The organism is Phycobacter sedimenti (assembly GCF_038148855.1).
In the GTDB taxonomy this organism is placed as follows: domain Bacteria; phylum Pseudomonadota; class Alphaproteobacteria; order Rhodobacterales; family Rhodobacteraceae; genus Phycobacter; species Phycobacter sedimenti.
The window spans coordinates 57,223-113,871 of record NZ_JBBVGR010000010.1; the positions used below are offsets into that span (position 1 = coordinate 57,223).

The 56,649-nt window shown below is 61.6% G+C and carries 54 protein-coding genes (1 of these 54 only partly in view); 24 read left to right on the top strand and 30 right to left on the bottom strand.

What is annotated here, in order from left to right; translation table 11 throughout:
• Window positions 1-20: 20 nt before the first annotated feature.
• Complete coding sequence (locus AADA15_RS17095) at window positions 21-1,523, top strand: YifB family Mg chelatase-like AAA ATPase (protein ID WP_341642774.1); 1,503 nt, start codon at window positions 21-23, stop codon at window positions 1,521-1,523.
• Between the two features lie 21 nt (window positions 1,524-1,544).
• Here the strand turns inward: AADA15_RS17095 and gshB are convergent, their stop codons facing one another.
• The 3 genes from gshB to rsmI form a co-directional block, all read right to left on the bottom strand.
• Entirely contained in the window at window positions 1,545-2,477 is a 933-nt protein-coding gene (gene gshB, locus AADA15_RS17100; protein ID WP_341642775.1) for a glutathione synthase, read from the bottom strand.
• A 71-nt stretch (window positions 2,478-2,548) separates the two neighbouring features.
• On the bottom strand, window positions 2,549-2,920 hold the full coding sequence (locus AADA15_RS17105; RefSeq protein ID WP_341642776.1) for a YraN family protein: 372 nt from the start codon (window positions 2,918-2,920) through the stop codon (window positions 2,549-2,551).
• A 4-nt stretch (window positions 2,921-2,924) separates the two neighbouring features.
• Window positions 2,925-3,785 (bottom strand): 16S rRNA (cytidine(1402)-2'-O)-methyltransferase, encoded by an 861-nt coding sequence (rsmI, locus tag AADA15_RS17110; protein ID WP_341642777.1) that lies wholly within the window; start codon window positions 3,783-3,785, stop codon window positions 2,925-2,927.
• 98 nt (window positions 3,786-3,883) lie between these two features.
• Between rsmI and AADA15_RS17115 the strand changes: the two genes are divergently transcribed.
• From AADA15_RS17115 to murJ, 3 genes are read left to right on the top strand one after another with little or no spacing between them, the layout of a single operon-like run.
• Window positions 3,884-5,056, top strand: coding sequence for a penicillin-binding protein activator (locus AADA15_RS17115; protein ID WP_341642778.1), 1,173 nt, complete (start codon window positions 3,884-3,886; stop codon window positions 5,054-5,056).
• Window positions 5,016-7,844 (top strand): [protein-PII] uridylyltransferase, encoded by a 2,829-nt coding sequence (locus AADA15_RS17120; protein WP_341642779.1) that lies wholly within the window; start codon window positions 5,016-5,018, stop codon window positions 7,842-7,844. The genes AADA15_RS17115 and AADA15_RS17120 overlap by 41 nt, the downstream gene beginning before the upstream one ends.
• Window positions 7,841-9,436: a murein biosynthesis integral membrane protein MurJ gene (gene murJ, locus AADA15_RS17125; RefSeq protein WP_341642780.1), complete on the top strand. Its 1,596-nt coding sequence runs from the start codon at window positions 7,841-7,843 to the stop codon at window positions 9,434-9,436. The genes AADA15_RS17120 and murJ overlap by 4 nt, the downstream gene beginning before the upstream one ends.
• Before the next feature lie 131 nt (window positions 9,437-9,567).
• Here murJ and AADA15_RS17130 read toward each other — a convergent pair whose 3' ends face one another.
• Window positions 9,568-9,774, bottom strand: a complete 207-nt coding sequence (locus AADA15_RS17130) for a cold-shock protein (RefSeq protein ID WP_014875579.1) — start codon at window positions 9,772-9,774, stop codon at window positions 9,568-9,570.
• A 55-nt stretch (window positions 9,775-9,829) separates the two neighbouring features.
• Entirely contained in the window at window positions 9,830-10,858 is a 1,029-nt protein-coding gene (trpS, locus tag AADA15_RS17135) for a tryptophan--tRNA ligase (RefSeq protein WP_341642781.1), read from the bottom strand.
• 132 nt (window positions 10,859-10,990) lie between these two features.
• Here trpS and AADA15_RS17140 point away from each other — a divergent pair, with 132 nt between their 5' ends.
• Window positions 10,991-11,677, top strand: a complete 687-nt coding sequence (locus AADA15_RS17140; RefSeq protein WP_341642782.1) for a rhomboid family intramembrane serine protease — start codon at window positions 10,991-10,993, stop codon at window positions 11,675-11,677.
• A gap of 93 nt (window positions 11,678-11,770) precedes the next feature.
• On the opposite strand, the gene AADA15_RS17145 is transcribed toward AADA15_RS17140, so the two are convergent.
• The 5 genes from AADA15_RS17145 to paaG form a co-directional block, all read right to left on the bottom strand.
• Window positions 11,771-12,424, bottom strand: coding sequence for a VPLPA-CTERM sorting domain-containing protein (locus AADA15_RS17145; RefSeq protein WP_341642783.1), 654 nt, complete (start codon window positions 12,422-12,424; stop codon window positions 11,771-11,773).
• Between the two features lie 208 nt (window positions 12,425-12,632).
• The gene (locus AADA15_RS17150) at window positions 12,633-13,229 is read right to left on the bottom strand and encodes a TetR/AcrR family transcriptional regulator (protein ID WP_341642784.1); all 597 of its coding nucleotides are present in this window, start codon (window positions 13,227-13,229) and stop codon (window positions 12,633-12,635) included.
• A gap of 8 nt (window positions 13,230-13,237) precedes the next feature.
• Window positions 13,238-14,548 carry a phenylacetate--CoA ligase PaaK gene (gene paaK, locus AADA15_RS17155; RefSeq protein ID WP_341642785.1) on the bottom strand — a complete coding sequence of 437 codons (1,311 nt, stop codon included), beginning with the start codon at window positions 14,546-14,548 and terminating at the stop codon, window positions 13,238-13,240.
• 14 nt (window positions 14,549-14,562) lie between these two features.
• Window positions 14,563-14,988, bottom strand: a complete 426-nt coding sequence (paaI, locus tag AADA15_RS17160; RefSeq protein ID WP_341642786.1) for a hydroxyphenylacetyl-CoA thioesterase PaaI — start codon at window positions 14,986-14,988, stop codon at window positions 14,563-14,565.
• 2 nt (window positions 14,989-14,990) lie between these two features.
• Window positions 14,991-15,776: a 2-(1,2-epoxy-1,2-dihydrophenyl)acetyl-CoA isomerase PaaG gene (paaG, locus tag AADA15_RS17165; protein ID WP_341642787.1), complete on the bottom strand. Its 786-nt coding sequence runs from the start codon at window positions 15,774-15,776 to the stop codon at window positions 14,991-14,993.
• Between the two features lie 189 nt (window positions 15,777-15,965).
• Between paaG and paaZ the strand changes: the two genes are divergently transcribed.
• From paaZ to AADA15_RS17180, 3 genes are all read left to right on the top strand, one after another.
• The gene (paaZ, locus tag AADA15_RS17170; protein WP_341642788.1) at window positions 15,966-17,996 is read left to right on the top strand and encodes a phenylacetic acid degradation bifunctional protein PaaZ; all 2,031 of its coding nucleotides are present in this window, start codon (window positions 15,966-15,968) and stop codon (window positions 17,994-17,996) included.
• Between the two features lie 71 nt (window positions 17,997-18,067).
• Window positions 18,068-18,865, top strand: coding sequence for a PaaX family transcriptional regulator C-terminal domain-containing protein (locus AADA15_RS17175; RefSeq protein WP_341642789.1), 798 nt, complete (start codon window positions 18,068-18,070; stop codon window positions 18,863-18,865).
• A 52-nt stretch (window positions 18,866-18,917) separates the two neighbouring features.
• A complete protein-coding gene (locus AADA15_RS17180; RefSeq protein ID WP_341642790.1) occupies window positions 18,918-19,880 on the top strand; it encodes an alpha/beta fold hydrolase in 963 nt (320 codons plus the stop codon).
• A gap of 28 nt (window positions 19,881-19,908) precedes the next feature.
• Here AADA15_RS17180 and AADA15_RS17185 read toward each other — a convergent pair whose 3' ends face one another.
• The 3 genes from AADA15_RS17185 to AADA15_RS17195 form a co-directional block, all read right to left on the bottom strand.
• Window positions 19,909-21,033, bottom strand: coding sequence for an aminotransferase class V-fold PLP-dependent enzyme (locus AADA15_RS17185; protein WP_341642791.1), 1,125 nt, complete (start codon window positions 21,031-21,033; stop codon window positions 19,909-19,911).
• Between the two features lie 191 nt (window positions 21,034-21,224).
• Complete coding sequence (locus AADA15_RS17190; RefSeq protein WP_341642792.1) at window positions 21,225-21,695, bottom strand: Lrp/AsnC family transcriptional regulator; 471 nt, start codon at window positions 21,693-21,695, stop codon at window positions 21,225-21,227.
• The gene (locus AADA15_RS17195; protein ID WP_341642793.1) at window positions 21,692-22,147 is read right to left on the bottom strand and encodes an Lrp/AsnC family transcriptional regulator; all 456 of its coding nucleotides are present in this window, start codon (window positions 22,145-22,147) and stop codon (window positions 21,692-21,694) included. The genes AADA15_RS17190 and AADA15_RS17195 overlap by 4 nt, the downstream gene beginning before the upstream one ends.
• 130 nt (window positions 22,148-22,277) lie before the next feature.
• On the opposite strand from AADA15_RS17195, the gene ilvC reads away from it, so the two are divergent.
• The 3 genes from ilvC (at window position 22,278) to AADA15_RS17210 (ending at window position 25,301) form a co-directional block, all read left to right on the top strand.
• Complete coding sequence (ilvC, locus tag AADA15_RS17200) at window positions 22,278-23,300, top strand: ketol-acid reductoisomerase (protein WP_341642794.1); 1,023 nt, start codon at window positions 22,278-22,280, stop codon at window positions 23,298-23,300.
• A 96-nt stretch (window positions 23,301-23,396) separates the two neighbouring features.
• Complete coding sequence (locus tag AADA15_RS17205; protein WP_341642795.1) at window positions 23,397-24,311, top strand: DMT family transporter; 915 nt, start codon at window positions 23,397-23,399, stop codon at window positions 24,309-24,311.
• An 81-nt stretch (window positions 24,312-24,392) separates the two neighbouring features.
• Window positions 24,393-25,301: a DMT family transporter gene (locus AADA15_RS17210; RefSeq protein ID WP_341642796.1), complete on the top strand. Its 909-nt coding sequence runs from the start codon at window positions 24,393-24,395 to the stop codon at window positions 25,299-25,301.
• Window positions 25,302-25,308: 7 nt separating this feature from the next.
• Here AADA15_RS17210 and folP read toward each other — a convergent pair whose 3' ends face one another.
• The 8 genes from folP to AADA15_RS17250 all read right to left on the bottom strand — a co-directional run bounded on the left by folP (window position 25,309) and on the right by AADA15_RS17250 (window position 35,888).
• A complete protein-coding gene (folP, locus tag AADA15_RS17215; RefSeq protein WP_341642797.1) occupies window positions 25,309-26,307 on the bottom strand; it encodes a dihydropteroate synthase in 999 nt (332 codons plus the stop codon).
• On the bottom strand, window positions 26,304-27,224 hold the full coding sequence (locus tag AADA15_RS17220; RefSeq protein ID WP_341642798.1) for a dihydroneopterin aldolase: 921 nt from the start codon (window positions 27,222-27,224) through the stop codon (window positions 26,304-26,306). The genes folP and AADA15_RS17220 overlap by 4 nt, the downstream gene beginning before the upstream one ends.
• Before the next feature lie 133 nt (window positions 27,225-27,357).
• Window positions 27,358-28,005, bottom strand: a complete 648-nt coding sequence (locus tag AADA15_RS17225; RefSeq protein ID WP_341642799.1) for a cell wall hydrolase — start codon at window positions 28,003-28,005, stop codon at window positions 27,358-27,360.
• Between the two features lie 168 nt (window positions 28,006-28,173).
• Window positions 28,174-30,738 (bottom strand): putative PEP-binding protein, encoded by a 2,565-nt coding sequence (locus tag AADA15_RS17230; protein WP_341642800.1) that lies wholly within the window; start codon window positions 30,736-30,738, stop codon window positions 28,174-28,176.
• Window positions 30,739-30,915: 177 nt separating this feature from the next.
• Window positions 30,916-33,141, bottom strand: coding sequence for a glycine--tRNA ligase subunit beta (glyS, locus tag AADA15_RS17235; protein WP_341642801.1), 2,226 nt, complete (start codon window positions 33,139-33,141; stop codon window positions 30,916-30,918).
• A 9-nt stretch (window positions 33,142-33,150) separates the two neighbouring features.
• On the bottom strand, window positions 33,151-34,350 hold the full coding sequence (gene gltS / locus AADA15_RS17240) for a sodium/glutamate symporter (protein WP_341642802.1): 1,200 nt from the start codon (window positions 34,348-34,350) through the stop codon (window positions 33,151-33,153).
• 43 nt (window positions 34,351-34,393) lie between these two features.
• A complete protein-coding gene (locus AADA15_RS17245) occupies window positions 34,394-34,924 on the bottom strand; it encodes a DUF6446 family protein (protein ID WP_341642803.1) in 531 nt (176 codons plus the stop codon).
• A gap of 13 nt (window positions 34,925-34,937) precedes the next feature.
• Window positions 34,938-35,888 carry a glycine--tRNA ligase subunit alpha gene (locus AADA15_RS17250; RefSeq protein ID WP_341642804.1) on the bottom strand — a complete coding sequence of 317 codons (951 nt, stop codon included), beginning with the start codon at window positions 35,886-35,888 and terminating at the stop codon, window positions 34,938-34,940.
• Between the two features lie 261 nt (window positions 35,889-36,149).
• Between AADA15_RS17250 and AADA15_RS17255 the strand changes: the two genes are divergently transcribed.
• Entirely contained in the window at window positions 36,150-37,907 is a 1,758-nt protein-coding gene (locus tag AADA15_RS17255; protein WP_341642805.1) for a trypsin-like peptidase domain-containing protein, read from the top strand.
• 129 nt (window positions 37,908-38,036) lie between these two features.
• On the opposite strand, the gene AADA15_RS17260 is transcribed toward AADA15_RS17255, so the two are convergent.
• From AADA15_RS17260 to AADA15_RS17275, 4 genes are all read right to left on the bottom strand, one after another.
• Window positions 38,037-38,678: an SDR family oxidoreductase gene (locus AADA15_RS17260; protein ID WP_341642806.1), complete on the bottom strand. Its 642-nt coding sequence runs from the start codon at window positions 38,676-38,678 to the stop codon at window positions 38,037-38,039.
• 11 nt (window positions 38,679-38,689) lie between these two features.
• The gene (locus AADA15_RS17265; RefSeq protein ID WP_341642807.1) at window positions 38,690-39,193 is read right to left on the bottom strand and encodes a DUF1178 family protein; all 504 of its coding nucleotides are present in this window, start codon (window positions 39,191-39,193) and stop codon (window positions 38,690-38,692) included.
• Window positions 39,194-39,244: 51 nt separating this feature from the next.
• Window positions 39,245-39,703: an NUDIX hydrolase gene (locus tag AADA15_RS17270; RefSeq protein ID WP_341642885.1), complete on the bottom strand. Its 459-nt coding sequence runs from the start codon at window positions 39,701-39,703 to the stop codon at window positions 39,245-39,247.
• A 134-nt stretch (window positions 39,704-39,837) separates the two neighbouring features.
• Window positions 39,838-40,329, bottom strand: a complete 492-nt coding sequence (locus AADA15_RS17275; protein ID WP_341642808.1) for a GNAT family N-acetyltransferase — start codon at window positions 40,327-40,329, stop codon at window positions 39,838-39,840.
• An 89-nt stretch (window positions 40,330-40,418) separates the two neighbouring features.
• On the opposite strand from AADA15_RS17275, the gene AADA15_RS17280 reads away from it, so the two are divergent.
• Both AADA15_RS17280 and AADA15_RS17285 read left to right on the top strand, forming a co-directional pair.
• Window positions 40,419-41,024, top strand: coding sequence for a flavin reductase family protein (locus tag AADA15_RS17280; protein WP_341642809.1), 606 nt, complete (start codon window positions 40,419-40,421; stop codon window positions 41,022-41,024).
• Window positions 41,025-41,027: 3 nt separating this feature from the next.
• Window positions 41,028-41,669 (top strand): CatB-related O-acetyltransferase, encoded by a 642-nt coding sequence (locus AADA15_RS17285; RefSeq protein ID WP_341642810.1) that lies wholly within the window; start codon window positions 41,028-41,030, stop codon window positions 41,667-41,669.
• A 268-nt stretch (window positions 41,670-41,937) separates the two neighbouring features.
• Here AADA15_RS17285 and AADA15_RS17290 read toward each other — a convergent pair whose 3' ends face one another.
• A complete protein-coding gene (locus AADA15_RS17290; RefSeq protein WP_341642811.1) occupies window positions 41,938-43,581 on the bottom strand; it encodes a SulP family inorganic anion transporter in 1,644 nt (547 codons plus the stop codon).
• A gap of 156 nt (window positions 43,582-43,737) precedes the next feature.
• On the bottom strand, window positions 43,738-44,154 hold the full coding sequence (locus tag AADA15_RS17295; RefSeq protein ID WP_341642812.1) for an HIT family protein: 417 nt from the start codon (window positions 44,152-44,154) through the stop codon (window positions 43,738-43,740).
• Window positions 44,155-44,398: 244 nt separating this feature from the next.
• Here AADA15_RS17295 and AADA15_RS17300 point away from each other — a divergent pair, with 244 nt between their 5' ends.
• The 3 genes from AADA15_RS17300 (at window position 44,399) to AADA15_RS17310 (ending at window position 47,705) form a co-directional block, all read left to right on the top strand.
• Window positions 44,399-46,102 carry a cytochrome c oxidase subunit I gene (locus tag AADA15_RS17300; RefSeq protein ID WP_341642813.1) on the top strand — a complete coding sequence of 568 codons (1,704 nt, stop codon included), beginning with the start codon at window positions 44,399-44,401 and terminating at the stop codon, window positions 46,100-46,102.
• Window positions 46,103-46,255: 153 nt separating this feature from the next.
• Window positions 46,256-46,765, top strand: coding sequence for a DUF2244 domain-containing protein (locus AADA15_RS17305; protein ID WP_341642814.1), 510 nt, complete (start codon window positions 46,256-46,258; stop codon window positions 46,763-46,765).
• Between the two features lie 184 nt (window positions 46,766-46,949).
• Window positions 46,950-47,705, top strand: coding sequence for a prephenate dehydrogenase/arogenate dehydrogenase family protein (locus AADA15_RS17310; protein WP_341642815.1), 756 nt, complete (start codon window positions 46,950-46,952; stop codon window positions 47,703-47,705).
• Between the two features lie 74 nt (window positions 47,706-47,779).
• Here AADA15_RS17310 and AADA15_RS17315 read toward each other — a convergent pair whose 3' ends face one another.
• Complete coding sequence (locus tag AADA15_RS17315) at window positions 47,780-48,253, bottom strand: GatB/YqeY domain-containing protein (protein ID WP_341642816.1); 474 nt, start codon at window positions 48,251-48,253, stop codon at window positions 47,780-47,782.
• Window positions 48,254-48,436: 183 nt separating this feature from the next.
• Here AADA15_RS17315 and carA point away from each other — a divergent pair, with 183 nt between their 5' ends.
• Window positions 48,437-49,600, top strand: coding sequence for a glutamine-hydrolyzing carbamoyl-phosphate synthase small subunit (carA, locus tag AADA15_RS17320; protein WP_341642817.1), 1,164 nt, complete (start codon window positions 48,437-48,439; stop codon window positions 49,598-49,600).
• A gap of 97 nt (window positions 49,601-49,697) precedes the next feature.
• Window positions 49,698-51,695, top strand: coding sequence for a glycosyltransferase (locus AADA15_RS17325; RefSeq protein WP_341642818.1), 1,998 nt, complete (start codon window positions 49,698-49,700; stop codon window positions 51,693-51,695).
• Window positions 51,696-51,705: 10 nt separating this feature from the next.
• Here AADA15_RS17325 and AADA15_RS17330 read toward each other — a convergent pair whose 3' ends face one another.
• The gene (locus tag AADA15_RS17330; RefSeq protein ID WP_341642819.1) at window positions 51,706-52,356 is read right to left on the bottom strand and encodes a GntR family transcriptional regulator; all 651 of its coding nucleotides are present in this window, start codon (window positions 52,354-52,356) and stop codon (window positions 51,706-51,708) included.
• Window positions 52,357-52,511: 155 nt separating this feature from the next.
• On the opposite strand from AADA15_RS17330, the gene AADA15_RS17335 reads away from it, so the two are divergent.
• The 5 genes from AADA15_RS17335 (at window position 52,512) to AADA15_RS17355 (ending at window position 56,530) form a co-directional block, all read left to right on the top strand.
• Complete coding sequence (locus AADA15_RS17335) at window positions 52,512-53,156, top strand: pyrimidine 5'-nucleotidase (protein WP_341642820.1); 645 nt, start codon at window positions 52,512-52,514, stop codon at window positions 53,154-53,156.
• An 87-nt stretch (window positions 53,157-53,243) separates the two neighbouring features.
• Entirely contained in the window at window positions 53,244-53,492 is a 249-nt protein-coding gene (locus AADA15_RS17340) for a hypothetical protein (RefSeq protein ID WP_341642821.1), read from the top strand.
• Between the two features lie 74 nt (window positions 53,493-53,566).
• Window positions 53,567-54,763: a UbiH/UbiF family hydroxylase gene (locus tag AADA15_RS17345; protein ID WP_341642822.1), complete on the top strand. Its 1,197-nt coding sequence runs from the start codon at window positions 53,567-53,569 to the stop codon at window positions 54,761-54,763.
• Between the two features lie 476 nt (window positions 54,764-55,239).
• Window positions 55,240-56,250 carry an AraC family transcriptional regulator gene (locus AADA15_RS17350; protein WP_341642823.1) on the top strand — a complete coding sequence of 337 codons (1,011 nt, stop codon included), beginning with the start codon at window positions 55,240-55,242 and terminating at the stop codon, window positions 56,248-56,250.
• Between the two features lie 154 nt (window positions 56,251-56,404).
• Entirely contained in the window at window positions 56,405-56,530 is a 126-nt protein-coding gene (locus AADA15_RS17355; protein WP_341642824.1) for a hypothetical protein, read from the top strand.
• A gap of 16 nt (window positions 56,531-56,546) precedes the next feature.
• Here the strand turns inward: AADA15_RS17355 and AADA15_RS17360 are convergent, their stop codons facing one another.
• Window positions 56,547-56,649, bottom strand: partial view of a YbcC family protein gene (locus tag AADA15_RS17360; RefSeq protein WP_341642825.1) — the 3' end only. 2,306 nt of this gene lie beyond the right edge of the window; 103 of the gene's 2,409 nt are visible here — the last part of the coding sequence; its start codon lies off the right edge, out of view; its stop codon occupies window positions 56,547-56,549.

Consider the following 56,649-nt stretch of genomic DNA (forward strand, 5'->3'; position numbering starts at 1 on the left):
ATTCAGAGGGATAGCACGGTATGATTTCGCGGGCCTACACGGTTGCCTTTCAAGGGGTAGAGGCGCGCCCGGTCGAGGTGCAATGTGCCGTGGTGCCGGGGCTGCCCGCCTTTTCCATCGTCGGCCTGCCGGACAAGGCAGTGAGCGAGGCACGCGAACGGGTGCGCTCGGCCTTTGCGGCGATGTCCATCGCGCTGCCCTCGAAACGGATCACAGTGAACCTCTCGCCCGCTGATCTACCCAAGGAAGGCAGCCATTTCGACCTGCCCATCGCGCTGGCACTCCTGGCGGCCATCGAAGTGATACCGCTGGAGACCGCGAGCGAGACCATTGCCCTTGGCGAACTTTCCCTTGATGGCACTCTGATCCCCGTTGTGGGCGCCCTGCCCGCCGCCATGACCGCCGCGAGCGAAGACCGCCTGCTGCTCTGCCCAAAGGCCTCGGGCGCTGAGGCCGCCTGGGTCGATGCGGCGCGGGTGATCGGCGCCGCAAGCCTTTTGGATGTGGTGCGCCACTTCACCGGCAAGATGCCCTTGGCAGAGGCGGTCGCAGGAGAGGTCACGGATGCCCTTGGTGCGCGCGATCTGCGCGACGTCAAAGGACAGGAACGTGCCAAACGCGCGCTTGAGATCGCCGCCGCCGGGCGGCATCACCTGTTGATGATCGGCCCGCCGGGATCGGGGAAGTCCATGCTGGCGGCGCGCCTGCCGACGATCCTGCCGCCCCTGACCCCAGCTGAGGCATTGGAAACCTCGATGATCCAATCCTTATGCGGGTTGATCGAGGATGGCGGCATCAACCGCAGCCGTCCTTTTCGCGAACCGCACCATACAGCGTCGATGGCCGCCATCGTCGGTGGCGGTCGGCGCGCCCAGCCCGGTGAGATCAGCCTTGCCCACAATGGTGTGTTGTTTCTCGACGAACTGCCGGAATTCTCTCGGCCCGTGCTGGAAACTCTGCGCCAGCCCCTGGAGACCGGAGAGGTGATGGTGGCCCGCGCCAATGCCCATGTGAAGTACCCCAGCCGCTTCATGCTGGTGGCCGCTGCCAACCCCTGCAAGTGCGGTCATCTGGCCGATCCTGCCCGCGCCTGCTCCCGTGCGCCGATCTGCGCCGAGGATTACATGGGTCGCATTTCCGGTCCGCTGATGGACCGGTTCGATCTGCGCATCGAAGTGCCCCCCGTTCCTTACAGCGACCTGGACCTCGCGCCCGCCGCCGAAGGGTCTGCGGAGGTGGCCCATCGCGTTGCTGCCGCCCGTGACCTGCAGGAAGAAAGATTCCGGACACAGCCCGAGGTGCATCTCAACTCTGATGCCGAAGGCGCCCTGCTGGAAGAGATCGCCACGCTTGACGCCGAAAGCCGCGCACTGCTGCACAAGGCCGCCGACCGGTTCTCCCTGACCGCTCGCGGCTATCACCGCGTTTTACGGGTGGCACGCACCATTGCCGATCTTGAGGAAGAGCCGGACATCCAGCGTCCGCATGTTGCAGAGGCGCTGGGGTTCCGGCTGGCGCAATGAACCATCGCCAGCCGAAGCGCCTCACAGCTTGGATTCGATCACCTGCCAGACCTTTTCGGCGATATTGACGCCGTCAAAACGCTCCAGCTCCTGAATGCCGGTGGGCGAGGTCACGTTGATCTCGGTCAGGTAGTCCCCGATCACGTCGATGCCGACAAAGATCTGACCCTTTTCCTTCAGAAGCGGGCCGATGGTGGCGCAGATCTCAAGGTCGCGTTCGGTGAGGCCGATCTTTTCCGGGCGCCCGCCCACATGCATGTTCGAGCGGGTCTCGCCTGCGGCAGGCACACGGTTGATGGCGCCCACGGCCTCGCCATCAACCAGGATCACGCGTTTATCGCCATTGCTGACGTCGGGCAGGAATTTCTGCACAATCAGCGGCTCCCGGCTGAATCCGGTGAAGAGTTCGTGCAAGGAGGTCAGGTTGCGGTCATTGGCATCCAAGCGGAACACACCAGCCCCGCCGTTGCCGTATAGGGGCTTGAGAATAATGTCGCCGTGCTTTGCCTTGAACGCCTTGATGGTGTCCAGATCACGGGCAATCGCCGTCGGCGGCGTCAGCTGAGGGAAATCGAGCACCAGCAGTTTTTCCGGGTAATTGCGCACCCAGAAGGGGTCGTTCACAACCAGCGCCTGCCCTTTCAGGCGGTCCAGCAAATGTGTCGAAGTGATGTAATGCATGTCAAAGGGCGGATCCTGCCGCAGCCAGACCACGTCGAAATCGGCCAGATCCACCTCGCGCTCCGGGCCCAGAACCGCGGGGGTTCCGGGAACCCGCTGCACCGTCATGTCATGCCCGCGCGCAGTGATACGCCCTTCCTGATAGGCAAGGTGATCGGGGCTGTAATAGAACAGGGTATGCCCCCGCGCCTGCGCCTCTTCGGCAAGACGAAAGCTGCTGTCGGCATTGATGTCGACGCCCAGGATCGGGTCCATCTGGAAGGCGATTTTCATGAAGTGCATCCCTTTTGTTTCGACGAATAGATGGCCCAGCGCGACCAAAGGATCAATAGAGCAGCGCCCGCCTAGCCCTGCCCAAAGACATTTTCCAGGATCTCAACCGCGCCTTCCCCATTCACAAGTACGGCATCAAGGCGCGCTTCGGTCAGCTGGCCCTGTGGCTCCCCATCCAGAAAGTGCGCAGCGCTGGTCATGATGCGTTGCATCTGCGCAGGGGTTATCCGTGCGGCGGCGGCCTCGAATGTGGCGCTGTGCTTGACCTCGGCAAAGACCACAAGCGCGCCCTTGCGCAGGATCAGGTCAATCTCGCCGCCGGGGCCACGCCAGCGGCGCATGGCCACATGATAACCAAGCTCTTCATAGGCACGGGCGGCGGCCTCTTCGGCGGCTTGTCCGGCCAGATGGGCACGCTGGCCTTTGTGCCGCTGCCCTGGCACGACCTTACCCTGCCTCTTTGGCGAGATTCAGGGCCAGCTGGTAAACCTTGCGCCGGGGCAGCCCGTGGGTTTCGGCCACGATGGAGGCGGCGTCCTTGACCGAATTGTCCTTCAGGGCCGCGCGCAGGTCTTCTTGCAGGCTGGCCTCGCTTACCTCTGCTTCTCTCGCGCGGTCCACCAACATGACGATTTCGCCTTTGACCGGACCGTCCTCCAGCCCCTGCGCCAAGGTGTCCAGCGTGCCGCGCCGCACCTCTTCGAACTTCTTGGTGATCTCGCGACAGAGCGCTGCGGGACGGTCGCCAAGGACCTCTGCCATGTCAGCGACCGAGGCCGCAATACGCTTGGGCGATTCGTAGAAGATCAGCGTTCCTGGCACGGCCCGCAGCTCTTCCAGGCGCTTGCGCCGGGCGGATGTTGCGTTCGGCAGGAAACCGGCAAAAAAGAAGGCATCCGTCGGCAGGCCCGCCAATGTCAGCGCCGCAAGCGCCGCCGAAGGTCCCGGCGCCACGGTGACCTTGTGCCCTGCCTCGGCTGCCGCGCGGCTGAGGTCATAACCGGGATCGGCAATCAGCGGCATGCCCGCCTCGGAGGCATAGGCGACCGACTGCCCCTCGGCCATGGCCTGCATCAGGCGTGCCCGCGCCCCTGCGCCGCTGTGATCGTGATAGGCGATGATCTGGCGCTGGTTCAGCGGAACACCATGGATTTCCATCAGCTTGCGCAGCGAACGTGTGTCCTCGGCGGCGATCACATCGGCCGAGGCCAGCACATCCAGCGCCCTGAGGGTGATGTCGCGCGCGGTCCCGATGGGCGTGGCCACGAAGTGGAGCCCCGGCAACAATTTGACGATCTGGTGATTCACGCTGGACCCGCCTTCTTGGTCGTTTATGATCCCCTCAAATTCGCTTTGGCCACCAACACGGGCGCCCGCAGCCTGAACAGGGGAGTTACAGTTTCATTATGTTCGCCGTTTTTAGACAGGCCCGCAAGGCGGCTTTGGCCGCTGTCACCGCTGTTTCCGCACTTGCGCTCGGCGCCTGTAATCCGGTGACCACCGGTGGCGGCCCCTCGATCAATACGTCAAAACCGGTTCCCGTCGCCCTGTTGGTGCCAAGAGGATCCACCCAGGCCGGCGATAGCGTGCTTGCTCAAAGCCTTGAAAACGCAGCACGTCTGGCCATCGGGGACCTGAAGGGCGTCCAGATTGATCTGCGCGTCTATGACACTGCCGGCGATCCGACCGTGGCCGCCAATGCGGCAACCCAGGCCATCAATGATGGTGCCCGCATTCTGCTTGGCCCGGTCTATGCCGAAGCCGCCAATGCCGCAGGCGTGGCCGCAGCAAAGCGCAACGTCAACGTTCTGGCCTTTTCCAACAACACAGCCATTGCCGGCGGCAATGTGTTCATCCTTGGCGCCACATTCGCCAACACGGCACAGCGCCTGACCTCCTATGCGGCGCGCCAGGGGCGTGGCAATATCGTGATTGTCGGCGGCAATGATGCGGCGGGCAAGGTCGGCAGCGGTGCCATCCAGGCCGCAGCGGCCCGCAGCGGCGCCACCATCGCAGGCAGCATCGACTACGAGCTGTCCCAGAAGGGCGTGATCGACGCCATCGGCCCGATCCGCGACACCGCCCGCGCCAGCAATGCCAATGCGATTTTCATGACCGCAACCACGGCAGGCGCGCTGCCGCTTTTGACCCAGCTTCTGCCCGAAGCGGGGCTCGACAAGGAAACCTACCAATACATCGGCCTGACCCGTTGGGATATTCCATCGCAAACCCTGGCGATGCCCGGCGTACAAGGCGGCTGGTTTGCCCTGCCGGACCCGGCCAAGTCGCAGCAATTCGTCTCGCGATACAGCGCGGCCTATGGCGGCGCACCTCATTCGATCGGTGGTCTGGCCTATGACGGTATCGCCGCCATTGGTGCGCTTGTCAGCGCGGGCAAGAGCGATGCCCTGACGGGTGCGGCCCTGACACAAACTGCAGGCTTCCAGGGCACCGGCGGCATCTTCCGCCTGCGTCCCGATGGCACCAATGAACGCGGCCTCGCTGTCGCTACAATCCAAGAACAGAAGGTGGTCGTCATTGACCCAGCCCCAAGCAGCTTCTCCGGCGCCGGTTTCTGATCCGGCCCATGTCCCGCAAAACCTGCTGCCGCCGATCAAGGGGGAGCTGATCTGTCCCTCGACGCAGATCTTTGACGCAGCTCATCTGCGAAGTAAGCTGTCGCAGGCCGCCGAAACCCTGGACGCCAGTGCGCTGCGCGCCGAGGTGGTGCGCCTCTTGCGCGAGGCCAACAAGGCCGGGCGCGCCACCATTGCCGAAGCCTTTGCAGCAGCGCCCTTTGCAGCACGCGCTCTGACGCAATCCTACAGCCACCTGACCGACGGGCTGGTGACAACCGCCTTTTATGCTGCGACGGAGCTTTTGCATCCGCTGGCCAACCCGACGCGGGGCGAACGGATCGCGGTCATGGCCGTCGGCGGCTATGGGCGCGCCGAAATGGCGCCCTTTTCCGACGTGGATCTGCTGTTTCTGACCCCCTACAAGATCACCGCCTGGGCCGAGAGCGTGATTGAATCCATGCTCTACATCCTGTGGGATCTGCGCCTCAAGGTCGGCCATTCAAGCCGCACCATCAAGGATTGCATCCGCCTGGGCGCTGAAGACTACACCATCCGCACGGCCATGCTGGAGCATCGCTTCCTGTCGGGCGATGCCGGTCTTGCGGCAGAGCTTGACGAGCGGCTGCAAAGTGACCTCTTTTCCAAGGACGCGCGCGAATTCATCGAAGCCAAGCTGGCAGAGCGGGATGAGCGCCACCTGAAACAGGGTGAGCGGTACATGGTCGAGCCCAACGTCAAGGAGGGCAAGGGCGGCCTGCGGGATCTGCAATCGCTGTTCTGGATTGCCAAGTACCTTTACCAGGTGCAGGACGTGGCCGAACTTGTACCTCTCGGGCTGTTCAAACCGGATGAGTTCAGGTTTTTTGCAGAGGCCGAGAACTTTCTCTGGGCCGTGCGCTCGCATCTGCATCTGGTCACCGGACGCGCCACGGAACAGCTGACGTTTGATCTTCAGGTCGAGGTGGCCCAGCGCATGGGCTATCAGGACAAGGCCGGACGCCGCGCGGTCGAGATCTTCATGCAGAACTATTTCCGCAAGGCGACACAGGTCGGGGATATCACCCGCATCTTCCTGACCAAGCTTGAGGCGAGCCAGCAGAAGAGCGAACCGCTTTTGGAGCGGATCTTTCGCCGCCGTCCCCGGATCAAACCCGGCTACAAGGTGGTCAACAATCGACTGGACATCGAAGACCCGGAGACCTTTCTTGGCAACAAGCTGAACCTGCTCAGGATCTTCGAAGAGGGCCTGCGTACAGGCATGCTGATCCATCCCGATGCCATGCGCCTTGTGACTGCGAACCTTGATCTGATTGACGACGATATGCGCGCGGATAAGGAAGCCAACCGTATCTTTTTGGATCTGCTGCTGAAACACGGCAACCCCGAACGCGCCCTGCGCCGCATGAACGAACTTGGCGTACTCTCTGCCTTCCTGCCGGAGTTCGAGCCGATCGTGGCGATGATGCAGTTCAACATGTACCACTCCTACACGGTAGACGAGCACACCATCCAGGTGATCTCGAACTATGCCGCCATCGAGAGGGGCGAGCTGGAAGAGGAACTTCCGGTCTCATCAGAGGTGCTGCGCCAGGGCATCAACCGCAAGGTTCTGATGGTCGCCATGCTGCTGCACGATATCGGCAAGGGGCGCGAGCAGGACCATTCCATCCTGGGCGCGCAGATCGCCCGCAAGGTCGCGCCGCGCCTCGGCCTCAACAAGTCGGACTGCGAAACGGTCGAGTGGCTGGTGCGCTATCACCTTCTGATGTCCGACATGGCGCAGAAACGCGATATCGCCGATCCGCGCACTGTGCGCGGTTTTGCCAAGGCGGTGCAATCGGTGAAACGGCTGGATCTGTTGCTGCTGCTGACAGTCTGTGACATTCGCGGCGTTGGTCCGGACACCTGGAACAACTGGAAAGCCGCGCTTTTACGCTCTCTCTATAGCCAGACCCGCAGTGCGCTTGAGGACGGCATGGAAGCGCTCAGCCGCGAACATCGTGGAGCCGCCGCCAAGAAACGCCTGCGCAAGGCGCTGCCAGAGTGGAGCAAGGCCGACCTCAAGCGGGAGACCTCACGCCATTATCCGCCCTACTGGCAGGGTCTGCACGTGACCGCCCATATAGACTTTGCGGAAATGCTCCAGGAGCTTGAGGCAAAGGATGATCCGGGAGAGGTGATCATTCGCCTGCACCCGGACGAGGACCGCGATGCCACGCGCGCCTGTTTTGCGATGACGGACCATCCGGGCATCTTTGCCCGCATGGTCGGGGCGCTGGCGCTGGTCGGGGCCAATGTGGTCGATGCGCGCTCCTACACCACCAAGGACGGCTATGTGACCGATGCCTTCTGGATCCAGGATTCCGAGGGCCATCCCTTCGAGGCTTCACGCTTGACCCGCCTGACCCAGATGATCCTGAAAACGCTGAAAGGCGAGGTCATCACCCGCGAGGCAATGGTGTCGCGCGACAAGATCAAGAAGCGCGAAAAGGCCTTTAACGTCCAGACCCATATCACCTTTGATAACGAAGGCTCCGAGATCTACACCATCATCGAGGTGGACACCCGCGACCGGGCGGGTCTGCTTTATGATCTGGCGCGCACACTCGCGGATGCGAACGTCTATATCGCCAACGCGGTGATCGCGACCTATGGCGAACAGGTGGTGGATACATTCTACGTCAAGGACATGTTCGGACTGAAATACCATTCAGAGTCCAAGCAAAAAACGCTTGAGCGCAAATTGCGGGACGCCATTTTGGCCGGGGCCGCGCGGGCCGGATCATGAAGCCAGTCAAACTGATTTCCGGCTTCATGACGGTCGGGTTCTGGACGCTGGCCAGCCGTGTCCTAGGATTTGCGCGTGATATCATGATCGCGAGCTTCCTCGGCACCGGCGCGGTGGCCGAAGCCTTTCTGGTGGCCTTCAGCCTGCCCAACATGTTCCGCCGCTTCTTCGCCGAAGGGGCCTTCAACACCGCATTTGTCCCGCTTTTCTCGAAAAAGCTGCAAAAGGGAGAGGATCCCGTCGGGTTCGCCCAGGATGCCTTTTCCGGCCTTGCCACCCTGCTGATTCTTTTCACACTCGTCGCGCAGCTTGTCATGCCCTGGCTGGTTCTGGCCATGGCCAGCGGATTTCGCGGCGATGTACGCTTTGATCTGGCAGTGGATTTCGGGCGGATCACCTTTGCCTATATCCTGTTCATCTCCCTTGCGGCGCTCTTGTCTGGTGTGCTCAATGCCTCGGGACGGTTCGCGGCGGCTGCAGCGGCGCCTGTTCTGCTGAACGTCATTCTGGTGAGCGCCCTGCTGCTGGGGGAAAGCGGTGTATTCGGCTCGGTTTCAGATCCGCCGAGTCCTGAGGTTGCCGGTCTCTCACAAGGCACCATCCTGGCCTGGGGCACGCTGATTGCCGGTGTGGCCCAGATGGGACTGGTCTGGATCGCCGCAAAGCACGCCGGTTTCAAACTGCTGCCGCGCAGGCCGCGTTTGACCCCCGACCTGAAGCGCCTCGCCTTCATTGCAGCCCCTGCCATGCTGGCCGGAGGGGTCGTGCAAATCAACCTGTTGGTCGGTCGTCAGGTGGCGAGTTTCTTTGACGGGGCGATTGCCTGGCTCAGCTATGCAGACCGGCTCTACCAGCTGCCGCTGGGGGTGGTCGGCATTGCGGTGGGGATCGTCCTGTTGCCAGATCTGTCGCGCCGCCTTGCGGCCGAGGATGAGGCAGGATCCCAGTACGCGCTCAGCCGCGCGGCAGAGATTTCCCTGGCGCTGACCATCCCGTCAGCGGTTGCCCTGGTCGCGATCCCGCTGCCACTGGTGTCGGTTCTGTTCGAACGGGGGGCCTTCGATTTCGAGGACAGCCAGGCCACGGCTCTTGCGGTCGCGGTCTACGGGCTCGGCCTGCCCGCCTTCGTGATGCAGAAGGTGCTGCAGCCGCTCTATTTTGCCCGCGAGGATACGCGCACGCCGTTCCGCTTTGCCGTGGTGGCCATGGTGGTCAATGCGGCGACCGCGATCCTCTGCGCCTACCTCTTTGGTTTTATCGGTGCAGCCATGGGGACCACGATCGCCGGCTGGGCGATGGTGCTGCTGCTCGCAGTCGGCACCAAGGGGATGGGCCGAAGCGCGCGTTTCGACAGCCGCTTCCATGCCCGGATCTGGCGGATCATCCTCGCCTCCCTGTTGATGGGCGCGCTCTTGTGGGGGCTTGCCACTGTGATGGAGCCATGGCTTTACAGCGCCACCGTGCGCTATCCCGCGCTGGCTGTTCTCGTTGTCAGTGGGATCGTGAGCTATTTCGCGGTTGGACAGATCGTCGGCGCGTTTCGCGTGGCAGAGTTCAAAAACGCCCTGCGTCGGAGCCCGAAAGCGCCCTGAACCCCGCGACCCCGAAAATCAGTCAAAAAAAGGCCGCCCGATACGGGCGGCCTTTTGTGATTCGGGAAGCAACAGCGCCGTCATCATTCTTTTGTTTTGGTTTGCGCCAGACAGATGTCTGGCAAACAACCTCAGAGCAGTTCCAGCGAACCTGCGGACTGCTTGCCATCACGGCCAGTTTCCAGTTCATAGGAAACTTTCTGGTTGTCATTCAAACCGTTGAGGCCCGAGCGTTCAACCGCAGAGATGTGCACAAACACATCTTTTCCGCCGGACTCGGGCTCGATAAAGCCGTAGCCTTTAGTTGCGTTGAACCATTTTACGGTGCCATTGGCCATCCGATATCTCCAGTATAGACTACCTCCGCAACGTGCGAAGGCATGTCGTTGTGTATCACAAGGTCGTCGGTCCGACCATGCCAATAATATCGTAGGTCTTGCGAAGTATCGGCGCGGTGATCTCGCGGGCGCGTTCGGCGCCGCGGGTCAGGATGCGGTCGATCTCCTCCTGCTCGTTCATCAGACGGGCCATCTCGGTCGAAATCGGCGCCATCTTGGATACCGCAAGATCGGCGAGCATGGGCTTGAACTCGGAAAACTGCTTTCCGCCCACATCGGCCAGCACCTGCTCCACGGTCTGGTCATTCAGCGCAGCATAGATATTGACGAGGTTGCGGGCCTCGGGACGCTCCTCAAGGCCTTTTTCCTCGCTTGGCAGGGCCTCCGGATCGGTCTTGGCCTTGCGGATCTTCTTGGCAATGGCGTCAGCATCGTCGGTCAGATTGATGCGGCTGGCATCCGAAGGATCGGATTTCGACATCTTCTTGGAGCCATCGCGCAGGGACATGACGCGGGTCGCCGCCCCTTCGATCACCGGCTCGGTCATCGGGAAGAAATCGACGCCATAGTCGTGGTTGAACTTGGCGGCGATGTCGCGGGTCAGCTCAAGGTGCTGTTTCTGATCCTCGCCCACCGGAACATGGGTGGCGTGATAGACGAGAATGTCAGCCGCCATCAGCGCCGGATAGCCAAACAGACCAAGCGAGGCGTTCTGGGCGTTCTTGCCGGCCTTGTCCTTGAACTGGGTCATGCGCTGCATCCAGCCCATGCGGGCGACACAGTTGAACACCCAGCCAAGCTGCGCATGCTCGGGCACCTGGCTCTGGTTGATCAGGATCGATTGTTCGGGATCCAGCCCCGCCGCGATGAAGCCCGCACACAGCTCGCGGGTGGATTTCTTCAGGTCGGCGGGGTCCTGCCAGACGGTGATCGCGTGCAGGTCCACCATGCAGTAGATGGTTTCCACATCCTTGGCCTGCCAGTCGACAAAGCGCTTGAGCGCGCCGAGGTAATTGCCGAGATGCAGGTTGCCCGAAGGCTGGATGCCGGAAAAGACACGCGGCGTGAAGGTGGTCTCGCTCATCGAGAAACTCCCGTCTGGAAATAGGGCCTGCGGTGGCTTAACCATGGGCGCAACGGTCGTCAACAGCCCGTCCCCATGCGCGGGTCAACAGGGCGTGTCAAAAGGCCGGGACAGGCAAAAGGGCATCAAGACATGAGCAGCAGCGAAAACCCCTCCCCCGTCAACCCACTTCCCCCCGTGGTGGTGGCACTGGTGCTGGTGATCATGGGGATCGAGGTCGCGTTTTCTCTTGGCACCCGCGGTATCGTCGGCGGGCCATCGGCGGTGGGCTGGCGGCTGGAGGCGTTCCAGTCCTATGCGTTCTCAAACGAGATCTTCTGGTGGATGTGGGAGACGGGGCAATGGCCCATGGAACATCTCCTGCGCTTTGTCTCTTACGCCTTTGTGCATGGCAGCTTTACCCATGCGCTGTTTGTCTGCGTCTTTGTGCTGGCGATGGGCAAGATGGTCGGAGAAGTCTTTGGCGACTTGGCGATGATCCTGATCTTCGCTCTATCCGCCATCGGGGGCGCTGTGGGATATGCGGTATTCTCAGGATCGCCGGTGCCCCTAATCGGTGGTTTTCCCGCCGTCTACGGGCTGATCGGGGCCTTCACCTATATCCTGTGGCGGCAGCTGTCTCTGGTCGGCGCGCAGCAGAGCCGGGCCTTTTCGCTGATCGCCTTTCTCATGGGAATCCAGCTTGTCTTTGCTTTGTTGTTTGGCGGCCAGCCGGACTGGATCGCGGATCTGTCCGGATTTGCAACAGGGTTTGCCTTGTCCTTCTTCCTGGCTCCGGGGGGCTGGGCAAGGTTCCGCAACAAGATCCGCCACGACTGAGGTCTGGCGGAGGCCCTCCCGCCCGTCGGCGGCATGGCCCATGCCTTATCCCGTTGGGCGTAGCGCCGCGCCAAGGCGCGGCGCAGATGGGATCTAGGCGCGGCCCTTGCGGCGGCGCCCGACGACCCCTACCGCCCCAAGGCCAAGCAGCAGCAAGGGCATTGCAGCCGGTACCGGCACCGGTGCGATCGTCGAGACGAACCCACCAAAGCGTTCATTGTCGTTGCTGCCAGATGTCTCGCGCATCTCCACCCGATTAAATGCACTGGTGTAGAGTGTTCCGAAGAAGGAAACCGTGTCATCGACCGGATTGAAGGTCTCGCTGCCGACGACCGTGCCACCGTTCTTGAAGGTGAAGGTAAAGGTCGAGTCGGGGCAGGTCGGTGTTCCGCAGCCGTTGATTGAGTTGGCAAGAGTGGACTCAAATATATCAAGGCCGAAGCCAAACCGCAGACTATCGAACTGAAAATTGAGATGCTCAACGCCGCTGATCAGGATGGCGTTTGTGATCCCCAAATCACTACCGCCAAATGAAGAGGCCGAGGCCATTTCCGTCCCGAGCGTGCTGACCGTCAGGCCATTGCTGAATGCGCGGGACGTTGTGTAACGCGGAATAGCGCCAGTTGTATGGTCGCTCGCGGTTCCAGACGCCGCCAGAAATGCAGAACGATCCGTATATGTTGCAGCCATCGCTGATGTCGACACACACACCGCAGCCGCTGCAATTGCAAAAATGATCTTTGACACTACCCAATCCCCAGAAAATTTCCCTTCAACCTGTGTAGGTAGAGACCTGATCCGAGTCAATTTTTATTAAGAATTGGTTAATCTGCCAGCCAAACACATGTCATTCTGATGTCTTGTCGCGTCCCGGCATTCGTCACTTGATGTTTGCGCACCCATCTGTGCTGAGAATAGACAGATCTTGCCAGCGCGCAGGGCCTCCGCCCTTTGCTCAAAGCCCCTTCACACCGTTCAAGGTGATGGTGGCGACCATCTCGGCATAGCCCTCGCGCGCTTCGGATCCGGCGCCGGAATTCCACATGTAGTACCAGTTCAGCATGCCAAAGACCGACATGGTGGCCCCGCGCAGCTTGGCCGGATCGCCAGCAAAGACATCCGGCGCCACGGCGCTGATCGCACCGCTCATGAAGGCGACCAGTTCGCGCTGGTAGCCGCGCAGCAGTTTTTGCTGTTCTTCCGGCAGGGCCGACATGGCGCTGACCTGCACCTGGTGTTCGTCATCGGCCCCCTGATAGGCCAAGAGCACCTCGGCGACGATACGGCGCAGGCGTGCCTCTGGCTCAAGACCCGTCAGATCCAACCCGCAGACCCGATCGCGCAATTCGCTCAGATAGGTTTCAAGGAGGCCGAAGAGAACGGCATCCTTGCTGTCATAGTAGTGGTAGATATTGGCCTTGGAGATCCCGCATTCGCGCGCCAGCTGGGTCATCGAAGCGCGGTCATACCCGGCCTCGGCAAACACCCGCGCCGCAGATTTCAGGATCTGCGCGCGCTTTTGCTCATGGTCTTTTGCGATTGTGCGGGCCACGGCTGTACTTACCCCTTGTCGCGGTTGTCGACGACGCGCTTGGCCTTGCCCTGGCTGCGCTCGACATCGCCGGGATCGCCGACGATGATCTCGGTCGAAACACCGACCATGTCCTTGATCCGCTTGGTCAGCATCCGGGCCGCCGCGGTCTTGGACAGCTCATCGGTGGCGTCGGGGTTGGCCTCCACATAGACGCGCATCGCATCCATGCGACCGGACTTGTACAGCTCGATCTGGTAATGCGGCGCCAGGCCACCGGTCGCCATCAGCTGTTCTTCGACCTGGCTGGGGAAGACATTGACGCCGCGCAGGATGATCATGTCGTCGCTGCGGCCGGTGATCTTTTCCATCCGCCGCATGGTGCGGGCGGTGCCGGGCAGCAGGCGGGTCAGGTCGCGGGTGCGGTAGCGCACCATCGGCAGGCCTTCCTTGGTGAGGGTGGTGAAGACCAGCTCACCCATTTCACCATCGGGCAGCACTTCACCGGTGACGGGATCGATGATCTCGGGGAGGAAGTGGTCCTCCCAGATGACAGGGCCGTCCTTGGTTTCCACGCATTCGCTGGCCACGCCCGGCCCCATGATCTCGCTGAGGCCGTAAATATCGACCGCGTGCATGTCAAAGGCCTCTTCGACCTCGCGGCGCATGGCGTCGGTCCAGGGTTCCGCGCCAAAGACACCCACCTGAAGCGAGCTTTCGCGTGGGTCCAGACCCACCTTGTGATACTGCTCAAGAATGTTCAGCATGTAGGAGGGCGTCACCATGATGCCGTCAGGCTGGAAATCGGTGATGAGGCCCACCTGTTTCTCGGTCTGACCGCCCGACATTGGCACCACCGTGGCGCCAAGGCGTTCGATCCCGTAATGAGCGCCAAGGCCGCCGGTGAACAGACCATAGCCATAGGCGTTGTGCACCATGTTGCCCTTGCGCAGACCGGCAGCGCGAAGGGAGCGCGCGACCAGATCGGCCCAGTTGTCGATGTCACCCTTGGTGTAGCCCACGACCGTCGGCTTGCCCGTGGTGCCGGAGGAGGCATGCAGGCGGATGATCTCTTCGCGCGGCACGGCAAAAAGGCCAAAGGGATAGTTGTCGCGCAGGTCGTTCTTGTAGGTGAAGGGAAACTTCGCAAGGTCCGACAGCTGCTGAAGGTCATCGGGGTGCACACCCGCCTCGTCGAACCGCTGCTTGTACATCCGCACGTTGTCATAGGCATGGCGCAACGACCACTTCAGCCGCTCCAGCTGGAGGCTGCGGATTTCGTCGATGGAGGCGATTTCAATCGGATCAAGATCGGCTTTGTTCGGGGTCAGGTCTTTCATGGCGTGCTCCTCACCTACTCTTCGAAAAGATGACCCTTGATCGCGCGGGACAGGCCCCGAAACTCTGCGATCACCAGGTCATCCTGATTTTTGACGGTCACATCGTAAATGCCACTGCGCCCGGTCAATGAAACCTCTTGCGCGGTGGCGGTCAGCCGGTCGCCCAGGCGACCCGGCGCGGTATAGGTAATGGCGTTGCTCTGCGCCACGGTCGACTGGTTGCGACTGTTGCAGGCAAAGGCAAAGGCGCTGTCAGCCAGCATGAAGGTCACGCCACCATGGCAGATACCATGACCGTTGCAATGGTGCGCCTCCACCGTCAGCTGCAGCACGGCGCGGCCTTCATCGACCGCGGCAATCTCCATCCCGGCCCATTTCGACGCATTGTCGCTGGCCCACATGGCGGCGCAGGATCTCTCGGCGCGTTCTTTTGGTGTCATGCTCATTTGCCTTTGAAGACCGGCTGGCGTTTTTCAAGGAAGGAGGCGACACCCTCGGCATAATCGGCGCTTTCGCCGCAGGTTTTCATCGCATCTGCTTCCATCTCCAGATGGTCGGTCAGCGTGTCCACGGCTGCGGCCTGAATGCACTGTTTGGTCAGGCCCATGCCAAGGGTCGGCCCGTTGCCGAACCGCTCGGCCATGGCGCGCGCCTCTGTCATGAGTTCGTCATCGGGCAGCGCCTTCCAGATCAGCCCCCAGTCTTCGGCTTTTTTCGCGGGCAGCGGCTCGGCGGTAAAGGCCAAGCCCTTGGCACGCGCCTCACCCAACAGGCGCGGCAGATGCCAGCTGCCGCCGGTATCGGGGATCAGGCCGACCTTGGAGAAGGACTGGATGAACTTGGCGCTTTCGGCGGCCAGAACCACGTCACAGGCCAGCGCGATGTTGGCCCCTGCCCCGGCAGCGACGCCATTGACAGCGCAGATCACCGGGAAGTTCAGGGAGCGGATCAGCCGCACCAGCGGCGCATAGAAGGTGCGCACGGTATTGCCGAGGTCCGGCGGGCCGTCCATCTTGCGCGGATCGCGGTCACCCAGATCCTGCCCCGCACAAAATCCCCGGCCAGCGCCCGTCAGCAGAACCGCACGGGCACCGCCATCACGGGCGGCCTCCAATGCGGCGCGCAAGGCATAATGCATTTCATCATTAAAGCTGTTCAGACGGTCCGGGCGGTTGAGGGTGATTTCCACCCAGGTCCCATGATCCGCAACCAGTATCGAGTCGGTCATTGCCCGCTCCCCCATGTCATTCCCTCCCGCACGCCCGTGTTTTCTTGCCGAAAACACCAGGCCAGCGGCCTCTTGGACAATTTTCTTGCATAAACCGACCGGACGGTCAATATATATCGCAATTCAATCAGGCCCCGCGCGTCGCCCTCGGATTGTTGTGGCGCGGCAGGGCAACCTAGGGAGAGAGCAATGAGCCTTCTTGAGATTTCCAGCTATGCCGCCGGGCAGTGGGTGAAACCCGGCGCGGGCGCGCGCAACATCGCCAGCGCCGTCACCGGCGCCGTCATCGCCACCGCAGGCAATGATGATCTTGATGTGCAGGCAATGCTGGACCATGCGCGCAACGTGGGCGGCCCCGCCCTGCGCAAGCTGACCTTCCACGACCGCGCCCGCATGTTGAAAGCGCTGTCCACAGAGCTGGGCAAGCACAAGGACGCGCTTTACGATCTGTCGTTCCACACCGGCGCCACGCAATCGGATCACATGATCGACATCGACGGCGGCATCGGCACCATGTTCGTCTTTGCCTCCAAAGGCCGGCGCGAGATGCCCGATGGTCATGTCTACCTTGACGGCGATCTGGAGCAGCTGAGCCGCACCGGCAGTTTCCTTGGCCAGCACATCTGCACGCCGCTGCAAGGGGTTGCGGTCCATATCAACGCCTTCAACTTCCCGGTCTGGGGGATGCTTGAAAAACTCGCCCCCACCCTGCTGGCCGGTGTGCCTGCCATCGTGAAGCCCGCAACCGCGACCTGCTATGTGACCGAACTGGCCGTGAAGATCATGCTGGACAGCGGCATCCTGCCCGAAGGCGCGCTGCAGCTTGTGTCCGGCGGCATCGGCGACATGCTGGACCGTCTCGGCTGCCAGGATGTGGTCAGCTTCACCGGCTCTGCCGACACCGCGCTGAAACTGCGCAATACCCCGGCTATCCTGGAAAACTCGGTGCGTTTCGTGGCCGAGCAGGACAGCCTCAACGCCTCGATCCTGGGGCCTGACGCGGTGCCCGGCACGCCGGAGTTCGATCTCTTCATCAAGGAAGTCTCCCGCGAGATGACCGCTAAGGCGGGTCAGAAATGTACCGCCGTGCGCCGCATCATCGCGCCCGAAGCACAGGTGCAAGCGGTGATCGAAGCGCTTTCGGCACGTCTGTCGAAAGTGGTGATCGGCGATCCGCGTCTGGAAACCACCCGCATGGGCGCGCTGGTCTCGAACAGCCAGAAACGCGACGTGCTGGAAAAGGCGGCGCTGATCGGCACCGAGGCAACGCGGGTCTTTGGTGACCCCGAGAACTTCACCGTGGAAGGCGCCGATGCCGAACAGGGCGCTTTCGTGCCGCCGATGCTGTTTCACTGCGAGAACCCCGACACTGCCCAGCGCGTCCACGACACCGAAGCATTCGGTCCTGTCTCCACCGTGATGGGCTACCGCGATCTGAACCACGCCATCGAGATCGCCAACCGCGGCCAGGGCTCGCTTGTCGCCTCGGTCATCACCCATGATCCGGCGGTGGCGCGTCAGGTGGCGCTTGGTGCCGGCGCCTTCCACGGACGCCTCTATTTCAACAACCGCGACTCGATGAAGGAGTCCACCGGTCACGGCTCCCCGCTGCCCCACATGGTGCATGGCGGTCCGGGCCGTGCGGGCGGCGGCGAGGAAATGGGCGGCGTGCGCGGTGTGAAACACTACATGCAGCGCACCGCAATCCAGGGCAGCCCCGACATCCTGTCGGCCATCGGCGAAAAATGGGTGCCGGGCGGCGCTGAAATCACCGGCCCCGCGCATCCCTTCACCCGCAAGTATGGTGAATTGTCCATCGGCGAGACGCTTCACACCGACCCACGCACCGTCACACTTGAGGATATCGAACATTTCGCCCATTTCACCGGCGACACCTTCTATGCCCATATGGACGATGCCGCAGCCAAGCGGAACCCGTTCTTTCCGGGCCGCGTGGCGCATGGGTATCTCCTTCTGTCTTTTGCTGCGGGCCTGTTCGTGCAGCCGGACGAAGGTCCGGTTCTGGCCAATACCGGCCTTGACGGCTTGCGTTTCATGAAGCCGGTTTCGGCAGGCGACAGCATCAAGGTACGCCTCACCGTCAAGAAGAAGACCCCCCGCAACGAGGAATATGGCGAGGTGCGCTGGCACGTGACCCTGACCAACCAGGACAATGACCTGGTGGCGGAATACGAGCTTCTGACCATGAATGCCTTCTGATAGAAGGCGGCAAACAAACGACGAATCTGCCCGGGCTGGCGCAACTGGCCCGGGCATTCTATTCTGTGAGGATGAGCACAGAACAAAACCAGTGGTTCGACGCCAGTGTCGCCCAGTTGAACGATCCGCAGAACCTGCGGGTCTGGTCCATCATCGTCTCGCTGTTTGGCGATCTGGCCCAGAAGGAAGGCGCTCAGATCAGTGGCGGCGCGCTGACGCGCATCATCACGCCCATGGGGATCAAACCCGAGGCGATCCGCGTCGCATTGCACCGTCTGCGCAAAGATGGCTGGATTGAAAGCGCCCGCTCGGGGCGGGCCTCGGTCCACTATCTGACCCCCTTCGGACGCAGCCAGTCCGCTGCCGTGACGCCGCGCATCTATGAACGAAACCCGCCTGCGCCAACCGACTGGCATCTGCTGATCTCGGAAGAAGGCGCCGGGCAAGACACGCTCGAGGATGTGCTCTTTCTGCCAAACTATGTCGCGGTGAACCGGCACACGGCGCTTGGCCATGGTCGGATCCCGGGCAACCTTGACGATCTTCTGGCCATCGAAGTGTCCGACATCTCGGTGCCCGACTGGTTGAAGGACCGGCTGTTCCCGCAGGATCTGCAAGAGGCCTGCGAAACCCTTGACCGCGCGCTGAATGACATTACCGCCCCACCCGCAGGTCTGGACGCAGCCCAGATCGCCACCCTGCGCACCCTGATCGTGCACCGCTGGCGGCGGATCGTGTTGCGCCATCCGGGGCTGCCGCCGCTGTTCCACCCGACCAGCTGGACCGGTGAAAGCTGCCGCAGCCGGGTCTTTGCGCTGCTGGATTCCCTGCCCTCGCCCGCCCTCACCGATTTGAACGCAGCTCCGTAGCGTCCTTTGCCGGTCCCTTTTTCCCGGCCCCTTTCAGACAAGAGGATTGTAAATGTCGGCCCTCAGCGCAATCTCCCTCGCGGCCCTTGCCCTGCCAACAGCTCTCTTGTGGGCGGCGCATCTCAGCACCCGTCGGATGGCGCGGGAGGCCGAGGCCCTGGTGCCGCCCGTCGGCCAGTTTCACCAGACACCCCACGGGCGGCTGCATTACGTGGAGACGGGGCCGAGCAAGGCCCAGCCACTGGTTTTTATTCACGGTCTGTCCGGGCAGTTGCAGCATTTCACCTATGCGCTGGCCGATCGGATGGCTGCGGATTTTCGCGTGATCGCGCTGGACCGCCCAGGTTGCGGATATTCCACCCGCAACAGCGACAGCCTCGCGCGGCTGCCAGCGCAGGCAGAGATGATCCAGAACCTGCTGGATGCAAAGGGGATCAAGGATCCGGTGCTGGTCGGCCATTCACTGGGTGGTGCCGTCTCTTTGGCCATGGCGCTGGCGGCACCGAAAAAGGTCCGCGGGCTGGCCCTGCTGGCCCCCTTGACTCACCCCTCGCCGGGCGGGGCAGAGGTGTTCAAGGGCCTGATCGTTCATTCACCAATGATGAGGCGCCTGATGGCGAACACGGTGGCGATTCCCGCTGCCAAGCGTACCGCGAATGCGGTCCTCACCCAGATTTTTGCGCCCGAGGTCTGCCCCGAGGATTTCCTCGACCGCGCAGGCGGCATATTGGGTCTGCGTCCGCAAAGCTTCATCGCGGCTTCGGCCGATGCAACGTTTCTTTACCCGACGATTGCAGAACAGGCGGCCCGATATCTGCGCGAGCTGCGTACGCCCGGCGCGGTGCTGTTCGGCGCCGATGATGCGATATTGAATGCCGAGGAACAGGGCCGCGCGATGGAAACCTTCGGCCTGAAGTGCCGGATTGAGCCCGGCCTTGGGCACATGCTGCCCATCACTCAGCCTGCCTTGTGTGAAGAATTCATCCGCGCGACGGTGGCCAGCCTGCCGAATTGATGCACGGCAGGCTGGTGTCCCTAATTGCTCAGAGCACCTGATCCAGAACGGTTGTCAAACGCTTCAAGGTGCCTTCCACATCGTACAGCTTGTCGAGACCGAACAGACCCAGCCGGAACGTGCTGAAGCCTTCGGGCTCGTCGCACTGCAGCGGCACTCCTGCGGCGATCTGCATGCCGAGCGCGGCAAACTTCTTGCCGTTCTGGATCTCGGGATCGCTGGTGTAGCTGACGACAACACCGGGTGCGCCGAACCCATCGGCGGCCACCGACACAATGCCCTTGCCCTTCAGGTACGCGCGCACCCCGTCGCCGAGCTGCCATTGCGCATCCCGCAGGCGGTCAAATCCGTAGTCGCGGGTTTCCAGCATAGTGTCTCGGAAGGCGCGCAGGGCATCGGTGGGCATGGTGGCGTGATAGGCATGGCCGCCGTCCTCATAGGCCTTCATGATCGTGCGCCATTGATTGAGGTTGATGGCGAAACTGTCCGATGTCGTCTCTTCCAGCCGCTTGAGCGCTGCCTCAGAGAACATCACGAGGCCTGCCGAGGGCGAGGCGCTCCAGCCCTTTTGCGGGGCCGAAATCAGCACATCCACGCCGGTCGTCTTCATGTCGACCCAGGCGCAGCCCGAAGCGATGCAATCCAGCACCATCAGCGCGCCCACCTCATGGGCGGCAGCGGCCATGGCGGTCACGTAATCATCGGGCAGGATCACCCCGGCCGAGGTTTCCACATGGGGCGCAAAGACGATATCCGGCTTCTGCTCGCGAATGGCGGCGACCACATCCTCGATCGGGGCCGGAGCAAAGGGCGCGGGCGCGCTGTTGCCGGTCTGGCGGGCCTTCATCACCGTGGTCGATGCGGTGAAACCGCCGCTTTCGAAGATCTGGCTCCAGCGGTAGGAGAACCAGCCATTGCGAACCACCAGCGCATTGGCACCGCGGGCGAACTGGCGCGCCACCGCCTCCATCGCGAAGGTGCCGCCACCGGGCACCAGGGCGACGGCCTCGGCACCATAGACCTCTTTCAGCATGTCGCTGATGTCGCGCATCACCTGCTGAAATGCCTTGGACATGTGATTGAGCGAGCGGTCGGTGAACACCACCGAGAATTCTTCGAGCCCCTCCGGGTCCACGGTATCGAGCAATGCCATCGGTGATCCTCCTTCTTTCATCCCGTCTATCGCTAACGCCCGCATTCGCCTTTGGCAAAGTCTACTTTGGCATACCGGACGATGCACTCTGCGCAGGTATGAGCGCAACGCACGAGGAAGCACAGGGCAAAGTGATCCGATCACCGGGTCCAATGAGGAAACGCCGTTTCCGATCATCGCCAAGCTGCTGCCTATCCCAGCGGGCCGGGCCTGCGCTCCTCACTCAGCAGCACGTTTGCATCCACGTTTCCGACCCCCGGCAAGGTCATGATCCGGCGGCGCAGGACGCGTTCGAAATCAGCAATATCCCGAGCCGTCACCCGCAGTCGGTAGTCGTACATGCCCAGCACATGCTCAACCGTCTGCACCTCGGGAATGGCGGAGACTGCGCGCTCGAAATCCTCAAGACTGACGCGGCCCTTGGTCGCCAGTTTGATGCCAAGGAAGACAGTCACGCCAAAGCCGAGCGCCTTGCTGTCAAGTTCCAGCCGTCGCCCTGCAAGAATGCCCGCCTCCTGCAAACGGCGAATGCGGCGCCATGTGGCGGGCTGGCTGAGACCAAGGTCCCGCCCCAGCGCCCCGGCGGATCGGGTCGCATCCTGGCCTAGCGCCCGAAGGATGGCATAATCGATATCGTCAAGGTCGCTGCGGGCGCGGCTCATAACGGCAGGCTTTCGTTCGACTTGATCCGTGCCACATGCATCAGCGCCTCGATATCTGTGATATGCGGCAGGGTCAGGATCCGGGCGCGGTAGATCTGCTGATAATGCGGCATATCGCGGGCAATCACTGAAAGGCGCACATCAACCTGCCCCAGGAAGGTCTGGATTTCCAGCACCTCCGGGATCTGGCGCGCGGCCTCGATGAACTCGTCAAAGGCGCGCGGATTGGTCTTGTCCAGCGTCACCCTGAGCGAAACCTCCACCGCATAGCCAAGCGCGCGCCAGTCAATCACCGCCTGCTGGCCCAGGATCACCCCCGCCTCGCGCAGTTTCTCCAGCCGTCGCGACAGGCGCGAGGAGGTCAGCCCCAGCCGATCGGCCAGGTCCGGAATCGATTGTTCCGGCTCGCTTTGCATATGGCGCAGAATGCGCCGATCGAGATCATCAAGCATGTTTTCTTCATTATACCATCATTTCGCGAATGACTATTGCAATCAGCCAGCAAATAATGCGTCAACCTCCATCGCAATTTCCGGTCGCCGCCTTATGCTCGCCTTCAAACGTCAACCGGAGGATTTTGACATGCGCGTTTACTATGACCGCGACTGCGATGTGAACCTGATCAAGGACAAGAAAGTGGCGATCCTGGGCTATGGCTCGCAAGGCCACGCCCACGCTCTGAACCTGCGCGACAGCGGCGCCAAGAACCTTGTCGTCGCCCTGCGCGAAGGCTCTGCCTCGGCCAAGAAAGCCGAAGCCGAAGGTCTGCAGGTGATGGGCATCGCCGAAGCGGCAGCCTGGTGCGACGTGATCATGTTCACCATGCCCGATGAACTTCAGGCAGAGACCTACAAGAAGTACGTCCACGACAACATCCGCCCCGGTGCAGCCATCGCCTTTGCCCACGGTCTGAACGTGCACTTCGGCCTGATCGAGCCGAAAGAAGGCGTCGACGTGATCATGATGGCACCCAAGGGCCCCGGCCACACCGTGCGCGGCGAATACACCAAGGGCGGCGGCGTGCCCTGCCTGGTGGCCGTTGACACCGATGCAACCGGCAAGGCGCTGGAAATCGGCCTGTCCTACTGCTCCGCCATCGGTGGCGGCCGCTCGGGCATCATCGAGACCAACTTCCGCGAAGAGTGCGAAACCGACCTCTTCGGCGAGCAGGCGGTTCTGTGCGGCGGCATCGTCGAGCTGATCCGCTGCGGCTTTGAAACCCTGGTCGAAGCAGGCTACGCGCCTGAGATGGCCTATTTCGAGTGTCTGCACGAAACCAAGCTGATCGTGGACCTGATCTATGAAGGCGGCATCGCCAACATGGACTACTCGATCTCCAACACCGCCGAATACGGCCAGTATGTCACCGGCCCGCGGATCCTGCCCTACGAGCAGACCAAGAAGGCGATGAAGGAAACCCTGTCGGACATCCAGACCGGCAAGTTCGTGCGTGACTTCATGCTGGAAAACGCCGTGGGCCAGCCCACCATCAAGGCCGCCCGTCGCCACAACGACGAGCACCAGATCGAACAGGTCGGCAAGAAACTGCGCGACATGATGCCCTGGATCTCGGCCGGCAAGCTGGTCGACAAGGAAAAGAACTAAGGCGCCATTTTTGGCTTGGCGGGCCTTGCCCGCCGCCTTATTCCTCTGCAAGGGCGCCCCACACCACGGGGCGCCCGTTTTCTTTGGAGATTTCAAATGCAGCACGGCCCGGGCGCACTCAACTGGATCAAACTTCTGTTCCTCGGCATGATCTGGGGCGCGTCCTTCATGGCGGTCTCGGTCGCGCTTGCAGACGTCGGCCCGATGACCATCGCAGCAGCGCGCATTGCCATCGGCGCCCTCAGCCTGCTGGCCATCCTGCGCGTGATGGGCCTGCACCTGCCGCCGATCAATACCGGAACCGGACGTCTGATCTGGCTGTCAGCCCTTGGCATGGGCATGTTCAGCAACGCGGTGCCCTTTGCCCTCCTGAGTTGGGGGCAGACCTATGTGGCCAGCGGATTTGCCGGGGTCTGCATGGCGGTGGTGCCATTGTTCGTGCTGCCACTGGCGCACCTCCTCGTGCCGGGCGAGAGCATGACCCTGCGCCGCAGCATCGGGTTTCTGACCGGCTTTGCGGGCGTTCTGGTGTTGATCGGCCTTGATGCCCTCAGCAGCGCTGGCACCGATTTTGAATCTCTTGCCCGCCTCGCCTGTGTGGGTGCCGCACTATGCTATGCGATCGGCGCCATCGTGACCCGGCTGGCCCCTTCCGTGAACATGCTGTCGCTGTCGGCGGCGGCCCTGATCTGCGCGGCGACGATGATCGTGCCCTTTGCGCTGATACGGGAAGGCATGCCCTCTGTGCCGACGATGCGCCCCATGCTGGCGATCCTCTACCTCGGCCTGTTCCCAACCGCGCTGGCGCAGATACTCCTGGTACAGATCGCCCGCAGCGCCGGGCCTGCCTTCCTGTCGACCGTGAACTATCAGGTGCCGGTCTGGTCGGTCCTGTTCGGCGCGGTCCTTTTGAACGAGGCATTGCCGCCCCAGCTGTTTGCCGCTCTGGCGCTCGTCCTTGCCGGGCTATTGCTGAGCCGCACGCCAGCGCGGCGCCAGGTCCCGCAATGACATGACATGGCCGCACAACACAGCCCTGCGGGTTGACCTTCCACCCTTGGGGCGCTCACGTGCAGGCGATGCAGGAGGCAGATGAACGTGCCGGAACGGATGGGAAAATACTGGGCGATGATCGCCACCCTCGGGCTGGTCTGGGGCGGCACCTTTCCCCTGATCAAAATCGCGCTTGAAGGGATCACGCCCTTCTGGCTGGCGGCCGGGCGCATCGGCTTTGCGGCGGTGCTGCTCTGCGCGGTCTGGGGATGGCGGGGCGACAGGCTGTTCAAGGAGACCACCAACTGGCCCGCTGTGGCGTTCATCGGCCTTGCCAGCACGGCGCTGCCTTTCATGCTGATCAACTGGGGTCAGCAGCATGTGTCCGCTGGTTTCACCGGACTCAGTATGGCGGCAATCCCGCTTTTTGTGCTGCCCCTGGCGCATGTCTTTGTGCCCGGTGAGCGGATGATCCTGCGCCGTGTCATCGGCTTTGCGATCGGATTTGTCGGCGTTGCCTTGCTGATTGGCGGCAAGGCCTTTGAGAGCAGCAATTCGGAGCTGGAGCTTCTGGGCCGCCTGGCCTGCCTCTCTGCCGCAGCCTGCTATGCGGTCAGCTCGATCCTGACCCGCCGCCTGCCGCCGGTCGACCCCGTGGGCCTTGCCGCGATCCTGCTGGTCATCGGCAGCTTTTTCATCGTGCCCACAGCCTGGATCATCGAAGGCCCGCCGACCCTGCCAGATAGCAGAACCCTTGCCATCATCGCCTTCCTGGGCCTGATACCGACAGCCGCGGCCAATTTCCTGCGGGTGATCGTCGTGCGCGAGGCGGGCCCCACCTTCATGACGCTGACCAATTACCAGGTGCCCATCTGGGCCGTGGTGATTGGCGCGGTGTTTCTGGACGAAGCCCTGCCCGGTTCGATGCTGCTTGCGATGACATTGATCCTGAGCGGCCTTTGCATTAGCCAGTGGGGCGCCCTGCGACGCCTTTTCTTGCGCACTTGAACCTGTCTCAGCGTACCGCCTGCCACAGGCGCACCGCCTGCACGGTTTCGGCCACATCATGCACGCGCAGGATCTGCACGCCCTGCGAAAGCCCCGCAAGCCCCACCGCGATGGATCCCGGCGCGCGCTGATCTGCCTGCGCTGCGCCACCGATCTTGCCGATGAAGCCCTTGCGCGACACGCCCAGAAGAATCGGACACCCCAGCCCGTGAAACAGGCTGAGATTGCGCAAAAGGGTCAGATTGTGCTCCACCGTCTTGCCAAAGCCGATGCCGGGGTCGATCACGATCTGATCACGCAAGACGCCAATCGCCTCAAGCCGATCCACCTGCTCCGACAGAAAGTCATAGACATCTAGCAGCACATTGTCGTAGCTCGGTGCCTCTTGCATGGTCGCCGGATCGCCCTGCGCATGCATCACGCAGACCGGAACACCCGCCTGGGCCGCAACCGGTCCCAGCGCTGCGTCAAAGGTAAAGCCCGACACATCATTGATCAGCCCAGCCCCCATCTCAAGCGCCTCTACCGCCACCGGCGCCTTGCGCGTGTCGATCGAGATCGCCACCGAAGAGGCCGCGCGAATGGCCTCTATCACCGGAACCGTTCGGGTGATCTCTTCCGCTTCGGGGATGAAATCGGCGCCGGGGCGGGTGGATTCGCCGCCCACGTCAATGATGGTGGCGCCCTCCTCTACCATGCGCAGCGCGGCAGCGCAGGCCGCCTCGGCCCCCGCGTGGCGTCCCCCATCCGAGAAACTGTCCGGCGTGACGTTGAGGATGCCCATGATCTGCGGCTGCGTCATGTCCAGACCGCAGATGGCTGCCCGGCGAAAGCTGAGGCGGTGACGCACCTCTTCCGGTATCAGCCCCGCAGGCATCAGGCGTGGAGGCCCGTTGCGGCTCAGAAGCTCGACTTCAGAAAACCAAAGGCAGGATCCCCCTGCGAGCGGAACCGCGCCTTCGGGGCGGGTTTCACCGTGCTGCACCAAAGGCCGGTAATATGTCAAAGCGTGCGTTGCTCCACATCCACGGCGCGCAGGGTCACCTGCCGTTCCGGTGGCAGATCCGCGCCAATCACAATCATCTCTTCCGCCTCGAATGTTGCCGCAAACCACGCGGCAAGTGCAACCGCATCCGACGGCGCCGCAGAGGGACCATCCACCGCATCCAGCACGATCTTGGAGGGCGCCCAGACACAGATCTGGCCATTCTTCATGGCCCAGTAGAGTTCAGTTCGGGTGGCGACCACCTTGCAGCGGTGGTCCCTGGCTGCAAGGCGCCAGGCGTTCTGTTCAATCGCGAGAAGGTCGATGCGCCGCTGGGTCATCTTGTGACCGGTCTGAGGCACGGCCAAAGGGTGCGCACCGACACATAGGATCAGCGGGCGCTGGCGGCATTCCATCTGGTCGATCCAGCAGGTCAGATTGTCACTGTCGATGGCGGCATTGGAAAGATACATGAGGCGCGGATGAGGCACCTCTTCTTCCTCGACCACGTGGCTGACCTGATCCTTGGAGCGCACGATTTCGACCCCCAGCGCACCGGGGCCCCGATCCAGCTTTTCGATCCGCACGAAGGCCCGGATCGCCTGCGGTTCGAGCAGGATGCGCTCGGCCACCCGTTCGGCAAGGGTTTCAAGAAGGTTCAGGCGCTCTGCGGCCAGTTCATATGCGATCGCCTCGGTCACCTTGTCATAGGACAGGATCCGATCCACATCATCATCAAGATCGGCAGGCAGTGGCGCCACCTCGACCACCACATTGAAACAGATCCGTTGAGTCGTGCCACGCTCGGCCTGAAAGGCGCCGATTTCGACCTCGACCAGATGATCCCGCAGGGAGATCCTGTCGAGCGGACCACCGGGAGCAGTGGCGATAGAGCGTTCCGAGGGATGTTCAAAAGCGAGACGGATCTCTGAGGGCATGGCTGCGGGCCTTTGTCTGGCTGTGTCTTAGGGCGACCGTGCCACCCTACCTCTGCTCTGCCGTCCATATCAGGCCCGCATGCGCCGCACCAGCGCCCGAAAACGCCCTGTGCGGATGCATGTGTCAAAACGATCAGTCGTTTGACGCGGTACGATACCTGTCATCCCGGTAGAACAGGTGCACGCCGATCCGGGCGGTCTTGGTGAAATGGCTGCTCCAGCGAGGACGCACTGCCGTGGTGTGATAGTAGGTTGCACCCTCGGTCAGGCCGGTGTCGACTCCGTCAAGCACCATACGGGCCACCTTGGCCACACGCTCGTAAGCGGTCTTTTCACGGATGACCTCTTCATTCCCATCGCAGGTATAGGTGAACTGGCACTGATACCGGCGCCCGGTGCCCTGGTTGATCACACCGCAATAACTGCCGGGAAACTGGCCGGCATTGACCCTGTTGCGGATCACCTCGGCCACTGCGAACTGGCCTTTGACGGTTTCGCCGCGTGCCTCGAAGTAAAGCGCCTCGGCCAGGCAGGCGAACTCTTCACCTCCACTCGCCTTGGGCTGAGCGTCAAGCCAGGCACGGGTGAACTCCACCTCTTTGACGGAGGCGTCGGACTTTTTTGCCTTGAAGCCGAACAGGCCGCTGAGGCGTCGTTCGGATACGGAATTCAGAGCAGACTGCTCGCGGTTGAAAAGGGACTTCAATCCGGTCTCGGCCTGGGCCGTAGGTGTCGTGACCGTGAAGGCCGCCAGAACGGCAGCCAGCGTCAGGAGTTTCATGTTGCAGATCCTCGTTTGTCAGCTTGCGCGGCCTCCCCAGAAAGCGCATCCGCAGGCCTTAATGGATAAACCGCAAAAGGTCCACCTATACGGAAGAGTGGGTCGATCTCGCGGCTGCGGAGCTGGATCTGAGCGCTGCATCTCGGGCGCTGATAAACGCAGATTTAGTTAATTTTTTGCGTAAGTTGGAGCTGCTTTCCCGATCTTTTCCCCGATCGCAAGTTGGGCGGCGGCTAACCGCACAGCCGGCACCCGGAACGGTGAACACGACACATAATCGAAGCCCGCTGCGCGGCAAAATGCAATCGATTCGGGATTGCCACCGTGCTCACCGCAGATCGAAAGCGTGATATCTGAGCGCCCCTTGCGCCCGCGCTGCACGCCAAGCTTCAAGAGTTCGCCCACACCGTCCACATCCAGAACATGGAACGGGTCCTCGGGAAAGACCCCCTGCTGCACATAGTTCGACATGAACCGTCCCGCATCATCACGGGACAGACCGTAGGTCATTTGCGTCAAATCGTTTGTCCCGAAACTCAGGAATGCAGAGTGAACCGCGATTTCTTCGGCCCTGAGCGCGGCCCGCGGGGTTTCCACCATGACGCCGAGGCGATAGTCGAAGCGTTGCCCCCTCTCGGAGCTCACCGCCATGGCCACCGCATCGATCCGGGCCTTGACCAGTTCCACCTCGCGTTTTGCGGACACCAGCGGGATCATGATCTCGGGCACGACCGGTTCTCCATCCTTGGAGGCTTCGAGTGTGGCCTCAAAGATCGCGCGTGCCTGCATGTCGTAGATCTCCGGCACCGTCACGCCCAACCGGACTCCTCTCAGACCCAGCATGGGATTGTATTCTTCGAGCTCTTCAACCCGGCGGGTGACATCGCTGACCGGAATGCCCAGCGCCTCGGACAACTCGCGCTGGCCGGACACCGAGGTAGGCAGGAATTCATGCAACGGAGGGTCGAACAGGCGGATGCACACCGGCAACCCCTCCATGATGCGGAACAGCTCGCGGAAGTCATCGCGCTGCATCGGCAAAAGGCGCGCCAGAACCGCAGCTCGCCCGGCCGAAGTTTCGGCAAAGATCATCTCGCGCATCACCGTCAGGCGGCCCGGATCAAAGAACATGTGCTCGGTGCGGCACAGGCCGATGCCCTCGGCCTTGAAATTGAGGGCCGTCTGGGCGTCCGCAGGCGTGTCCGCATTGGCACGAATACCCATGTCGCGAGCCTCGTCCGCCCAGGCCAAAAGGGTCTGAAACGCATCGTCCTGCGCCGCCTCGAGCATCTCTGGCTCCCCAGCCAGAACCTGACCGCTGCTGCCATCGATCGTCACGATATCGCCTTGGCCAAAGACGCGGCCATCCGGCGCCACCAGTTGCTTGCGCTTGGGCAGAAATTTCATGTTCGAAGCGCCCACGATGCAGGGAACCCCAAGGCCGCGCCCGATGACGGCCGCATGGCTGGTCATGCCGCCCCGCTCGGTCAGGACGGCAGCCGCAGCATGCATGCCCCGCACATCTTCCGGCGAGGTTTCGCGCCTTACCAGAATACAAGGCTCGCCCCGCGCTGCGCTTGCCTGAGCGTCGACCGCGTTGAACACCAGGGCGCCCGTTGCGGCGCCTGGGCTGGCCGCAATCCCGGCCCCGATCACATCACGCTTGGCATTGGGCGCCACCTGCCGGTGCAGCAACTCGTTCATGGCATGGGCATCGACCCGCATCACCGCCTCATGCGCAGGGATGATACCGTCCTGCGCAAGCGCCACCGCAATACGCACAGCGGCCCGGGCCGAACGGGCGACCCGCACCCCATCAAGGATATGGACCGAGCCATCCTGGATCACGAATTCCACCTGCATTTCCTCGCGCAGGCGCCTCCGCATCAACTCGGCATGAGCCTTGAGATCGGCAAAGGCCGTGGGCGCAAGTTCCTCAAGAGACGGGCCGCGCTCATCTTTTTCCAGGAACAGCGCCCGCGCACCTGCACCCAGCGCCTCGCGCCCCTGCGACTGGCTGAGGTAGCGGCCTGTCAGCTGAGGTTTGCCGGTGCGTGAGTCCACAAGCTGCAAGACACCCGATCCGCATTCCCCCTGCCCCAGTCCCGGGATCATCTCCTGCACCACCAGCCCAAGCCCCGCATCCGCCGGCGCGCCCTTGGCCTGACGCAAGAGCCGCGCCGAAGTGCCTTCCCAGGCGCGGGCCATGGAGCGCAGCACAGCGCCCAGCTGCTCGGCTGGATCCTGCGGAAAAGGCTCATCCGTTTCCGCCTCATAGGCCAGCAGCGTTTCGCGCAAAGCATCCGGGCCGCCGTCCTCGACATCGTCAAAGGCATCGGGATCGAGCCGCGCCACATGCACCGCGTAGGACTGCACAAAGCGCAGGTACAGCCCCGCCGCCGCCTCTTTGCCCAGCCGCGCGCACAGTTCCTTGCAGCGCGCCTCGTTCATTCCGATATTGAGGATCGCCCCCGGCCCGCCCCAATCAGGATCCTCTGACGAAGGTCGCACACAAAGCAGCGCGTCCGGGGCAAATGTCCTGAGGATCGCGTCAATATTCGGCAACTGGCCGCTGGCGATCTCGTGCACGGCGTCAAAGGACAGGGCCACGGTGCGCGGCACCGGCAGATCGAGGCGCACAAGGCGCTGCAGGCACTTGGCCCGCCCGCCGTGGCTGGAGGTCGCAATCGGAGCTGTCTGCGTAATCAGCGTGGCCAAAGGTGCGTCGGGCATGGTCTATCCTGAACTTTCTGCACTGCGGCACATACCGCTTTTCTGCAGCATAAGCTGGATCGCAACTCCTGCAAGGGGGAAGCGTCCCTGCAGGGCGGGATCACATGAAAGACGCCGCGCAATCTGCACGGCGTCCGGTTGGATCACAGTTGCACCTTACCATGCAGAGGCGTGGGATCACCCCTCCAGTCGGCTGAGGTCTGCCACCTGTCCACAAACCTTGCGGATCTGGCCCAAAAGGTTCAGCCGGTTGCGGCGCACGATGTCATTGTCCGAATTCACCTGCACCGCCTCGAAAAAGGCATCGATCGGCTGGCGCAATGCGGCCATGCCGCCCATGGCGGCCGCGAAATCCTCGGCTTCGATGGCCGAGGAGATCGCTCCCTCGCCAAGGGCAAGCGCGTCGAACAGGGCCGTTTCACTGGCGTCTTCGGCGAATTTCTTATCCGCCCCGAAGGAGTATTCCACCCCGTCCTTTTCCTCAGCCTGGGACAGGATGTTGTTGGCGCGTTTGAAGCCCTGCAGAAGGTTCTCGCCCTCTTCGGTCTTGAGGAACGCCTCTAGCGCGCGGGCGCGTTTGACCAGAAGGGTCAGATCATCGTTGCCCTCCATGGCGATGCAGGCATCGATCACGTCGTGGCGAATGCCCTGATCCCGCAGGAACACCTTGAGCCGGTCATGGAAGAAGGTCAGCAGGTCGCGCGAGACATCCGGCAGGCTCTTCTTCAGCTCTTCCATATGCTGGGGCAGATCCCCATCAAAGACATCCAGCACCGTGCGCACGGCCGAGCCGAACACCCCGTGATCGGCGATCTCATCGATCATATCCTGAAGCAGTTTATTCGAAACAGCGTCATTGCCGTTCTGCGCCAGCTCATGACGCAAGAGATGCGCATCGATGTTGTGGTCCAGATTGGTGCGGATATCGTTTTCCAACACCAGACGGATCACACCAAGCGCTGCGCGACGCAGGGCGAACGGGTCTTTCGATCCCGTGGGCTTTTCGTCAATGGCCCAGAATCCCGTCAACGTGTCCAGCTTATCGGCCAGCGCGACAGTGACCGAGATTTTCTCGCTCGGCACATCATCCGAAGGCCCAAGCGGCGAATAATGCTGCTCGCAGGCATTGGCGACCTCCTGCGGCAGACCTGCAGCCTCGGCGTAATAGCGGCCCATCAGGCCCTGCAGCTCAGGGAATTCATAGACCATTTCCGACGAGAGGTCTGCCTTGGCCACCCGCGCGGCCTGTTCGGCCAGATCCGCATCAACGCCCACCACCGGCGCAAGATCACGGGCAAGGGCAGCGATACGTTCGATCCGTTCTGCCTGGGTTCCCAGTTTATTGTGGAAGGTGACGTTGGACAGTGCCTCGGTCCAGCTGCTCATGCCGCCCTTGGCCACGCGCAGGTCGTTCTCCCAAAAGAACTTCGCATCGGCCAGACGCGCCGACAAGACCTTTTGGTTGCCCGCCAGAATGGTCGCGCCGTGATCCGCGGTCTCGCGGTTGGCGACGGTCACAAAGCCCTCGATGCGGCCCGTCTTGGGATTGCGGACAGAGAAGAATTTCTGGTGCTCTTTCATCGAGGTCTGAAGCACTTCGGGCGGCAGCCCCAGGAAATCATCATCGATCTTGCCCATCAGCACCACCGGCCATTCCACCAGCCCCGCGACCTCGGCCAGAAGGCCCTTGTCTTCGACCACTTCAAGGCCTGCGGCAAAGGCCTGATTGGTGGCGTCATGCCAGATGGCCTCCGCGCGCTCGGCCGGGTCAAGGATCACATAGGCCCGCTTCAGCTTGGCGGTGTAATCCTCGAAGGAGGTGACCGTCAAGGCATCGGGCGCCATGAAGCGATGGCCTTTGGTGCTGTCTGCCGCCTTCAGGCCTTCGATTTCAAAGGGAACCACCTCGGCGCCGCCCTCATCCGTCAGGATGCACAGGATCGACTGCAAGGGGCGCACCCAGCGCAAAGACCCAGCCCCCCAGCGCATGGATTTGGGCCAGGGGAAGTTACGGATGGTTGTTTCCAGCACTTCCGCGATGATCTCGGCAGCCGGGCGGCCCGGCTTTTCGATGGTTGCGAAATAGACGGCGCCCTTGGGTGTGTCGCGCTCTTCCACCTGGTCACGGGTGATCCCGGCGCCGCGCAGGAAGCCTTCGAGAGCCTTCTCGGGCGCGCCGACCTTTGGCCCTTTGCGCTCTTCTCTAATGGTCGGACTTTCGGCCAGCAGCCCCTCAAGGGCCAGCGTCAGGCGGCGCGGCGTTGACAGGGCATGGGCGGCCGCATAGGTCAGACCGGCCTCGACCAAACCGTCGGTCATCCGCTTCTTCAGATCCTCCGCCGCACGCGCCTGCATGCGGGCCGGGATTTCCTCGGAGAACAGTTCAATCAGCAGGTCGGGCATCTGGGATCCTCAGAAGTTCACGATCGTCTGGATGACGATTGCATTGGCAATATCAACAAAGAAGGCGGATACAAGGGGGAGCACCACAAAGGCAATAGGCGATGGGCCATAGCGTTTGGTCACGGCGGTCATATTGGCGATGGCCGTAGGCGTGGCGCCAAGGGCAAAGCCGCCAAACCCGGCGGCCAAAACAGCCGCGCGATAGCCACCGCCCAGCAGCGGAAACAGCACCAGCAGGACAAACAGGACGGTAAAGAGGGTCTGCCCCACCATTACGGCAAGGATGGCAGGCCCAAGATCCGCAATGGTCCAGAGCTGCAGGCTCATCAGCGAAATCGCCAGGAAGACCCCCAGGGAGACCTCCGAAATCAGCGCGAGCGATGGTGTGCGGGCGATGGAGGGGGCGGCAGGAAACAGGAGTGCACGCAGGTTGGCAATGACGATACCCGCCACCAGACACGGTACAAAGAGCGGCAGTTTCACGCCCAGTTCCTCAAGCCCCTCCCAGGCCCCGTAGCCAAGAATGATCGCAAAGTTCAGATACAGGAGGCTGCGCATGACACCATCGGCCGTGATGATCTGAGGCGGCGTTCCGTTCGGCGTGGCAAGGCCCGCAATAGGCCCTTGATCGGGTCGGTCCGGCGTCAGGGTGTCGCGCTGGATCAGATAGCCCGCAATCGGTCCGCCTATGACAGCCGCCAGAACGAGACCCAGCGTTGCAACGGCAACGCCCAATTCCGGCGCGGCGCTCAGACCGGTCACCGCCGCGACCTCGGGCGCCCAGGCAATTGCCGTACCATGCCCGCCGATCAGCGCGGCCGAGCCAAAAAGCACTCCGACCTGAGCCGGATAGCCGAAAATGGCTGCCCCGGCCCCGCCGATCAGGTTCTGCACAAGGATCGCCAGAAGGGTAAGCACCAGAAGGATCGCCAAAGGGCGCCCGCCAGAAATCAGATCGCCAAGCCGCGCATTCAGCCCGATCCCGGCGAAAAACAGCACGAGGAAAAAATCGCGTGCCTCCAGCGCGAAGACAATCTCAACATTCGAGATGAGATACATGCCCATCAGGAACAGCGAGGCCAGCAAACCTCCGCTCACGGCTTCGGGAATATTCAGCCGCCGCAGCAGGCTGAACCGCTTGTTGAGCATCCCTCCCCCGAGGAAGACCGCCAAACCAAGCGTCACCGTGATGAAATCCGGAATGAGCATCGGCGGTTTTGCCTTCCATTGGCCCGCCCTGCCGGGCGCAGGTCTATTCGCTGTCGGGGCGCGGCGGGCAGGCTTCGGTGACGATGGCGCTGCCGTTGTAGATCTGTTCGCCGCAATTGTTCAGCTCGTGCCAGACAAACCCACGTCCGCCCGCGTCAATCGCCACGATCCGGTCCACCCCGTATGAGATGTTCTTGACCGAAAGGAAGGCCTTGGCCGACCCGTCCTTCAGCGCCGCGCCGATGGCGGCGGCATCAAAGCAATCGAACCAGCCTGGCGCATTGCGCGGCACGATCAGATCCGAGGTCGCGAATTCCGAGGCCAGATCCTGCGGCGTCATATCAGTCGTGAAACACGCCCGGTAGCGGATCGGAGAGCTTTCCGCATCGATGGCCTGAAAAGCGTCATAGGAGATCGGGCGCGGATCGGCCCCATCCAGCGGCGTCAGAACCACATCCATCCCGGGCTGCGGAGTCACATCCTCATAAAAGCCGTAGACCTGCAGGTAATACATGGAGACACCCGCAACCAAAGCGCAGATCCCCAGTACAATCGCAATCACCTTGCCCATCATGGCGTTTCCCCCCTCAGGCGGCCTGACCACCTGCTTCGGTTTGCACAAATGCGTCGGCGCATTGCTTTGCCAGCGCCCGCACACGACCGATATAGGCCTGACGTTCGGTAACGGAAATGACTCCGCGCGCGTCGAGGAGGTTAAAAATGTGGCTGGCCTTGATGCATTGATCATAGGCGGGGTGCGCCATAATGATGCGCTTGCCCGTTTTGGGGTCGATATGCTCTTGCGCCAAGATTGTCGTGCACTCGGCCTCGGCCTCTTCGAAATGGCGCAACAGAACCTCGGTGTTGGCCACGTCGAAGTTCCAGCGGGCGTATTCTTCCTCGGTCTGCTTGAACACATCGCCATAGGTCAGCGGGATCGACGCATCCGGATCGTTGAAGGGCATGTCCATCACGTGATCGATGCCAAGGACATACATCGCCAGACGCTCAAGCCCGTAAGTCAGCTCCCCCGAGACCGGCGCGCAGTCATGGCCGCCAACCTGCTGGAAATAGGTGAACTGGCTGACTTCCATACCATCACACCAGACTTCCCAGCCAAGCCCCCAGGCGCCTAGCGTGGGGCTTTCCCAGTCGTCCTCGACAAAGCGGATGTCGTGCAGGTCCATGTCGATGCCGATGGCCTCGAGGCTGCCAAGGTACAGCTCCTGCAGGTTCGGCGGAGAGGGTTTGATCAGCACCTGATACTGGTAGTAATGCTGCAGGCGGTTGGGGTTTTCACCATAGCGCCCATCGGTCGGGCGGCGCGAAGGCTGCACATAGGCCGCGGCCCAGGGCGCCGAACCAAGCGAGCGCAGCGTGGTTGCCGGGTGGAAGGTACCGGCGCCGACCTCCATGTCATAAGGCTGCATGATGGCGCAGCCCTTGGATGCCCAATAGGACTGAAGCCGCAGGATGATCTCCTGAAACGAGCGCGGTGCCCCCATGGAGGCGGAAGCAGCAGTGGTGTTCTGGGTCATGTCAGATCCCTCTCTGGGACATCTTACCGGGTCAGCGAATGCGGTGTTCTTCCTATGCAACCCCCCGCCAAGCGTCAACGGCTAGTCTTGCCAGGAGCACGGTTACCGGCCTCTTCCCGCCGCGTGTGCAACAAAGGTGATGGAATGCTGCATCAAGAGACGAATTCCCCGTTTACCGGGAGTTTGCTTTGTCTGCCTAAAATGCTTATCTGCCCGGCAACAAATTACCCCAAATTACCCCATCGGGATAGAGGTCCTGCAATGAAAAGAATTTCCACCGCCCTGCTGCTGGCGGTCACCATGATCGTAATCACCTTTGGCGGATCCACCCATGCGCAACAGGCAGGTCAGGATACCGTCTGGATCCAGATCGCTGCACGGCCGTCCCTTACCGAGGCCCAGACCGAAGCGCAGGAATTCGCGTCACGCCTGCCGGATGTTGCCGGCTTTACTCTGGGCGCGGGCTGGTACGGCATCGTGCTTGGCCCATATACGCGCGAGGATGCCGAACGCGTGCTGCAAGTCTATCGCGCCGAAGGGCAAATTCCGCGCGACAGCTTCATCGCCTTTCAGGAAAACCTGCGCAGCCAGTTCTACCCGGTGGGCGCAAGGGATCAGGCCACGGCAACAGCCCCGGTCCAGCCCGAGGTGAGCGCTCCGGTGGTCAGCACACCTGCACCGCAAGTGACCTTGCCCGATGAGAGCCCTGCCGAGGCGCGCCGCAGCGAACAGGCCCTGAGCCGCGACGAGAAAATGGACCTGCAGATCGCCCTGAAGGCAGCAGGCTTTTATGATTCTTCCATCGACGGATCCTTTGGCCGCGGCACGCGCGGCGCCATGTCCGACTGGCAGCTGAGCAAGGGTTTCGAGCCCACCGGCGTTCTCACAACAGCCCAGCGCAAGCTCTTGATGGATGACTACAACGCGCCGCTGATCTCGGTTGGCGTGGCAAAGGTTGTGGACACCCGCGCCGGTATTTCAATGCAGATCCCGGCCGCAGAGGTTGCCTTTGCCCGCTATGAATCGCCCTTTGCACACTATGACAGTCGCGGCGATCTGGGCGCCCGCGTCCTGCTGATCAGCCAGCGCGGCGACAAGAACACCCTGTTCGGTCTCTACGACATCCTGCAGACGCTTGAAATCGTTCCCCTGACCGGTCCGCGCGAACGCGGCAGCGACAGTTTTACCATCGAAGGGCGCAACGGGCAGATCGTTTCCTACACCGAAGCCAGCCTGAAGGGCGGAGAGATCAAGGGCTTTACCCTGATCTGGCCCGCCGGAGACGAAGCGCGCCGCGCCCGCGTTCTGACCGCCATGCGCGAAAGCTTTGCCCGGATTGACGGCGTCCTGGAGGATACCGCAGGAAGCGATCTGAGCCAGGACATCGACCTTCTGGCCGGCCTTGAGGTGCGCAAACCGCGCCTGTCCCGCTCGGGCTTTTTTGTGGGGCAGAACGGCGCTGTCATCACCACCTCCGACGTGGTGGCGGGTTGCGACCGCATCACTCTTGATCATGGCTACCAGGCAACGGTGACCGTCAACGATCCGGAGAGTGGATTTGCGATCCTGCAGCCGGTTGAACGGCTGGCGCCGATGGCGATTGCCGGTCTCAGCACGCAGACCCCGCGTCTGCAATCGGAAATCGCTGCATCCGGGTTTTCCTACGAGGGCGTTCTGGGCGCGCCCAGCCTGACCTTTGGCACCCTTGCCGACGTCAAGAGCCTGGACGGGGACACCGGCGTTATCCGTCTGGATCTTTCCGCTCAGGCGGGGGATGCGGGTGGTCCGGTTCTGGACGCCTCCGGCGGCGTGCTGGGCATGCTCCTTCCGCAAGAGATCAAGGGGCGCCAGCTGCCTGAAGGCGTAAGTTTCGGCGTCAATGCCGCCGCGCTGCGCGCCGCGCTGGTTGCCGCCAATATCCCGATGCCCCCCTCGACCGGCGGCGGTGCTGCCCTGCCAAACGAAGCACTGGTGCGTCAGGCCAGCGGCATGACAGTGCTGGTCAGCTGCTGGGACTGACTGTGGCCAAGGCGCGGCCGACACAGGCCTCGGCCGGGCCAGAAGACACAAAAGAAAACGCCAGAGCCGTACCGCTCTGGCGTTTTCTTTTGGCGCGGGGCCACGGCCCTCGATGATACGGACTATTTTTCAGAAGGCGTGGATGCGCCCGTCCCAGGTGTGAAAGCAGCCCGTGGTCGCGAGGTCCAGAACGTCGAATTCATGCAAAAGACCTTCGACGGACTCCTCGACCGAGATATCCCCTTCACTGCCGCCCATGTCAGTCCTTACCCAGCCGGGATGATAGATCCCGACCGCGATGCCTTCGGGTTTCAGATCCGTCGCCAGGTTCCGCCCAATATTGAGCGCCGCGGCCTTGGATGCGCGATAGGCATAGCTGCCACCGGGCGCGCGGGCGTGGCTGGCCATCTGGGACGAAATGATGGCAATCTTCGGGTTTTCGGCGCGGCGCAGGTTCCCCAAAAGCGCCTGTACGGTCAGGAACACCCCGGTCACGTTCACCGCCAGGGTCTTGTTCCAGACCTCGGCCGTGTATTCTTCGATCGCCATGCCCTTATCGAGGTAGACGCCAGCGTTGCAGACCAAGAGGTCGATCGGCTTGTCTCCCAGCTGCGCTGCGAAACGGGCCTGCTGGCCGGGATCACAGACATCCAGCCGCACCCCCGAGGAGTGATCGCGCGAGGTGCCTGTAACCTCGTATCCTGCATCTTTCAGACGGGCCACAAGCTCCCGACCAATGCCCCGGCTCGACCCGGTTACAACTGCATGCATAAAATTGTCCCTTAGTTCGTTTTCCGCTTTGGGGCAAATGGCAAAGGCAAAACCGGAACCCCGTCCTCAATCAGTGATTTGGCCTCGTCCAGGCGCGCCTCTCCGTGAATCGACCGGGCCGGGGCCTCGCCCAGGTGCATCGCGCGCGCCTCAGAGACAAAATCCTTGCCGACATAGTCTGAATTGGCCTCAACCTGCCTGCGCAACTCCTTGATCGCCTGTTCCATGTCGCTTGACGGCGCAGTCAGCATCCCGCCAACCGGCGCAGGTGGATGGGCCTGCCGCTCTGCACCCTCGGTTTCGTGGATCTCAACGCTCTCTGCCTCTCGGGTGGACGACACGGCCTTTCGGCCCGGGCGAACCTGCGGTGCCATGATTGCCTTGTCGACCTTGGATCCACCGCATATCGCACAGGACACCATACCCGCATCCGCCAGTTTGTCGTAGGCATCCGCAGACTGGAACCAGCTGTCAAAGCTGTGACCCTCAGCACATTTCAAGCTGTAGCGTATCATCGTGTCTCTCGTTGCAGCTCATTGCCCAATAGAGCCTTGGCGTCCCGGATTTCAAGATCGGAACAGATCCGATTCTATCACTCTGGGATCAAAGCGCTTCAGAATACTCTGAAGCCCTTTTTCCTGTACCAAAGCGGCGGCCTTTCGTGGTGATTTCCAGGATCTCTTTCGTTCTTCCTGTTCTGGAAACCGGTCTTTCAGCGCAGTCACGATCACCGGATAGACGCGGACCGCACAGGGTAGTGGCTCCAGATCGCGGCGCCACTTTTCATAGTAGTATTCCCCGAGGCACTGATCGACCGGAACACCGCGCACCCCGGCTTCCTCCCAGGCTTCGATCGCAGCAGACTGCGCCATGCTGCGCCCGGGGATGGGCCACCCCTTTGGCAGGATCCAGCGCCCGGTGCCGCGCGAGGTAATCATCAGGATCTTTGGCTTTCCGCCCTTGGTCATGCGGCAGCATAGTGCCGCAACCTGGGTAGCGACTTGCGATCCCGAAACAGCATGCATTGCGGATTTATTCAAAGATTTACCACCTGAGGTTTTCGGCGATCAGACCAGAAGAGCCATGCTGTCTGGCCCTGTGTGACCTTGATAGCAGAATACACCCCGAATGTTGAAGCGAGCTTTGCAAAGGATGCCAATCAATTGTCGCTCCAGCGGGTCACATCACCGCGAACGCCATCCCAGGCCCCTTCCGACAACGCCAATCCCAGCACTCGTTCGGGATTGGTCGGTGGTGGCATAACGACGCCTTCCAGCTTTTCAAAGCCGAACCGGCTGTAATAGGGCGCATCCCCAACCAGCATGACCCGTGCCCAGCCACGTTCAGCCGCGCGGACAAGACTGTCTCGGATCAGGGATCCTCCCAGCCCCTCCCCTTGACGCGTGGGATGGACCGCCACCGGTCCAAGAAGCAGAGCTTCGGCCAGGCCCACATGAACGGGCCAGAATCGGATTGCGCCGGCGAGGATCCCCTGCTCGTCCCGCGCCACCAGACTAAGACCTTCGACAGGCGCCACACCATCGCGCAAACGATAGGAGGACAGAGCCTCGCGCCCGGGCGCAAAGCAGAGATCATAGAGCGCCTCGACCTCCCATCGGTCGTCAGGCCGTTCCGGTTTCAATTCGATCACGCTACTCACGCCTCCGCGAAATCGCCCTTCAAGGGGTGGAAATCGCCCTAACACGGGCCTAAGCATTGAGCAAACACTTGGAGATGCGCATGTTCTACCGCCCCGAAGACGGCCACGGCCTGCCCCACAACCCGTTCAACGCCGTGATCACCCCGCGCCCGATCGGCTGGATTTCGTCCCGCTCTGCCGATGGGATAAACAACTTGGCCCCCTATTCCTTCTTCAACGGAGTTGCCTACACCCCGCCGCAGGTGATGTTCGCCTCCACCGGTAGCAAGGAAGACCAGGAAAACACCAAGGACAGCATGGCCAACATCGAGGAAACCGGCGTCTTCTGCGTCAATGTGGTGGCCTATGCCATGCGCGATGCGATGAACGCCAGTTCGCAGACCTTGGGCAAGGAGGTGGACGAATTCGACCACGCAGGGCTCAAATCGGTTGAGTGCGAAACGATCAACTGCGCCCGTATCGAAGGCGCGCCGGCTGCACTCGAATGCAAGCTGACCAAGATCGTCGATCTGCCCGGCGCCTCAAACCGTGTCGCCTTTGGCGAGGTGACCGGCGTGCACCTGCGTGACGATTGCCTCAAGGACGGGATGTTCGACGTTACCACGTTTGAGCCCCTCGCACGGCTCGGCTATCGCGACTATTCCCGCGTTACCGAGGTTTTCTCGCTCGCCCGTCCGGACGACTGATCCATGCCCTTGCCCGACCCAAGCCTGCGCCACCCGATCGTCCTGCCTGACGGTACGCCCCATGAGGGCACCGTGATGCTGTCGCGCGCGGTGGACCACCCGAATTTCAAGGTTGGTGACTATACCTATGCCTCGGATTTCGCCCCCCCACAGGACTGGGCGGCGCATCTTGCGCCCTACCTCTTTCCCGGCGCCCGCGAGAGGTTGGTGATCGGGCGCTTCTGCCAGATCGCCCATGGCGCGCGTTTCATCACCTCCTCGGCAAACCACGGGCAGGAGGGGCTCAGCTGCTATCCCTTCCCGGTCTTCGATCCGGATCAGATGGCGGGCTTTCAGCCCGATACCCGCGACACGGTCATCGGCAATGATGTCTGGATCGGCTACGGCGCTATGATCCTGCCCGGCGCCCGCATCGGCGATGGCGCCATCATTGGCGCAGGCGCCGTGGTCCGCGGCACGGTGCCTGCCTACGGCATCGTCACCGGCAATCCGGGCCGGGCCGAGCGGTTCCGTTTCTCAAAGCCTCAGATCGCGCGACTGCTGGCTCTCAAATGGTGGGACTGGCCGGTCGATCTGATCCTGCGCGCCGAACCTGCGCTGATCTCAGGGGATCTCGACATGCTCGAGAGCCTCGCCCCCGACTGAGTTCCCCTTATCTTGGCTGCTGCTTCGGAGCCGCCCTCGACGCAGACCGGCAGGCAAAAGGCCGGGCCAAGTGCAAGCCAAATTGCCGAGGCTCTGCGCGCCCCACGGGCGTGGATACGGCCATTTTGCTTGTCGCGCTGGACCGGGCTTGTGCCAGACAGGTCGCGCGAGGGTGGATCTGATGCTGCTTTGGTGAGCCCGAGATGTCATCAAAAAATGGCCTGTGGATTCTCATCCACAGGCCACCTTCAAACTTTACGTCCGAGGGTCAGTGCCCGCCCAGAACACCCGTCTTGACCGAGTAATCCACGGCGAGCGCGTATTCCGGGTCATCATCGCTGTCGACGATCAGGTGACCGGCCTTGGACAACAGCTGATGGCAATCGCGGCTGAGGTGGCGCAGCACGATGGTCTTGCCAGCCTCCTCATACTTCCCGGCGAGCGCCTCGATCGCTTGCAGGGCGGATTGGTCCACCACGCGGCTATTGGCAAAGTCTACGATCACACGTTCGGGGTCATTCTGTACATCAAACAGCTCGATGAAGCCATCGGTAGAGCCAAAGAACAGCGGCCCCTCGATCTCATAGACCTTGGCGCCCTTGTCGCTGACAGATTCGCGGGTGCGCGCATGGATGCGGCGGGCGTTGTTCCAGGCATAGGCCAGCGCCGAGACGATCACACCGACGACCACCGCAATCGCAAGGTCGGTCATCACCGTCACCACCGTCACCAGTACGATCACAAAGGCATCCATCATCGGCACCTTGGTCATCACCTTGAAGCTGTTCCAGGCAAAGGTCCCGATCACCACCATGAACATCACGCCAACCAGTGCGGCCAGCGGGATCTGCTCGATCAGCGGCGAGGCTACAACGATGAACAATAGAAGGAACAGCGCGGCCGTGATGCCCGCAATCCGCGTCCGGCCACCGGATTTCACGTTGATCATCGACTGTCCGATCATGGCGCAGCCGCCCATACCGCCAAAGAAGCCCGTGACGATATTGGAAGTACCCTGCGCGATGCACTCCTGACTGGCACCGCCCCGCTTGCCGGTGATCTCGCCCACCAAGTTCAGCGTCAGCAGGCTTTCGATCAGACCGATGGCCGCAAGGATCACGGCATAGGGCAGAATGATCTGGAAGGTTTCAAAGGTGAACGGCGCAAGCATGGTTCCATAAAGCCCCTCACCAGTGCCAAACGGATTGTGGAAGCTCGGGAAACCGCCCTCGATCGAAGCCATATCGCCCACGCGCGGCACATCGAGACCAAGAGCGATCACCAGAATGGCCACGATGCCGATACCGGCCAGAGGCGCCGGGATGACGCTGGTGATCTTGGGCGTGCCCCAGATGATCAGCATGGTCAGCCCCACAAGGCCCAGCATCATGAAAAGAGACATACCGCTCAGCCATTCAGCCCCGCCCGTACCGGGCACCTTGAACTGCGTCAGCTGCGCCAGGAAAATCACGATGGCCAGACCGTTCACGAAGCCCAGCATCACCGGATGCGGCACCAGGCGGATGAATTTGCCCCAATGCATGACACCGGCAATGACCTGCAGGATGCCCATCAGGATCACCGTGGCAAAAAGGTATTCGACCCCGTGCTCGGCCACCAGCGCCACCATGACCACCGCCAGCGCCCCCGTTGCCCCGGAAATCATGCCCGGCCGACCGCCGATCACCGCTGTGATCAGCCCGACCATGAAGGCCGCATAAAGACCCACCAGCGGATGCACCCCGGCCACAAAGGCAAAGGCGACCGCCTCAGGCACCAGCGCGAGCGCCACGGTCAGACCCGACAAAAGTTCGGTGCGCACGCGGCCCACGGACCAGCCCTCGTCCTGCATGATGGAGAGGTTCGGCGGGGAAATACGATTGGCCAGAAGGGCCATTGCGGCGCGTTTCATCAAGAATACCTGTGGTTGGAGGAGGTGACTTTGCTGCCCGCCCCTAGCGGAAACGGGCCTTGGGGGCAAGGCTCGTGAACCTGTCAGGCCTCATCGTCCCCTCCGTTTTCGCGGCCGTGAAGCGCGCCGACAGGCGGAAATCCGTGGGGCCCGACCCTAGATCGCAGATCGGATCTTCTCGGCTTGCCGCGCGATTTCGTCCATGTCGCCCATCTGGCCGGGAGGACGCAGTCTGTCGCCTTCTTTGCGGGGCAAGACATGGAAATGCAGGTGAAACACTTCCTGGCCGCCTGCTGCTTCGTTGAACTGCTGGATCGTGACGCCATCTGCGTCAAAGGCTTTCAGAACCGCGTGGCTCAGCCGCTGCACCGTCGCCATGACAGCCGAAAGCTGCTCGGGACTGGCGTCCAGTACATTACGGCAGGGCGTTTTCGGAATCACAAGCAAATGGCCGTCCGCCCGTGGCATGATATCCATGAACGCAAGCGTGTCATCATCCTCATAGACCCGCGTTGATGGGATTTCTCCGCGCAGAAGTTTCGCAAAGATGTTATCCGGATCATAGGCTGTCATTTTCATGCGTCTCCGTTTTGGGTTGCGGAGTGGTTGTGCGCCCTGCGGCAGAACGGGTCAAGCATCTCGGAACCTCGCTGGGATCTGAATCCGGAATTGCCAGCCCCCCGCGACAATTATTCTTGATCCAGATCAAACTCCGCCATTGAAGGCCTTGGCAGGGCGATCTAAAACCACCTTTGAGTCTAAGGCCGCCCGGACAGATTTCCTGTGGCCTTTCGTTATGCAACAGGAGGCACCTTAAATGGCAGACGCAGCCATTCATGGTCACGGCCATGAAGACGAGCGCGGTTTCTTTACCCGCTGGTTCATGAGCACGAACCATAAGGATATCGGCATTCTCTACCTGATCGTTTCGGCGCTTGCAGGTTTCATTTCCGTCGCGTTCACCGTATTCATGCGGATGGAGCTGATGGACCCCGGCGTTCAGTACATGTGCATGGAGCACCTGGACAAAGGCTTTATCAGCGGGTTCCTGAGCTCGATGGCGGCTTCGGTTCCGGGTGAATGCACCCCGAACGGTCACCTCTGGAACGTGATGATCACCGCCCACGGCATCCTGATGATGTTCTTCGTGGTGATTCCAGCCCTGTTCGGCGGTTTCGGCAACTACTTCATGCCGCTGCAGATCGGCGCGCCGGACATGGCGTTCCCGCGGATGAACAACCTCAGCTTCTGGCTCTATGTGGCCGGTACCTCGCTGGCGGTTGCCTCGGTGCTGGCACCGGGCGGCAACGACCAGATGGGGTCGGGCGTAGGCTGGGTTCTCTACCCGCCGCTGTCGACCAATGAGGGCGGCTTCTCGATGGATCTGGCGATCTTCGCGGTTCACGTCTCGGGTGCTTCGTCCATCCTGGGCGCGATCAACATGATCACCACTTTCCTGAACATGCGTGCCCCCGGCATGACCCTGTTCAAGGTGCCGCTGTTCTCCTGGTCGATCTTCGTCACCTCTTGGCTGATCTTGCTGTCCCTGCCGGTCCTGGCAGGCGCCATCACCATGCTGCTGATGGACCGCAACTTCGGTTTCACCTTCTTTGACCCCGCAGGCGGTGGTGACCCGATCCTGTACCAGCACATCCTGTGGTTCTTCGGTCACCCCGAAGTGTACATCGTGATCCTGCCCGGCTTTGGCATCATCTCTCACGTGATCGCCACCTTCTCGCGCAAGCCGGTCTTCGGCTATCTGCCGATGGTCTGGGCAATCATCGCGATCGGTGTTCTGGGCTTCGTCGTCTGGGCGCACCACATGTATACTGTTGGCATGTCGCTGAACCAGCAGGCCTACTTCATGCTGGCCACCATGGTGATCGCGGTTCCGACCGGCGTTAAGGTCTTCTCTTGGATCGCGACCATGTGGGGCGGCTCCATCGAGTTCAAGGCGCCGATGCTGTTTGCCTTCGGCTTCCTGTTCCTGTTCACCGTTGGCGGTGTGACCGGTGTGGTTCTGTCCCAGGCCGCCGTGGACCGTGCCTATCACGACACCTACTATGTGGTTGCACACTTCCACTATGTGATGTCGCTGGGCGCCGTCTTTGCGATCTTTGCAGGCGTCTACTTCTACTTCGGCAAGATGACCGGCAAGCAGTACTCGGAACTGGGCGCCAAGATTCACTTCTGGATGTTCTTCATCGGTGCAAACCTGACCTTCTTCCCCCAGCACTTCCTGGGTCGTCAGGGCATGCCGCGCCGCTATATCGACTACCCGGAAGGTTTCGCCTACTGGAACAAGATCTCGTCCTATGGCGCGTTCCTGTCCTTTGCATCCTTCGTGTTCTTCTTTGGCGTGATGATCTACTCGCTGCTGCGCGGCGCTCGTATCACCCAGAACAACTACTGGAACGAATACGCGGACACTCTGGAGTGGACCCTGCCCTCTCCGCCTCCGGAACACACCTTTGAAATCCTGCCCAAGCAGGAAGACTGGGACAAATCCCACTCTCACTAATGTGGACCTTTTCTAGGCAGACAGGGCCCCGGAGCAGATGCTCCGGGGCCCTGTTCTTTTGCCGTCCCAGCTTTGCGACAAAGCGCGCCTTGAAAAGCCAGGCCACCGGCACATAGTTCAACTGTCACCAACAGGAAACCATGCTGCTGCCCAATGCCCTACACCTGGTCATCAGACGACACGCACGACGCCGAAACAGTTCAAGAACTGCATCTTTGGCCGCATCAGTCTCTGCCTCCCGAAGGATACGTCCGCTTCCTGGCGGTCACTGCCGTTTTGATCACGGTGCCCCTGTTTCCGCTGCTCGGCTCCTTCGTGCTCTGGGGTATTCTGCCATTTCTGCTGATCGCGCTCTTTGGCATGAAGTGGGCCCTGGACCGCAGCCGTCGTGACCGCCAAATCCTCGAAGTGCTGACCATCGGCCCCGAGGAGGCAAGGCTTGAGCGTACCGACCCCCGAGGCGGCCATCAAAGCTGGGAATGCAACCGTTACTGGACCACAGTTCAACTGCACCCCCACGAAGGGCCGGTGCCAAACTACGTCACCCTCCGAGGGGGGGGGCGAGAGGTGGAAATCGGAGCTTTTCTGTCCGAGGACGAGCGAAAGGCGCTATTCGACGATCTTCAGACGGCCCTGCGCCGACAAACGCAAAAACAGTTTTGACTTTGCCGCAAGGCCCGGCTAGGCAATGGCCATGTGCAATACGACGCCCCTTTTCAGCACCGTATATTACCGCCGCGTTTCATAACGGCGGTCGCATTTCCTGTACTTGAAGTTCAACCGCCGCGATCCGGCGGTTAGAGACATCACAAGCACCCCCTCCGGCATCGCGCAGACCGGAGCCCCCATGACATATTTTCCTCATATTCAGTCGATTGGCCTTTTTGGCTTTGGCGCCTTTGGCCAATTGATCGCCAGGCACCTTGCCCTGCACGTGCCGATGATAGTCCACGATCCGGCGCAGCATGATCGTCACCCACTCCCGCCAAACCTGCAATGGGGCAGCCTGGAGGATACAGCAACCTGCCCGCTGGTGATCCTCGCTGTTCCCGTGCACTCCATGCCCGCCCTGTGCACGGCAATCCGCGCACATCTGAAGCCAGGCTCCATCGTTCACGATGTGGGTTCGGTGAAACTCGAGCCATGCCGCATCATGTCGGACCGCCTGCCGCCGCACGTGGATCTGGTGGGAACCCATCCCTTGTTTGGCCCTCAAAGTGCGGGCGGTGGCATCGCCGGACACAAAATCGCCTTGTGCAATGTCCGAGGGCGGTCTCACCTGCCTCTTGCAGCCTTCCTGCGCAAGGCGCTGGGATTGCAGATCATCCTCACCACGGCCGAACAGCACGACAGAGAGCTAGCCACCGTTCAGGGTCTCACGCATCTCATCGCGCGCGTCTTGGCAGACATGAGCCCCCTGCCTGCCCGCATGACCACCACCAGTTTCGAGCGCATGATGGAGGCGGCCCGCATGGTTCAGAATGATCCTCCCGGCGTCTTTGCCGCAATAGCTCAGGCGAACCCTTTCGCCGCCGAGGTCCGCGAAGACTTCCTGCGCAAGGCCCGCGCAATCGCCGGGGCACCCGGACAGCAGCCAGAATAGCAAAGGCCCGCGCAGTGGCGGGCCCATCTCATATCTCGGGGATCAGGGGCGCAGAGGCGCCCGCTCTCCATCGCTCAGCAGCCACCAGAGGTGCACAGCTCGTCCTTGACCATCGGGCCAACACGACCAAAGTCCATCTGGCCGGTGTATTTGGATTTCAGCACGCCCATGACCTTGCCCATGTCGCGAATCGAGTCGGCGCCGGTCTCGCTGACTGCAGATTTCACGGCGCTGCGGATTTCATCCTCAGAGAGCTGCTTGGGCAGGAACTCCTCAATGATCGAGATCTCCGCCAACTCGCGTTCGGCCAGGTCCAGGCGTCCGCCTTCTTCATAGGCGCGAGCGCTTTCATTGCGCTGCTTGGTCATCTTGCCAAGGATCCCAAGGATTTCTGCGTCCCCGATGCTGCCCTCCTCGCCATCACCGCGTGCGGCAATTTCCTTGTCCTTGATGGCGGCGTTGATCAGCCGAAGTGTCGCCAGACGGTCAGCCGCCTTGTCCTTCATTGCCTGTTTCAAGGCCTGATTTACCCGCGTACGCGTATCCATATGTGTTTATCCATCCCCATGGCATCGGAATTCGGATCCTTAACCAACTGGAAAGCGGTTTTCAAGCACAGGATACCGCACCCCATACGATACGCCCTTTTTCGCAAGGCCAACAGGCGCCCTTGACCCGCTTGCCCCCTGCCCCTACAAGCCCTTGAATTTCACCTCATGGAGAGTCGTGTCATGGCCGATACCGCAGCGTCCAAGCCAACCGCATGCCTTGCGCTTGCCGATGGAACCGTTTTTTACGGAATGGGGTTCGGCGCGACCGGACGATGCGTCGCCGAGCTGTGCTTCAACACCGCCATGACGGGCTACCAGGAGATCATGACAGACCCATCCTATGCGGGGCAGATCGTGACCTTCACCTTCCCGCACATCGGCAATACCGGGGTCACCCCGGAGGATGACGAAACCGGTGATCCGGTTGCGGCAGGCATGGTGGTGAAGTGGGATCCGACGCTGGCCTCGAACTGGCGCGCGACGGAAGAGCTGAAAGCCTGGCTGACACGCACCGGCCGCATCGCCATCGGCGGCATCGACACCCGTCGCCTGACCCGTGCGATCCGGCAGCAGGGCGCGCCTCATGCAGCGCTTGCTCATGACCCCGACGGCAATTTCGACGTCGAGGCCCTGGTGGCAGCGGCGCGGGAATGGTCCGGCCTTGAGGGGCTGGATCTGGCCAAGGATGTCACCTGCGCACAAAGCTATCGTTGGGATGAAATGCGGTGGGCCTGGCCTGATGGCTACAGCCGTCAGGAAGCGCCCAAGCACAAGGTGGTCGCCGTCGACTATGGTGCCAAGCGCAACATCCTTCGCTGTCTGGCCAGTGCCGGTTGCGATGTGACCGTGCTGCCCGCAACCGCCACCGCCGAAGACGTGCTGGCCCACAATCCCGATGGCGTGTTCCTGTCCAACGGCCCCGGTGATCCGGCGGCCACCGGCGAATACGCTGTCCCTATGATCAAAACCATCCTCGACACCACCGATCTGCCTGTGTTCGGGATCTGCCTTGGCCACCAGATGCTGGCGCTGGCGCTTGGCGGAAAGACCGTGAAGATGAACCACGGCCACCATGGTGCCAACCATCCGGTGAAAGAGCACTCCACCGGCAAGGTGGAGATCACTTCGATGAACCACGGTTTTGCCGTGGACGCGCAAACCCTGCCAGAAGGGGTGGAGGAGACTCACGTCTCGCTTTTTGACGGCTCCAACTGCGGAATCGCCGTGACGGGCCGCCCGGTCTACTCGGTACAGCACCACCCGGAGGCCAGCCCAGGGCCGCAAGACAGCTTCTACCTTTTTGAAAGGTTTGCGGACGCCATGGCGGAACGCAAAGGCTCATAAAAAGGCGCGGTTCGGATCCCGCTGGATCCGAACATTAATCAATTTTTAACCAAGCCGGGAAAGCGTAATCTCAGGATCTACCTGGGATTGTGTTTAAATGGTAAAATCACGGCGGGGTTTGCGCCGCCCCGGCAAGACGCCTTTCAGACCGCTGGTCGCGCCCCATGCATCGCTGCAAGGGGCGCCCCGCAGAAGCCGAAGCGACGAGCCCCCCCTCGGTCGCAACGATATCCATAGCCCTTACAGTGACGCGTCCAATCAGCGGCAGCAGACGATCTCAGGTACACCTGAAACGCTGCATCGGCTGATACTCAGCCAGCACGGCAAACCCGTCTCCGAGCAAGAGCCGATTGGCAGCCAGACCCGCCCAGTGACTGTCGCGGCAACATCGGCAGCCCGACACCCCAAGCGATCCCCTGCCCGGTTTCGTCATATTGACCTTGACCGCGCGCCTCCCGACAAGAGCCTGTTGAACCGCATGCCGCCTGCCTTCTGGCTGCGCCATGCCACCGTGCCCTGGCTTCGCCTTGGCAATGCGGTGGTTGTGGCTATGGCCGACCTTTCACAGGTTCAAGTCGTGCAGGACGCTTTGGGAAAACAATTCGGAAAGGTCATTCCGATTTCGGCCCCTGAGGACCAGATCCTGAAGCATCTGACGGCGAACCTAGGAAACCAGATGGCACGGCGTGCCAGCATCTCTTTGCCGCAGGTGCACAGCAGCCGATTTCTGGCCGATCGTAATCTGCGCGCCCACTATGCGCTTTGGGCCAGTCTGGTCCTGAGCCTGAGCTTGCTGTTTCCCATGGCCATGTTCATCGCAGCCTGCGGAATGACCTTGCTGCTACTGGTGTTGTTCACAGGGTTCCGACTGGCCGGAATAGCAGGGTTTGTGAGTGCGCAGCACCGTTCGGAAACACGGAGCCGCACCACGCATGATACCCGGAGACTGCCAAGGATATCCATTCTGGTTCCCCTGTTCCAGGAAGCCGAGATCAGCAAGGACTTGTTGAAGCGCCTCGCCAAAGTAGAATATACGCACCACTTGCTAGAGATTTTCCTGGTGCTTGAGGACGGTGATCGCATGACGTTGAACGCGGTGCGCGCAGCGGTGCTGCCGACCTGGATCAAAGTGGTCAAAGTGCCCGAATACGGAGACCTCAAGACAAAGCCTCGTGCGCTGAACTATGCTTTGAACTTTTGTCGAGGTGACATCATCGGGGTCTGGGATGCCGAAGATTCACCCATGGCCGACCAGTTGCATGAGGTTGCAGCAGCCTTTGCCAAGGCCTCTCCCGAGGTCGCCTGCGTCCAAGGGATCCTAGATTACTACAATCCCCGAACCACCTGGATCTCACGCTGTTTTACCCTGGAATACGCAAGCTGGTTTCGCATCATCCTGCCAGGCATCGCCAAACTGGGGCTCGTGGTCCCCTTAGGGGGAACGACCATGTTCGTGCGTCGGCAGGTTCTGGAGGAAGTCGGTGCGTGGGATGCCCACAATGTGACCGAGGATGCCGACTTGGGGGTGCGCCTGTGCCGGGCCGGATATCGCACAGAAATGCTGGCGTCCACCACCTATGAAGAAGCAAATGCCCATGTCTGGCCCTGGATCAAGCAACGCTCGCGCTGGCTCAAGGGGTTCATGATGACCTACGCGACCCATATGCGCGCACCCCGTCAGTTGCTGCGGGATCTGGGCTGGCGGCAATTTCTCGGACTTCAGGTATTCTTTCTCTGCTCTGTCGGTCAGTTCCTGCTGGCCCCGATCCTCTGGAGCTTCTGGCTTGTGGCATTCGGCCTTCCACACCCGGCTGAAGGCCACGTTCCCGGCCTGTGGCTTTCGTTGGCGGTGGCCGTGCTTGTGTTCTTTGAACTCCTCAGTCAGGCAACTGCCATTTGCGCGGCCTTTGCCAGTAAGCGACGACGCCTGGCGCTTTGGGCACCCTGCCTTTTGTTCTACTACCTTCTGGGCGCCGCCGCCGCCTACAAAGCCCTATATGAGCTCGTGTTTCGGCCTTTCTTCTGGGACAAGACCAACCATGGCATTCACGCCCCTGATCCTGCCTCAAAAAACGAATGCCGCAGCGCGCGCTGACAGCCCGCGATCACCCTTTGCTGCGATCACCGGCATCCTGTTTGAGCCGTGTCATGAAGGCGATAGAGATATGGTCTCTAAGGGCCTCTGAGGCACCTTCGGCATCGCGTTTGCTGATGGCATCCACAATCCCCTTGTGTTCGGACTGGGCAATCTTGCCCCGCCCCTCGGCGGCGAGGGAGGTCGTTGCCATCAGCGCCATGGTGCGGTGCACCAGATCAAGCTGCTGCACAAGATAACGGTTGTGAGAGGCAAGGTGGATCTGTTCATGAAAGCGCCGGTTCGCTCGAGCCAGTTCCGTTGGATTGTCCACCAGTTGATCGTCAGCCTTCACCATTTCCTGAAGAACACGGATTTCCTCGTCGGTGGCATGCTGCGCTGCAAGAGCCGCGGCCAGTCCCTCCAGTTCGCGCCGCACCACGTACAGCTCGGCCATCTGGTTGTGATCCAGCGACGCCACGATCAGCGAGCGCCCGTCGCGCTCCAGAAGCGATTGTGTTTCCAGACGCTGCAATGCCTCGCGGATGGGCGTGCGCGACACACCGAACCGTTCGGCCAGGTCGCTTTCCACAAGCCGGTCCCCCGGTTTGAAAACACCCACATCGATGGCCTCAAGTATAAGGGCGTAGGCATCTTTCTGGTTGCTTCGGTTCTGGCTCATTGGTTTTCCAACTTGGTACATTCGGTCTTTTCTACAGACCGCCGGCGACCAATCAAGCCTTTAGAACAGTTTGCGCCTAAATCACGCAGTCTCTTGCACCCCCTTGCCGTCCAGGCCGGATTGCAAAACCGGCGCCAAGCCCCTATTCGGAACCTATGGTAAAACCCTTCTTTTCTCATGTCCGCCACTGGGTCTTTGACCTCGACAATACCCTGTATCCGCCCTCGGCCCGGCTGTTTGACCAGATCGAGGTCAAGATGGCGGAGTACGTGATGCGCGAACTGGGCGTTGACAGGGCCGAGGCGGATCGCCTGCGCAAGCACTACTGGCGCGAGCACGGCACCACTCTGGCCGGTTTGATGAAGGAACATGAGATCGATCCCGATCCCTACCTGGATGCCGTCCACGACATCTCGTTCGATCCTCTTGAACCAGACGCGGAGCTGGCCGCCCGCATCAAAGACCTGCCTGGCAAGCGCATCGTCTACACCAATGGCAGCGCGCCTTATGCCGAACGGGTGCTTGAGGCGCGTGGCCTGTCGGGTTTGTTTGATGGGGTTTACGGGGTCGAACATGCGAACTATCGCCCCAAACCCGAACGGCAGGCCTTTGACACCGTATTCGCCAAGGCGGGCATTGCTGCCGAAACAGCCGCCATGTTCGAGGATGACCCACGCAACCTCGAGGCCCCCCACGCCATGGGCATGCGCACCATTCACGTTGCACCCGACCCGCACGACCGCGACCACATTCACCATCACACCGATGACCTGAGCAGCTTTCTCGCACGGCTGCTGTAAGACGTACCGGCTGCGACGAAATCGCACCTCGAAGTGTCATACTTGCTGACCTAGATGCCCGGTAGAAACCGATCTAGGAAACGCGACATGACTGCATATACCCTGCCTGAGCGTCTGTCCCTGTGGCAGCGCATCCTGTTTTCCATCCCCTTGCTGGGCCGTATGGCAAAAGAGGTCGCCTATGGCGCGGCCGACAACATCTACTACGCACTCGGGACCTTCGTGAGCCTTTGGGGCTGCTCGATCCTGATGTTCGGAATTCCCGGTCTCTACATACCTGCCTTGTGCCTTGTACCTGTGATGTTCACGCTGCTGATCCTGATCACCCGCGGATAGAGACCATATGCCGCTTGTCATTCTGCGTTCGGGAGGCATATCTCAGCGCAGGACGACGACGAAAGGCGGCAGCCATGACCCAGATCTGCGACATCCTGATTTCCGGCGGCGGCATTGCCGGCCTCACTGCAGCCGCCGCCTTTGGCTCAGCCGGGTTCCAGGTCATCTGCGTCGACCCCACGCCCCCCGTGACCGAACGGGATGTCGAGGGATCAGACCTGCGCACAACAGCACTCTTGCAGCCTGCCCGAGATCTGCTTCAGCATCACGGCCTTTGGGAACGCCTGTCGGAACACGCAGCACCCCTGCAGGTGATGCGGATCGTCGATGCGGGCGGTGAGCAGCCGACGCCGCGCGTGATCAAGGACTTCAACGCGGCAGACATCTCTGATCGCCCCTTTGGATGGAACCTGCCCAACTGGCTGCTGCGGCGCGAACTGCTGGCCGCCCTCGCCGGGATGCCCAACGTCGATTTCCGCCCCGGCGTCGGCACCACGCATCTCTTTACCCGCCTCGGTGAGGCCCGCGTCACCCTCACTAATGGTCGGCAGGAACGGGCGCGGCTTGTCCTGGCGTGTGATGGGCGCAACTCCCCCATGCGCGAAGCCGCTGGCATTCCGGTCAAGACGACCCGCTATGGGCAAAAAGCGCTGGCCTTTGCCATCACCCACCCGGTGCCCCACGAAAACGTCTCGACCGAAATCCACCGTTCCGGGGGACCATTCACACTGGTGCCCCTGCCCGACTTCAAGGGCCAGCCCTCGTCTGCCGTGGTCTGGATGGAGCGCGGGCCAAGGGCGACCGAGCTTCTGAATATGGACGCAGCCACGTTTGAGGTGGAAATGACACGGCGCAGCTGTGGTCTGTTCGGGGGTCTCAAACTGGCGTCCAGGCGGACCATCTGGCCGATCATCAGCCAATCGGCCGAGCGGCTTTGCGGTGAACGGCTCGCCCTGATGGCCGAGGCCGCTCATGTGGTACCGCCCATCGGCGCCCAGGGCCTCAACATGTCCTTGAGCGATCTGCGCTGCCTGCTTGACCTGGCATCAGCCCGCCCAGAGGGACTTGGAGATAGGGCCATGCTGGAGGCCTACCACAGGGCACGCCACCGGGACATCCTGTTGCGCGTCAAAGGCATCGACCTTTTGAACCGCACCTCCATGCTGGCGCCCCGCCCGTTGCGCGATTTGCGCGCATTCGGCCTCAATGCACTCTATTCCATGGCGCCCGTGCGCAAGACGTTGATGCAGATGGGCCTTGGCGTGAAATAGCCCTGACGGGTCCGCTGACAGCCCCGGTTTAGGATCGGTGCGGTTTACAGCTCCATCTGCCCCGGCCCCGCTTGTCTGAAGGCCCGGCGCCCACATGCGGCGTCCTGTTTCCCCCGCGCCCCGCCGGAAAACCAGCCCTCATTGCGCTGCACGCATTCCCCTGTGCGCCATCCCAACTGACCCAAACCATCGGATCCCCCTGTTCCAAGGATTGGCCGACGTCGCTTCTGCACGCCGGGAAACAGCCCATTGACACAACATGTACAGATCGGTACACCAATCGCACAGTTTAGTGAATATCGCAGACACAGTATTGATCTGAAAGCATGTCCAATGATGCCTTCTTGCAGAAGAAACCTGCCCCATCTGAACCCTTTGCGCGGTGATGGCGCCCGCGCGCCCCTGGAAACCGCGGCAAACACCGGCAATCCGTCGGCCAAGGCATGCTTCCGGATCCCTGCATCGGGGAGATCACAATGCCCACGGTAACAGCCGCTTTCGTAAAAGCGATGGCCAAGGCCGCTGGTCTTTCCCTCTCCGAGGACGGGCAACTCCTGTGCGCAGATGTGCTGCTTAAACGGTTCAACTACCCCCATGACGAGCAGATCCCAGAGGACGCCTACTATGATACGCTCCAGTGCATCCGAACGCATTTCGGCGACGACCTTGGACTGATGCGCGCCTATGCCGCTACAATCACGCTCGACGATCTCGGTGTGCTAGGTCTGGCAGTCAAGACCGCGCCGGACCTGCGCACCGCTCTGACCGTGATCCAGCGGTATTTTTCCTTGATGACCGATACCGTGGTCTATCGTTTTGACGAAACAGGTGACCTGGCCTACCTGAGCATCGAGGAACAGACAGGTCGGCATCCGGCCCTGCGGTTTCGAAACGAATGCGCATTGTTCAGCCTGATGCGCAGCATCAGTGCGCTCTGTACCACGGATGACGTGTTTCAGCAGGTCTCTTTCCGGCACGGATGCCCGACCGATGAACGCGCTTACGTCCGGCATTTTGGATGTGATGTGCGCTTTGGCTCTTCCAGCGACTCCCTCTGGATCAGCTCCGACGCGCTGGCAACGCCCATCGGCCGGGGCGACAAGGCTGTCTGCAATTTCCTGGTTGCGCACCTTGAAGAAGAGCTCTCCAACCTCAGCCGTCAACCTCCACTGATGGCGGAACTGATGCAGCATGTGACACGTGCCCTGCAGCACGGGCTTCCGCAGGCGGCAGACATCGCGCGCACCATGGGCATGAGCGAGCGCACACTCTATCGCCGACTGGCCGATGACGGGCTCACATATCGCGATGCTCTGCAAAAGGCCCAGAGTGAACTGGCTCACGAGCTTTTGACATCCTCCGACCGCTCGATCGCCGAGATCGCCTTTCTCACCGGATTTTCCGAGCAAAGCGCCTTCAGCAGGGCCTTCAAACGCTGGTCTGGCCTCGCCCCTGCCCAGTATCGCCAGAAACCTGACACCGTCTGACAGCTTGCCTTTGGCCTCGTGGCAGAAACAGCCACAAAGCTGGCAGAGCCTGCCAAGACCCGACACAGATGCCGCGGTAAATTCGACGTTGAAAGACACCACGGCAACGACATCACCGCAGTGGCGCTCGGCGCCTCAACAAAGGATCACACGAATGAAAGAGATGACATCCCTCGTCGTTCTGGCGCTTGCAGCCGCGATGGCAACCGGCCTCGTACTGTTGCCGATCACAATGCCATACACCGTCAACGCCACACAGATTGTGACGTTGACGGCCTGATGATCCAGGCACCGCGCTACTCTGCGGCGATCGCCTGCCCGGCGCTGTCGTTCCGGCTGATTGGCGACCACTTCAAATCGCCGTCATACCGCCAGGCCAGCTTGCCATCATCATCCATG

Bases quoted from the DNA above. Each gene is read 5' to 3' on its own strand.
- AADA15_RS17280 (WP_341642809.1), top strand. From the start codon at position 40,419: ATGTTCTACCGCCCCGAAGACGGCCACGGCCTGCCCCACAACCCGTTC.
- AADA15_RS17270 (WP_341642885.1), bottom strand. From the start codon at position 39,703: ATGCATGCTGTTTCGGGATCGCAAGTCGCTACCCAGGTTGCGGCACTA.
- AADA15_RS17250 (WP_341642804.1), bottom strand. From the start codon at position 35,888: ATGACCCAGAACACCACTGCTGCTTCCGCCTCCATGGGGGCACCGCGC.
- AADA15_RS17205 (WP_341642795.1), top strand. From the start codon at position 23,397: ATGCAGCACGGCCCGGGCGCACTCAACTGGATCAAACTTCTGTTCCTC.
- AADA15_RS17225 (WP_341642799.1), bottom strand. From the start codon at position 28,005: ATGAAACTCCTGACGCTGGCTGCCGTTCTGGCGGCCTTCACGGTCACG.
- AADA15_RS17265 (WP_341642807.1), bottom strand. From the start codon at position 39,193: ATGATACGCTACAGCTTGAAATGTGCTGAGGGTCACAGCTTTGACAGC.
- AADA15_RS17285 (WP_341642810.1), top strand. From the start codon at position 41,028: ATGCCCTTGCCCGACCCAAGCCTGCGCCACCCGATCGTCCTGCCTGAC.
- AADA15_RS17095 (WP_341642774.1), top strand. From the start codon at position 21: ATGATTTCGCGGGCCTACACGGTTGCCTTTCAAGGGGTAGAGGCGCGC.
- paaK (WP_341642785.1), bottom strand. From the start codon at position 14,548: ATGAAAGACCTGACCCCGAACAAAGCCGATCTTGATCCGATTGAAATC.
- AADA15_RS17305 (WP_341642814.1), top strand. From the start codon at position 46,256: ATGCCCTACACCTGGTCATCAGACGACACGCACGACGCCGAAACAGTT.
- AADA15_RS17190 (WP_341642792.1), bottom strand. From the start codon at position 21,695: ATGAGCCGCGCCCGCAGCGACCTTGACGATATCGATTATGCCATCCTT.
- AADA15_RS17185 (WP_341642791.1), bottom strand. From the start codon at position 21,033: ATGGCATTGCTCGATACCGTGGACCCGGAGGGGCTCGAAGAATTCTCG.
- trpS (WP_341642781.1), bottom strand. From the start codon at position 10,858: ATGAGCGAGACCACCTTCACGCCGCGTGTCTTTTCCGGCATCCAGCCT.
- murJ (WP_341642780.1), top strand. From the start codon at position 7,841: ATGAAGCCAGTCAAACTGATTTCCGGCTTCATGACGGTCGGGTTCTGG.
- paaI (WP_341642786.1), bottom strand. From the start codon at position 14,988: ATGACACCAAAAGAACGCGCCGAGAGATCCTGCGCCGCCATGTGGGCC.
- AADA15_RS17245 (WP_341642803.1), bottom strand. From the start codon at position 34,924: ATGATGGGCAAGGTGATTGCGATTGTACTGGGGATCTGCGCTTTGGTT.
- AADA15_RS17295 (WP_341642812.1), bottom strand. From the start codon at position 44,154: ATGACAGCCTATGATCCGGATAACATCTTTGCGAAACTTCTGCGCGGA.
- glyS (WP_341642801.1), bottom strand. From the start codon at position 33,141: ATGCCCGACCTGCTGATTGAACTGTTCTCCGAGGAAATCCCGGCCCGC.
- AADA15_RS17115 (WP_341642778.1), top strand. From the start codon at position 3,884: ATGTTCGCCGTTTTTAGACAGGCCCGCAAGGCGGCTTTGGCCGCTGTC.
- carA (WP_341642817.1), top strand. From the start codon at position 48,437: ATGGCCGATACCGCAGCGTCCAAGCCAACCGCATGCCTTGCGCTTGCC.
- AADA15_RS17260 (WP_341642806.1), bottom strand. From the start codon at position 38,678: ATGCATGCAGTTGTAACCGGGTCGAGCCGGGGCATTGGTCGGGAGCTT.
- AADA15_RS17290 (WP_341642811.1), bottom strand. From the start codon at position 43,581: ATGAAACGCGCCGCAATGGCCCTTCTGGCCAATCGTATTTCCCCGCCG.
- gshB (WP_341642775.1), bottom strand. From the start codon at position 2,477: ATGAAAATCGCCTTCCAGATGGACCCGATCCTGGGCGTCGACATCAAT.
- AADA15_RS17355 (WP_341642824.1), top strand. From the start codon at position 56,405: ATGAAAGAGATGACATCCCTCGTCGTTCTGGCGCTTGCAGCCGCGATG.
- AADA15_RS17130 (WP_014875579.1), bottom strand. From the start codon at position 9,774: ATGGCCAATGGCACCGTAAAATGGTTCAACGCAACTAAAGGCTACGGC.
- AADA15_RS17315 (WP_341642816.1), bottom strand. From the start codon at position 48,253: ATGGATACGCGTACGCGGGTAAATCAGGCCTTGAAACAGGCAATGAAG.
- AADA15_RS17310 (WP_341642815.1), top strand. From the start codon at position 46,950: ATGACATATTTTCCTCATATTCAGTCGATTGGCCTTTTTGGCTTTGGC.
- ilvC (WP_341642794.1), top strand. From the start codon at position 22,278: ATGCGCGTTTACTATGACCGCGACTGCGATGTGAACCTGATCAAGGAC.
- AADA15_RS17210 (WP_341642796.1), top strand. From the start codon at position 24,393: ATGAACGTGCCGGAACGGATGGGAAAATACTGGGCGATGATCGCCACC.
- AADA15_RS17300 (WP_341642813.1), top strand. From the start codon at position 44,399: ATGGCAGACGCAGCCATTCATGGTCACGGCCATGAAGACGAGCGCGGT.
- AADA15_RS17255 (WP_341642805.1), top strand. From the start codon at position 36,150: ATGAAAAGAATTTCCACCGCCCTGCTGCTGGCGGTCACCATGATCGTA.
- AADA15_RS17195 (WP_341642793.1), bottom strand. From the start codon at position 22,147: ATGCTTGATGATCTCGATCGGCGCATTCTGCGCCATATGCAAAGCGAG.
- AADA15_RS17230 (WP_341642800.1), bottom strand. From the start codon at position 30,738: ATGCCCGACGCACCTTTGGCCACGCTGATTACGCAGACAGCTCCGATT.
- AADA15_RS17175 (WP_341642789.1), top strand. From the start codon at position 18,068: ATGAGCACAGAACAAAACCAGTGGTTCGACGCCAGTGTCGCCCAGTTG.
- AADA15_RS17180 (WP_341642790.1), top strand. From the start codon at position 18,918: ATGTCGGCCCTCAGCGCAATCTCCCTCGCGGCCCTTGCCCTGCCAACA.
- AADA15_RS17220 (WP_341642798.1), bottom strand. From the start codon at position 27,224: ATGCCCTCAGAGATCCGTCTCGCTTTTGAACATCCCTCGGAACGCTCT.
- AADA15_RS17325 (WP_341642818.1), top strand. From the start codon at position 49,698: ATGGTAAAATCACGGCGGGGTTTGCGCCGCCCCGGCAAGACGCCTTTC.
- AADA15_RS17345 (WP_341642822.1), top strand. From the start codon at position 53,567: ATGACCCAGATCTGCGACATCCTGATTTCCGGCGGCGGCATTGCCGGC.
- AADA15_RS17140 (WP_341642782.1), top strand. From the start codon at position 10,991: ATGAGCAGCAGCGAAAACCCCTCCCCCGTCAACCCACTTCCCCCCGTG.
- AADA15_RS17350 (WP_341642823.1), top strand. From the start codon at position 55,240: ATGCCCACGGTAACAGCCGCTTTCGTAAAAGCGATGGCCAAGGCCGCT.
- AADA15_RS17330 (WP_341642819.1), bottom strand. From the start codon at position 52,356: ATGAGCCAGAACCGAAGCAACCAGAAAGATGCCTACGCCCTTATACTT.
- AADA15_RS17335 (WP_341642820.1), top strand. From the start codon at position 52,512: ATGGTAAAACCCTTCTTTTCTCATGTCCGCCACTGGGTCTTTGACCTC.
- AADA15_RS17340 (WP_341642821.1), top strand. From the start codon at position 53,244: ATGACTGCATATACCCTGCCTGAGCGTCTGTCCCTGTGGCAGCGCATC.
- gltS (WP_341642802.1), bottom strand. From the start codon at position 34,350: ATGCTCATTCCGGATTTCATCACGGTGACGCTTGGTTTGGCGGTCTTC.
- paaZ (WP_341642788.1), top strand. From the start codon at position 15,966: ATGAGCCTTCTTGAGATTTCCAGCTATGCCGCCGGGCAGTGGGTGAAA.
- paaG (WP_341642787.1), bottom strand. From the start codon at position 15,776: ATGACCGACTCGATACTGGTTGCGGATCATGGGACCTGGGTGGAAATC.